A 57,671-nucleotide genomic window follows, 5' to 3' on the forward strand; every position below is an offset into this window, starting at 1 on the left:
GCCAGAAAGGCCGGGCGGTTGCCGCACATCAACGCGACATGATCGCCCGGCCGCACCCCGGCGTCGTGCAGGCGTACCGCCATGGCGCTGACCATGTCTGCCAGTTCCCGATAGCGGTACTGGCGGGTTTCAAAAACGAGCGCAATGGCGTCGGGCTGGCTCTCGGCCAGGCTATACAGGCGGTCGGTGATCACGTCTTCTTGGGTCCGGACAGATGGTTGGCGGCAAAGGCGAGCAATTGCTTGCCAATGGTGTTCTTGAGAATTTCGGACGAGCCGCCGGCGATCTCATAGGCCTTGGCGTCGCGCAGATAACGGCCGAACGGCGCGTGTTCGGTCACGCCATAAGCGCCGCAGATTTGAATCGCCTGCTCGGCCGCGCGCGTGGCGACTTGGCTGGCTGCGAGCTTCGCCTCGCTGGCATAGCGCGCGATCTCGCGGTGTTCGTCCAACGCCACGCAGGCCTCGTACACCAGCAGACGGGCAGCGTCGATCTGGGTCGCCAGGTCGGCGAAATACCACTGAATACCTTGGAAACCCAGCACCTTTTGATCGAACGCTTCGCGGCCGGCTGCATAGGCCAGCGCGTTGTCGAATGCGGCGCGGGCGATGCCCAGGCTGATGGCACCGGCCATCGTGCGGGAAAAATCCAACGTAGTCACAGCCTGGCGCACGCCCTTGCCTTCGACGCCGATCAGGTGATCGTCGGGCAGGACCACGCCGTCCAGGATCAGATCCACGTGCGGACCGTTGCGCAGACCGAACGTGCCAGATGTCGGGCCGTTGAACGTCGATACCCCCGGCATGTCGCGGCGTACGAAAAACGTGGACACGCCATGGTCAGTCTCGGCCAGGACGATATAGGCCTCGGCGGCCGAACCCGAGGTGATGAACGACTTGCGGCCATTCAGCGTCCATCCGCCAGCGCTGCGTTGCGCCTTGGTATCCAGGCTGCGGATATCGCTGCCGTGATTCGCCTCTGTGAGCGCGTAGGCCGTGATCAGACCCTGGGCGAACTCCGGCAGCACGGCCGCCTTTAGCGACTCGGCGCCGAACTGGTTGATCAAGGTCTGCGCCTGCAAAATGGTGATGAGGCTGATCCCTACTGCTGCACTGCCGTACGAGGCCTCCTCGAACACCGCGGCGCAGTGCCCGTATGGGGCCGCGCCGCCGCCCCACTGGCGCGGCAGCGTCAGACTGGTATAGCCGTGGCGCGCCATGGTCTTGATGATGTGCACGGGGTACACGTCCTGCCGGTCGATGGCCTCGGCCTCGGGCAACACGGTATCGGCCACCACGCGCCGCAGCTCGTGCAGGAACGCCGGATCCACTCTGTCGCGCCACAGCGCGGGACTGCATTGGTATGACTTCGCGATGTCGATCATGTCCTTGCCTCCTCCCGAACGCGGTGACGCCGCCGGGTTGGGTTTGGACTATAGAAACGAAACGCGGCAAAATCGCGGATACCTATAAAAAGTTCCGCACTGCGGAACACTAGTACCAGCAGTCAGAAAAAAGGCGGCGCTCCGGGTGGCACGCCAGCACAACGACCAGGCAGGAGACAGCAATGGAGGACAACGGCACCCCGCGGGCCGGCGGCGATACCGTGCAAAGCGTCAGGCGCGCGCTGGAGATTCTGCGCATCCTTTCCTACAGTTCGTCATCGAGCGGCATGCGGTTTTCTGATCTGCAGGCGCAGAGCGGGCTGAGCAAGGGCACGCTACATCGTTTTCTGAAAACCCTGAGCGCTGAGGGTTTTGTCGAGCAGGCTGCGGGTAGCCGCGTTTATTACCTGGGGTTGGAGTTTCTGTCCATGGGCGAGCGCGCGTCCAATCGCCTCGACATCCAGGCCGTGACGCGGCCGGCGCTGGAGCGGCTGGCACATAGCACTGGCGACACGGTCATGCTGACGATACGCAGCGGGCTGGATGCGGTTTGTATTGACCGTAAAGAAGGCTCTTTTCCGGTCAAAGTGTTGACCCAGAACATCGGTACTCGCCGCCCGCTGGGTGTGGGTTCGGGTAGTCTGGCGCTGCTGGCTGCGTTTGACGATGGTGAGGTGGAGAATGTGCTGCGCCGTATCCAGGGGCGTTTGCAGCCCTACCCTAGTCTGGACGTGGAGAAGTTGCGTGCGATGGTGGCTGATACGCGCGAACGGGGGTATGCATTCAACCCGGGACATCTTCTCAAGGGGATGTATGGGATTGGCGTTGCGATTTACCTCGCTCGTCAGCCTGTTGCTGCGCTGAGTGTTGCTGCGCACTACGGCCGCATGGGGCCGGAGCGCCGCAGGGCTATTGCAGCGGCGCTCAAGCGAGAAGCGGATGGGGTGACTGAAGAACTCGGGTGACGATCGGGGTGTGCGGATGAGATAGTCTGGCGAGGTTCGCTACAAACTTTTTTCCAGGGGCATGTCGATTTTCGAGCATCAGGTTCGTCGTTAGGGCATTAACCCTAAAAGGATCTCTCATGAAATATCTCGGCCTGGCTTACTTCACTCCCGAAAAGTTTGCCGCGATGGCGCCAGATGACATCAAGGAACTGGAGAACCAATGTCCAGAGTTGGACGAAAGGATGCGCGCCACCGGCAAGGTTCTGGTTTCTACGTCGCTTGGTGATGTCGAGAGCTGGAAGACGCTCCGCCCGCGCAATGGTAAGACGAGTATCACCGACGGGCCTTACACCGAGTCGAAGGAAGTGGTGGGCGGGTTGTTCATTATTGAGGCGGACAGCCAGGAGGAGGCGCTGCGGATTGCGTCCATGCATCCGGCTGCCACGATCGGCGAAGAAGGCGGGTGGGCCGTGGAGCTTATTCCTATGGATTTCTACTTGGCCCTGTGAGAGTTTGGAAATCACAGTAAGTCCATTCCGAAGGAATCTCAGTGCTACCTATCCGCCCACGCGCGGGTACAGCGCTTGCTGGCGGCGTGATGTTCCCAGCTATACACCGATGGACCGCGGCGATGTTTTCTCTCCGCCTCGCAGGAGATATCCAATGACCGACCAAGCCCAATTCCTTGTGTTCCTCGCAGCCGCGGGCACGCTAGCCGTCATGCCGGGTCCCGGGTTGCTTTATCTGACCGCTCGCGCTCTGGCCGAGGGGCGTGCCGTGGCCCTGCGGTGCTGTGTGGGATCTTTCGGTGGTGGCCTGGTGCACGTCGTGGCTGGTTCGGCAGGCTTGTCAGCCTTGTTGCTAGCGAGCTCCACAGCTTTCAGCGTCCTCAAAATGGCGGGCGGTTTTTATCTGCTGTGGCTGGCATGGAAAACATGGCACCGCGCTGGCGCTTCGCAGAGCGTGCCTGGCACTTGGGGTCGCGGCGGACCGGCGATCCAGGGGTTCATTGTCGAAGCCACCAATCCGAAAACGGCTTTGTTCTTCCTCGCCTTCATCCCGCAGTTCATCGATGTGAAAGCAGGCCATGTCGCGATGCAGTTCATCGCTTTGGGCGTCACATCTGTGGTGCTGAACACCGCTGTGGCACTGATCGTAATTTTCACGGCGGCGAATATGCAGCAACGCATCGCTCATCATCGTGGCATGATGGGGTACACGCAAAAGGGCTCAGCGCTATTGCTCGCAGCGCTCGGATTTGCCACTTTGCTCGTTCGCAAGCCGCAAACGTAAAGGTTTAAACACCGTTTGACGGCATCTCTGCGCTGCTTGGTGTTCGGTTCTGGCCGGGAGCGGACGGATGAGTACGGCTTCTTGCTGGCTGACGGAATTAGTCAGTGTCGCCTTGCCACCACCGGGACGCCCCGCTATCAAATCGGCCTGTTCAGTTGTGTAACTGCTGATGCAGCACCTGGCTGGCGAAGCCGTGGCGAAACGGCACGTCGATCAGGGCTTTACCTCTGGTCCTGCACGAAACAAGCTGAGCGGCAGGCTCTCAGGCTTTGCGCGACTTCTTGGCGGCCGTCACTACCTTGTTTGCCGCCAAGCCTGTCGCCTGCTGTCCAGGGCCGTCATTCAGCGTCGTCGTCAGACCGATGATAAGGGCCTGCATGCCCTGATCGAGTTCGACCTCCATTTCGGATTCTTCTGCTGCACGCGCCGCGTCGACGATCGGCTCCAGCCCCGCAACCGAATACACCGTGTCCGCCACCGCAAGGCCGTGAAACGCCACGGTCGCCAGCAGGATGCGCGATTGTTCCTTTGAGATGCCATAGGCGTCGGCGATGTGGCGCTGATGCCCGTCAATCTTCGCCAGCATGGACGGCGTCGCAGCCAGCCGCCGGATGACGTAGGGCGTGACGCCCGGATGCGCCTTGACGAACTCGCGCACGGATGTCGCGAACACCGTCAGGTAGTCCTTGAGGTCGCCGCGATCGCGGCTACAGGCCTGCGGAATCTGCCACCGCTTGAAGATCTCTTCGGCGACCAGGCGCTTGAGCTCTTCCAGGCTGGCCACGTGCTTGTACAGCGCCATGTGGCTGACGCCCAGCGCCGCTGCGACGCCGACGAAGGTGATGTTGGGCAGGCCCACGGCGATGCCGGCATCGGCGATCCGCTCGCGGGTGATGGTGGGAGGGCGTCCCCGCGCGGGGCGGCGCTCTGGCGGCTGCATGTCTGATCCCTGTTGTTGGCTTCGGCGATCCCGCACTTTAACCCGTCCCGCAATTATTTAGTTTATTACTATGCAACTATTTCAGGATTTAGTTTATAGTAATGCAAATAATTATCAACCTCGTCCTGGTACTTCGTTCATGAGCACTTCCGGAGCCGCGCCGGCCCACGCTAAACAACCCGGCCCGCTCAGCCTGGTGTTGACCCCGATCCGCGGGCAACTTATTGCCGCAGCCGCGCTTGCCGCAGTTGGCACCATGCTCACGCTGGCGCCGCTGGTCGCCATCGCGCACATTGCACGCCTCGTCCTGGAAGGTCCCGCGTCCACGGCTCCCGAGTTGTGGTGGTCCGTCGCCGCCGCCGTCGCGTGCCTGTTCACTGGGATGGCGCTGGTGTCGGCTGCCGAACTGACCGCCCACCTGGCCGACAACCGGATCACGCATCATCTGCGCCTGGCCGGTGCGCGGCGGTTGGCGCAGGTGCCGCTGGGCTGGTTCACGGAGCGGGCCTCGGGCGAGGTCAAACAGGCATTGCAGGACGACATGGCGACGCTGCACAGCCTTACCGCGCATTTCTTCACGGCGGCGGGGCGGGCCGGCGGCGCCATCGCGGCGTCGGCGGTCTACCTGTTTGCGCAGGACTGGCGCCTTGCCATCGCGGCGCTGCTGCCGTTCCCGGGCTTCTTCCTCTTTCTGCGCCGGGCCATGAAGGCCGGCGGCGCGAACATGCCTGTGTTCATGGAACGCCTCGGCCGCCTCAACGGCGCGACCGTCGAATTCGTCAATGGCATACCCGTGGTCAAGGCGTTTGGCGATGCAGGCAAGGCTCATCGCGGCTACCGGGACGCGGTAGACGACTTTGCCGCGGCATTTGCCGACTTCACCCGGCCATTGGTCGCCGCGATGGCGCGGGCTCACGCGCTGATCGCGCCGGTCACGGTTCTGGGCGTGGTGCTGGGCGCGGGCGCGCTGTTCGTGGCGCTGGACTGGATGGCGCCGGTGGACGTGCTGCCTTTCGCATTGGTGGCGCCGGGCATCTGCGCGCCGATGCTGTTGCTGCACACGCTGTTGCACGATCTGGGCAGCGCCGCGGGCGCGGCGCAACGGGTGCTGGCGCTGTTGAATACCCCCGTTCTCGAGATGCCGCCGGCGGGGTGCGGACAACTGCCCGAAGGCCATGAAGTCCGGTTTGAAAACGTGGGCTACCGCTATGGCGACGGCCACGAGGCCGTGTCCGGCATCACGTTCACGCTGGCGCCCGGCACGGTGACCGCCATCGTCGGCCCGTCCGGCGCCGGCAAATCCACGCTTGCCCGCCTGCTGGTGCGGTTCTTCGACCCGGCGCAAGGGCGCATCACGCTCGGCGGCGTGGACCTGCGCCAGATCGAGAGCGCGCAGCTCTACCGGCGCATCGGCTTCGTGCTGCAGGAGGTGCGGCTCATCCACGCCAGCGTGCGTGACAACATCGCGCTAGGCCGGCCGGGCGCCACCCAGCAGGAAATCGAAGCCGCCGCGCGCGTCGCAAACATCCACGAACGCATCCTGGCCTTGCCGCGCGGCTATGACGCCGTGATCGGCGAAGACGCGCAGCTCTCGGGCGGCGAACGCCAGCGCGTGAGCATTGCGCGCGCCGTCCTGCTCGATCCGCCCGTGCTGGTGCTGGACGAGGCCACGGCTGCGGCCGATGCCGGCAACGAGGTGGCCGTCCAGGAAGCGCTGTCGCGCTTTGCGCGGGGTCGCACGCTGCTGGTGATCGCGCACCGGCTGGACACGGTGGTGCATGCCGATCGCATCCTGGTGCTGGAGGGTGGGGTCATCACCGAACAGGGGCGGCATGACGCGCTGCTGGCGCAAGGCGGCTGCTATGCGCGGCTGTGGGCGCAGGGCGGTCATGCATTGGCTACGGCGCAAGAGGAGCCGGCATGCTGACGACCTTTGTGCGCCTGCTTGGCAAGGACGTTGCGTTCCTGTTTCACTACGGGCGGCTGGCCGCCGCCTATGGGCTGGCCTGCGGGCTGACCATGGCGGCCACGGCGCCGCTGTTTACGCATCTGCTGGCCGGCGACACGCGGCAGGCCGCTCCGTGGCTGGCTGCGCTGCTCGCCGGGGTGGTGTGCTGCGGGGCGCTGCGCCTGCCGGTCGAACGGGCCGGCGTGCGTGTGGGCGTCGCCATCCTGCAGGCCGGCCGCCATCGGCTGGGCGACCACGTGGCGCGCCTGCCTGTCGGCTGGTTCACGCCGCAGAACACCGCGCGTCTCAGCCATGTCGTCACGCAGGGCATGATGACGGTGGCCCAATTGCCCGCGCACGTCTTCACGCCGCTCATCGCGGGCGTGGCCGCGCCCCTCGTGCTGGTGGCGGCCCTGTTCGCGCAGCATTGGCTGCTGGGGCTGATCGCACTGGCGGCGCTGCCGCTGCTGGCGGGCGTGCTGGCGCTGACCGCGCGGCTGGCGGGGCGCGCCGACGCCGCGTTTCATCGGCGCTTTGCCGAAACCAGCCAGCGCGTGGTGGAGTTTGCGCAGGCGCAGTCGGTGCTGCGCGCCTTCAGCGCGGAAGGCGGCGGCATGCGGTACATCGAGCAATCCCTCGACGCGCAGCGCCGATCGGGCACGCGCCTGATCTGGCGGTCGGCGGCCGCGGCCGTGCTCAACGTTTGGGCGGTCCAGGCCGTCTTTGCCGCCTTGCTGATCGCGGCGGCTCTGTGGCTTAACGAACTGCTCGGCGCCGGCGCCACTACCGGGGAAATGGTGGCCGCCGTTGTCGCGATGCTGCTGGCGGTGCGCTACATCGACGGCTTGCTCGAGGTTGCCGGCTATGGCGAGGTGCTGCGCGGCGCGCGCGCCCAGCTTGAAGCGATCGATGCGCTCTTTGCGGCCGCGCCGTTGCCGGAACCCACCGTACCGCATAAGCCAGGCGACGCGTCCATCGAATTGCGCGGTGTGCGCTTCCGCTACGCGCACGATGCGCCGAACGTGTTGCACGGTGTGAACCTGCGTATCGAGCCGGGCAGCATGGTCGCCCTGATCGGCGCGTCAGGGTCCGGCAAGACGACGCTGGTGCGGTTGATGGCGCGATTCTTCGACGTGACGCAAGGCAGCGTGCACATCGGCGGCGTCGACGTGCGGCAGATCGCCAGCACGCAACTGGCCGGGCACATCAGCCAGATATTCCAGGACACGTATCTCTTTACCGGCACCATTGCCGACAACATCCGCGGCGGCCGGCCGGGCAGCAATGATGACGATATCCTGCAGGCCGCGCGCGAAGCGGGCGTGGACGAGATTGCCGCGCGCCTGCCGCAGGGCATGGACACGCCGGTGGGCGAAGGCGGCGCGCGGCTGTCGGGCGGCGAGCGCCAGCGCATCGCCATCGCCCGCGCGCTGCTCAGTGAGGCGCCTATCCTGCTGGTGGACGAAGCGACCGCAGCGCTGGACGCGGGCAATCAGGCCGTCATCGCCGGCACGCTGGCGCGCTTGCGCGGCAAGCGGACGCTGGTGGTCATTGCGCATCAGTTGTCGACGGTGGCGATGGCTGATGAGATCGCGGTGGTGGAGGACGGCCGGATCGTCGAAGCGGGTGCGCCGGCGGCGCTGCGCGCGAGCGGCGGACGGTACGCGCAATTCCTGACACAGCGCGAGGCCGCCAAGGGTTGGCGCATCGCCGGAGACCGCGTCTGATGCGTGCCGGGCTGTCGGTGCTGTTCGTCGTGCTGTGCGGCGCGTCCCTCCTGGTCGGCGCGCGGCAGTTGGCCTGGACGCAGCAGTTTACGCTGTCCGGCGACGCGTGGCTGACGCTGACCGCCAGCCGCCTGCCGCGGCTGGCCGCGCTGGTGCTGACGGGCGTCGGCCTGTCGGTGTGCGGCGTGATCCTGCAGCACATCGTGCGCAACAAGTTCGTCGAACCCGCCACGTGCGGCGGGCTGGACGCCGCCAAGCTGGGCATCCTGGTTGCGCTGACGGTGGCGCCGTCGATGGGGCCGGGCGGGCGGATGGCGTTTGCGCTGGCATTCTGCTTTGCCGCCAGCCTGGTCTTCGTCATGATCGTGCGCCGCATCCGGTTCAAGAACACGGTACTGGTGCCCGTGATGGGACTGATGTTCGGCGGCGTGCTGAGCGCGCTGGCCGAATTCCATGCCTACCGCAACAACATCCTGCAAAGCATGCAGGGCTGGCTGCTGGGCGACTTCTCAAAGATCGTGCAGGGCAATTACGAGATCATCTATCTCATCCTGCCGATCGTCGTGCTGACGTACCTTTATGCGCACCGGTTCACGGTGGCCGGCATGGGCGAGGACATGGCCGCAAGCCTGGGGCTGAATTATCCGGCCACCGTCGCGCTGGGCCTGATGCTGGTGGCGGTCACGGTGTCGACCACGGTCATCACGGTGGGCGCGATTCCGTTCGTGGGTTTGGTGGTGCCCAATCTGGTCGCGCTCCACTATGGCGACAACCTGAGCCGTACGCTGCCCGTCGTCGCCTTGGGCGGCGCGTCGCTGCTGCTGGTCTGCGACATCCTGGGGCGCGTGCTGATCTATCCGTTCGAAGTGCCCATTGGCCTGACGGAGGGGGGCGTGGGCGGCGTCCTGTTCCTGGCGCTGATTCTCTGGAAGCACCGATGATGCGCGCAGCTTCCCGGAACGCGGTCTGGATGGCGGTCATCGCGTTGGCCGTGGTGTTCCTGTTTTTCCGGTCGGGCCTGGACTTCGACTACGTCATCCCCAAACGCCTCGCGCGGCTGGCGGCCATGGTGATCGGCGGCGTCTGCATCGCGTGGTCGTCGATCGTGTTCCAGACCCTGACCGGCAACCGGATCCTCACGCCCGCCATCATGGGCTACGAGGCGGTGTACCTGCTGCTGCAGTCCGTGTTGATCCTGGCGCTGGGCACGCAAAGCCTGGTGCTGCTGGGGCCGAACGGCAACTTCCTGATCTCGGTCCTGGTGATGCTGGCGTATTCGTGGATTCTGCATCGCTGGCTGTTCCGCCGCGGCAGGAAGAACGTGTATTTCCTGCTGCTGGTGGGGCTGGTGCTGACCATGGTGATCGGCACCTTCACGCAGTTCGTGCAACTGAAGACCAGTCCGGGCGAGTTCTCGATCCTGCTGGGCTTTACCCAGGCCTCGTTCGGCAAGGCCGCGCCGGCGCAGTTGCTGGCATCCGCCGCCGTTGTTGCCGCGGTATGCCTGGCCGGACGCAGGCAATTGCCGACGCTGGACGTCCTGGCGCTGGGGCGTGACCAGGCGATGTCGCTGGGTGTTGACCATCCGCGGGCCGTGCAACTGCATCTGGCCTTGATCGCGGTGCTGGTTGCCGTTTCCACCAACCTGCTGGGACCCACGGCGTTCATGGGCATCTTCGTGGCCAACACCGCGTATGCCCTGGCAGGCACACGCCGGCATCGCGTCACATTGCCCACCGGCTGCGCAATCGCCGTCGGCATGTTCATCCTGGCCCAGCTCGCGGTCGAGCACATCTTCAACTACAAGACCACCGTCGGGATCCTGGTCAACCTGGTGTGCGGCGGCTGGTTTCTCGCGCTGATGGCGCGCACGCGGGGCACCGCATGATCACGACCAGAAATCTTTGCAAAATCCATGGCGCGAAAGCCGTCTTGCGCGACGTGAGCCTGCAGTTCCCCGAAGGCAAGCTGACATCGCTCATCGGCCCGAACGGCGCGGGCAAGACCACGCTCCTGATGATGATGGCGCGGTTGATGGAACCGACGCAGGGCGACGTCTTCATTGGCGACCGCAACGTGGCGGACATGCGCCGCGCCGATTACGCGCGGCGCGTCGCCACCTTGCGCCAGTCTCCCGACTTCAACCTGCGGCTCACAGTGGAAGACCTGGTGGCATTCGGGCGCTTTCCCTACAGCCGCGGCGCCTTGACGCCGCAGGACATGCAGGCGATCGACGAGGCCATCACGTTTCTATCGCTGGATCCGCTGCGCCGCGCCTACCTGGACGAGCTGAGCGGCGGCCAGCGGCAGATGGCGTTCATGGCCATGACCATCGCGCAGCAGACCGATTGCCTGCTGCTGGACGAGCCGCTGAACAACCTGGACATCCGGCACGCGGTCCAGATCATGCGTGCGCTGCGCCGCCTGTGCGACGACCACGGCCGCACCGTGATCCTGGTCGTGCACGACATCAACTTCGCGGCCAGCTATTCGGACCATGTCGTCGCGCTGAAGGGCGGGGTGGTGCATTGCGCGGGCGCGGTACATGAGGTCATGACCGAAGACCGGCTGCGCGAACTGTATGGACTGGATTTCGAGATCACGCAGGGCGATCGCGGTCGTCTGTGCAACTACTTCAATCCCCCTGGAGAACTGAAATGATCCTGTCGCACTGGCCGAGGGCGCTGCTGCTTGCCGCGGCGTTGGCCACAACAGCGGCGCTGCACGGCTGCGGCCAAGCCACGGACACGCCCAAGGCGGCGGCGGCAACGGCCGCCGCGGCACCCGCTGATGCGCCATCGCAGAATGCCTATGTCCCGATCACCGTCAAACACAAGCTGGGCGAGACCGTGATCGACCGGCTGCCGCAGCGCGTGGTGGCCCTGGACATGAACGAAGTCGATTTTCTGGACGAGCTGGGCGTCCCCGTCGTGGGCATGCCCAAGGACTTCGTGCCGCACTTCCTGGCCCGCTACCGCGACGCGCCCGAAGTGCAGGACATGGGCGCCATCGTCCAGCCGAATCTGGAGCGCGTGCACGCGGCAAAGCCGGATCTCATCCTGATCACCTCGCTGCAGGCGAACCACTACAAGGAGCTGAGCCAGATCGCGCCGACCATCCACTTCGACGTGGACTACCGCGACAGTCAGGCCGATCACATCGAGATCGTCAAGGACCATCTGCTGACGCTGGGACGCATTTTCGGCAAGGAGGACCTTGCCCGCACGAAGGCGGCCGATCTGGACGCCAAGGTTGAAGCGGCCCGCGCGCTCATCCGCGATCGTCCGGAAACGGCGCTCGTCGTGCTGCACAACAACGGCGCCTTCAGTTCATTCGGCGTGCATTCCCGCTACGGCTTCATCTTCGAGGCGCTGGGCGTGAAACCGGCCAGTCCCTTGGCCGATGGCGGCCTGCATGGCCAGCCGATCTCCAGCGAATTCATCCAGCAGGCGAACCCGGGCATCGTCTACGTGGTCGACCGCACGGCCGTGATGGAACGCCGGCCGGCCCTGAACGCCGAGACGCTGGGCAACCCGCTGCTGCGTCAGACCGCCGCGTGGCAAGACGGCCGCGTGGTCTTTGCCGACGCTGAAGCCTGGTATGTCACTGCCGCCAGCGTGAAGTCGCTGCATCTCATGATCGATGAAGTCATGAGGCCTTACCGGAACTGATTTCTCAAGACGCCCCGCGCGTCATTGCCGATCCAAACGCAAATGATTCCCAGTCGCCCGGATTGCCGGGCGATCCCAGCTCAACTGAACGGAGCATTCCATGAGCAAACGTCGCCATAGCGGCCGCGTCGCACGTCCTTCGTCGCTAGCCGGGCAGGCAAAGCCCGCCTTTTCCTTGAACCCTCTCGTCGCCGCCGTGTTCGGCCTTACGCTGGGCGCCGCGGTTGCGGCGCCAGCGTGGGCGCAGCAGGAGGCGGGTGTGAAGACCCTGCCCACGGTGACGGTCACGGGTCAGGCCGACGCGCAGGAAGCGCCGTCAACGCCCTACGCCGGTGGCCAGGTCACGTACGGCGGCCGTGTGGGCTTCCTGGGCGACAAGGACTTCATGGACACGCCGTTCTCCGTCATCAACTACACGGAAAAGTACATCGAGGACCTGCAGGCCAAGGACATCACCGATGTCATCGCCCGCACGGACCCGTCGGTGTTCAGCAACGGCGTGTCGGGCGCGTGGAGCGAAAACTACTCGATCCGCGGCTTCTCGTCCGCCACCACCGACATGACGTTCAACGGACTGGCCGGCATGGCGCCTTACTACCGGACATCGCCCGAGATGTTCGAGCGGATCGAGGTCTTGAAGGGCCCGTCCGCTTTGCTGAACGGCATGCCTCCCGGCGGTTCGGTCGGCGGCACGGTCAACCTGGTGTCCAAGCGCGCCGGCGCCGAGCCCCTGACGCGCCTGACGGCCACCTACATGTCGGACGCGCAGTTCGGCGGGCACCTGGACATGGGGCGGCGCTTCGGCGAGAACCAGCAGTTCGGCATCCGGTTCAACGGCATGTACCGCAACGGCGACGGCCCCGTCGACGACCAGAAAAAGCGTGCGCAACTGGCGTCGCTGGGCCTGGACTGGCGCGGCGAGCGGGTCCGCATCTCCGCCGATCTGTACGACACCGATGAGCGCATCGACGGCGTGACGCGCGGCATCAACCTGGCGCCCGGCATCGGCGTGCCCAAGCCGCCCAAACCCGAAACTCTGTTGAACCCGGATTGGGCCTACGTGAAGAACCAGGATCGTGGCGCCATGATCCGCGGCGAATTCGACGTCACCGACAAGCTGATGGCGTACGCGGCCATCGGCACCAGCCGTTCCGAATACACCTACAGCGGCGCCATGTCGGCGCAGGTGTTCAACGATGCCGGCGATTTCCGCACGTCGATGGGACAGCTCAACATGGAGGTGGACAAGACCTCCGGCGACGCGGGCCTGCGCGGCAAACTGCAGACCGGCGCGATCAAACATCAGTGGGTGCTGAACGCCACGTACTACTCCGATGATCAACACGATTACGGCCGCCGCTCGGTGCCTGGCGCGGACTGGGTCACCAACATCTACAACCCCGTCTGGGGTCCGGCGCCCGCCGGCGTTTTTCCCCCCATCATGCACAGCAAGACGCGCATGATCAGCTATGGCCTGGCCGACACCTTGTCCTTTGCCGAGGACCGCGTGCAACTGACGCTGGGCGCGCGCCGCCAGGAGGTCCGCACCGACAGCTTCAGCGTCGCCACCGGCGCGCGCACCAGCCGCTATGACGCCTACGCCACGACGCCCGCCGCCGCGCTGCTCGTCAAGGCGACGGACAATATTTCCGTGTACGCGAACTACATCGAGGGCCTCTCCAAGGGTCAGTCCGCGCCCGCCACCGCGGCCAACGCAGGCGAGCTCTTTGCGCCCTTCAAGACCAAGCAGAAGGAGATCGGCCTGAAGGTCGACCTGGGCGACTTCACCCATACGCTGGCGCTGTTTGAAATCGAGCGCCCCAGCAGCTACACCGATCCGGTCACAAACGTGTTCTCGTTCGGCGGCGAGCAGCGCAACCAGGGCGTGGAATGGGGCTTCTTCGGCGAACCGCTGCGTGGCGTGCGCCTGATCGGCGGCGTCGCCTACATCGATCCCAAGGTGACGAAAGCCGCCGTCGCGGCCAACGAGGGCAAGCAGGCCACTGGGATCCCGAGGCTACAGGGCAAACTTGGCATGGAATGGGACGTGCCGGCGGTGCAGGGGCTGACGTTGACCGCCAACGCGACCTCGGTGTCCAAGCAGTACATCAGCGCGGACAACTCGCTGTCGGTGGGCGGGCGCACCACGTACGACATCGGCGCGCGCTATGCCACTCGGGTGGCCGACCGCCAGGTGGTGCTGCGCGCCGCCATCAACAACCTGACGAACAAGGCCTACTGGGGGATGCCTCAACTGTCGAGCCTGGCGCTGGGCGCGCCGCGCACGTTCATGTTGTCGGCGTCGATGGACTTCTAAGCGGGCGCGGCGCCAGAAACACCTCGGCTGCCATCAAGAGCCCCATGCTCGCCAGCGCGTCTGGCGTGCATGGAACCGGAACGTGCGGAAGGCAACCCTCAGCAGCAGTTGAAAGTAGTTCTGGGGGCGCAAGCGTCGTTGAGCGGCTCCCAGATTGAGCACGGCGCTGGCATAGATTCAGGGGAAAAAGACTTTCTTGTGATGAGTCTGTAGTCAAGGAAGCTTAGGTTAAGCATTACGCCGTCAAGAGTGGTGCGCTGCCGGGATTTACGCTAACGGTACCGAACCAAGCGCCATCCCATCGTCGCCCGCCCGATTCAAATCGTGAGCGACTGCTACGCAGTGGGCCAAGGTCGTGTGATCCAATGACGGCTTCGGGGTCGGAAGATGCCTGTCATCGACGTCTGGATCCGACCCAAAGCGCTCTCTTGCATCTCTTGATGACGAAGATTCCGACGGCGGGTAGTGAAGAAAGCGCTGAATCACAGCCATTGCAGCGCAGCACCATGCGGATCCGTCCAGGCCAACGCATGGCCATCGGCGCATAACAGGAACATGCCGGACGGTTGCGGCGTGGCCGCGGGCACGAATTGTGGAAAAACCAACGGACTTTCGTTGCTGATCCAGACGCAACGCGAGGCCAACATGTTGCGTGCAAATTCATTGCGCAGAGCCTGGTCCATCACGTAGTTCAGGACAGCGGAGTGATACACAACCACGGTCGCTTCCGCCGGAGCCTGTTCGATTAAGGAAGCAAGATCCCGCAGCAAATCGCCCCGGACGATCTGAGGCGGCTCGCGTCTGCAGATCCGTAGCGCAGACTGAAGGCGGGCGAGTCGATTGCCATCCTCGGGCCACACCAAGTCCTCGAGCCACTTCCTGTCCTCGTCGCAGTGAACGTCGATTGGGCTCAGGTCTAGTCCAGCCCTCCACACAATTTCAGGATAGGTGTGGGGGAGCGAGCCCGCGCCGGTGACCGCACAGGGGAATACCGGATAACCCGAATCGTCTCCACACGGAACCAGGCGTTGGGACCCCCAGTCGTAGCCGTATTTGTCCATCAGCAGGACCAGCCCTGCAGAGGCCCCCACTTCGATGAGCGCTATCTTGCCCCCGATCGAAGCTAGAGCAGGTAGCAATACTGCACAGCGCGCTGGTTCGTTAGTCTGCGTGGAACGAGTCAGCATAAGAGCCCGGATGGCGGCGCCATGTTGCGCCAGGCCTGCATCGAATCCCGCGGTCGAAGTGGGCGCGCCTACGGTATGCCGGAACGCTGCAAACAGCAGATTGGGTTGCTGTTTATCTACAGGCAGACCCTGTAAAAACGCCAGTGCGTCAAACGAATTCGCGACATGCAACGCCCATTTTTCATACAAGGGCGAGCGACCCGCCGCCTCGATTCTTGCAAATCTCAAATAGCGCTCAGCAATTCGATCCATGCCATCTCCTATACGCAGATGAGTCTCGGCAGATTAGCATCGGTCGCGCGGAGCTATCATCTTGTCGACCATTTTTCCGAACCGTCCCGGGACTCACGTGGATCACGTATCCTGGGCACCGTTTCGACGAAACTTGTGGCTGCGTTAAAGCCCCGCTAGCATCGGCTCAAATGCACTCCCGCCCCGCCCCCGCATCCATGACGGAAGCCCCGCCCCTCGGTACTACCTGGGCAATGCGCTGCGCAGACTCGATGCCCTGGATGAAGCCGCTTCTCGTGTGAGGATCAAGCTCGATCACAATGATCAGACCGGCAAGGACGAGAAACTTTATAGCCTCGTCGGCGGGGCCAGCTTGGTGTTCAAGCAGGACGTTGTGGGAGATGCCCATATCTTCCGCCAGGATCGCATGGGAGCACCGCCCGTCTGCGACCGCGCGATGTTTGATGCGCGTCGTGGCGTACTCAGTTGCTGGCTATATCAGACATGGACCACCAGGTCCCGAATGTAAGCCTCCAGGGTGGTCGATCCGCGCAGCGGGGTGTCCGACAAGTCAAAGCCGCTGTCGACGCACACCTCGGTCATACGGGCATAGGATTCAGCGGCGGCTTCAGAAAATCCCTGGTTGACGAACGTCTGCTGCCATTCCGCTCGCGGTACGACGTGGACCTCGACAGGCCGGCCCAAGGTCTCCGCGAACGCTCGCGCTACGTCGCTGGGTGTATACCGCCTCGGGCCTTCTACGTAGCGGACGCCGCAGTCGTCGAGAGACGTCATTAAACGGGCGGCTGCGACTTCGCCCAGGTCTTTCGGCGCGACCATCGGAATGGCGAGATCCGCCGGGAAAAGACTGGGCAACACGCCGGTGTTGCGCACCGTTTCGAGTAACCCGTCCCAGTTGCTCATGTAGTAAGCAGCACGGTTCACGGCCGCCGGCAACGCCTGGGCCCGTAGCCCTTCTTCCAGTTCCCACAGCACGTTCAAATCGCCAATGCGGCTGCCCGGCTGGGCGCCGCCCGTCGACTCGGCAACGACTTTTTCAAGCCTGGATCCCTCGAGCGCGGCGAGTATGTTCGCAACGGTATGTCTTTCGACGACGTCGGTGTCGGTGGTCGTGTCCGCCGGAGGATTCAGTAGAAAAGCGCGTCGGCCACGCCGGAACGCGGCGCGTAATGACGCCACGTCTTCCACATTGGCTTGGACAATGTCGGCGCCCCGAGCACGCCAGTGCGCGGCGCGAGCCGCCGAGCGGGTAACGATGGTTACCTCCGCGCCAAGCGCGAGCAAAGCGCGCGCGGTAGCCGCCCCGACGTGGCCGGTGCCCCCCATGATGATGTACATGTGTATGTCCTCCGGTTGATGCGCGTTGCGAGCGTCCCGGCATCCGGGCCGCGCCTCATGGAGTCAAACTGAGTTCCCAGCTATCGCTGGCCACGTTGTGTAACGGCGGTGTCCCTCGGAGTAAGGGGGCAGCGCAGGACGCCCGATCAATATCCACGATTGTGCGCAATCTGGAACCGAGTGTCGAGCGGCTCTTACTGGCCGCAAGCTGCCTTTGGTGATTGGCTGCTCCCGGCCAGACCGGACGTCGGCCACAGAAGTGCTCCATGACGAAAGTCCGGCTCCTCGCATGCCAAGCATTTCCTCATGAGTTATCATTCGTCTCGATTCTTGCAAATACGAATTAGTTTCGTTTACAAAACCTAGACGGAGAGGCCCCACTGCCGCGGGCCGGAATGGAAATGAAGGTTGACGGATACGGTACGGTACCGTCCATGGATGTGATCTATTGCGATCACCACGAATGGCTCCAAGGATGGCTACGCCGCCGGCTGGGCAACGCGGCGGACGCCGCCGACCTGGCTCATGACGCTTTCCTTCGCTTACTCAGCAAGCCGGCCTCGCAAGGATTCAAGAGCTTTCCGGAAGCCCGCGGCTACTTGCGCGCCATGGCCAATGGCCTGTGCGCGGACTTCTGGCGACGACGTGAAGTCGAACAAGCCTGGCTGGACACGCTAGCCGCGCGGCCCGAATCATTCGAGCCGTCTCCCGAGCAACGCGCATTGATCATCGAAACGCTGATGGAAATCGGCACAATGCTGAGCCGCTTACCGCACAAGGCCGCCACGGCCTTCGTCATGGCACAGGTGGACGGCGTGCCTTACCGCGACATCGCCCAGACCCTGGAAGTGTCAGAGCGCATGGTCCAGAAATACATTGCTCAGGGCATGTTGCATTGCGCCCTGATCGATGCCGGGTTGGGCAAGTGAACAGATGGCGTCGCCTCAGCGGATTGCGCCCAGGGACATCGAGGTCGAGCCTCCGTCGGGCAGCGCTATGAAAACCGATTTCGACAGCCTGCAACAGGCAGCCAACTGGTTTGCGTTGTTGCGCGCGGATAGCGTGGCCGAGCAGGACCGGGCCGCGTGGCAGACCTGGCTGCACGAACGGACCGAACACGCAACCGCGTGGCATCACATCGAAGCCGTCAGCCAGCGGTTCGAGCCGCTGCGCCTGGGCGGGGTCGACGCGGCGCTGGCGGGCACCACCGTGGCGCGCAAGAGCGCGCTCAAGCGGCGCCAACTGCTGAGCAGCGGCGCCATCGTGCTAGGCACGAGCGTGCTGGGCTGGCTGGGGTGGCGTCACACGACGCTGCCCGACCTGGCGCTAGCGTTTGCCGCCGACTATTCCACGAACACCGGAGAACGGCGGGACCTGCTGCTGGCAGATGGATCAAGGATCTGGCTCAACGCTCGTAGCGCGCTGGATGTAGATTACCGCGGCGCCGCGCGCCGCTTGACGCTGCTGGCGGGAGAGATCCTGGTCGAAACGGCACCCGCTCGCGCCAACCGCCCGTTCTATGTCGAGTCCCGCTTTGGCCGCATGCAGGCGTTGGGCACGCGATTCAGCGTGCGCCTGACGGAAAGCCAAGTTCAGCTGGACGTCTACGACGGCGAAGTGGCGGTACGCAACCCTGCCGGCGCGTCGGTGAATACGGTAGCAGGCGGCCAAGTCCGCTTCAATGCCGAATCGATTCTGTCCACCGAGCAAGCCGACCCCGCCCGCGAAGCGTGGAGCCGAGGTGTCGTGCTGGCTGACAACCTGCCCTTGAAAGCGCTCATCAATGAACTGGGCCGATACCGCAAGGGCTATCTGGGCGTCGCGCCGGAAGTCGCCGACATGCTCGTCATGGGCGTGTTCCCAGCCGACGACTCCGACCGCGCCCTAGCCATGCTGGAACGCAATCTCCCCGTGCGCGTGCAGCGGCCTCTGCCATGGTGGACATCGATCGTCGCGCGCTGACTGCAAAACTTTTTTCAAAAGGCAGTTCGGGTTTTTGAATCTCATCCGATTTACGGAATGAGAGAAGATCACATCGACGTGTCGATGGCCTCCCTCTCGCTGTTCACCATCACGCCCTGAGGGATTTCCGCCTTATGCTTCGCCGCCGTACCCACCTCTGCGCCGACCGCGCATTGAACCCCGCCCCGCGTTTTGCGATCTGGCCCGTGGTGCTCGCCCTGCACATGGCTGTTGCCGGCTTGATCGGCGGCGCGGCGGCCTGGGCGCCTGTGGCGCACGCACAAGCGGCCGAGTTCCGCGACTACGCCATCCCGGCCGGCCCCTTGACCGCCGCACTCAATCAACTGGCTGCAGACGCCGGCGTGTTTTTGACCGCACCCGGCACACTCACCCAAGGCAAGGTCACGGCCGGTCTGCAAGGCCGCTACAGCGTGCAAACCGCCTTTCAGACGCTGCTCATGGGTTCCGGCCTGCAAGCCGTGCGGCAGGCAGATGGCGCATACACCTTGCGCCCCGAAAGCACGGACGAGAACGCAGCGACGATTCTGGAGCCGGTCGCCGTATTCGGAAACTTCGACGCACCCGTCAGCGAAGGTACGGGCAGCTACACCGTGCCGGTCAGCAGCACCGCGACGAAGATGAATCTGTCGATCAAGGAAACGCCGCAATCGATCAGCATCATCACCCGGCAACAGATCGAGGACCAGCAACTCAACAGCATGACCGACGTGCTGAACCAGACGCCGGGTATCACCATGTCCCAGGACGGCGGCGAGCGCTTCAACATTTATTCGCGCGGCAGCGCCATGGACACTTATCAGTTGGATGGCGTGACGACCACACAGGTGAACCAGTCACGCACCATGCCAAGCACCTTGCTCGATATGGCGCTCTACGACCGCGTGGAAGTGGTGCGCGGCGCCACGGGCCTGATGACGGGCGCCGGCAACCCGAGCGGTATGGTCAACCTGATCCGCAAGCGGCCCACGCACGAGTTCCAGGCCTACACACAGGTGGGAGCCGGGTCGTGGGATCTTTATCGCGCTGAAGCCGATATCTCGGGCCCGCTCAGCAGCGACGGCAGACTGCGCGGCCGGCTGGTGGCCGCCAAGCAGGACAACCATACATTCATGGATGCCTACACGCAGGACAAGGACGTGCTGTATGGCGTTATTGAAGCCGACCTGACGGATACCACGCTGCTGCGGTTCGGCATCGACCACCAACAGTACAAGGCGACGGGCGCGCCGGGCGTCCCCTTGATCTTCACCAACGGCCAGCAGACTAGCTTCACACGCTCGACCAGTTCCGGTGCCCGCTGGATGTACGACGAATTCAAGACCACCAACTACATGGTGAACTTCGAACAGGCGCTAGCGCATGACTGGCAGTTCAAGGTCGCAGCCAACTACATGGACGTAGATCGCTCCAATCTGAACGGTTCGTATCGGGTGGGTTCCGGGCGATCCTTCCTGGACCAGGTCACGGGCAACGCTGGCATGCTGGCCTACCGGGCAGGTGCGACGCAAACCCAAACGGGTGTGGATGTCACGATCCAGGGCCCCTTTGAACTGGGTGGACGGACGCATGAATTCATCGCGGGTTTCAACTTCCAGGACTACGAGAACAAGCACAAAGGCTGGGACGTAGGGGTATCCACGGTCAACTTTCACACCTGGGGCAACAACATGCCCCGGCCGGGCGACACCGGCACCGTGGGCGAGATCTTCAACGTGAAATCGCGCCAGAGCGGCAGCTATGCGGCATTTCGTCTTAACCCCATCGATGACGTGCATCTGATTCTTGGCGCGAGGCGCTCCGACTACAACTACGACTATTACTACGAGAGCCCCACCGACAATTTCCTGCAAACCTACAGCATGCGTGCGCGCGGCGAGATCACTCCCTACGCTGGCATTGTCTATGACCTGACGCCCGAACAATCGGTCTATGCAAGCTATACCGACATCTTCCAGCCACAATCATCCCAGGACCGCAACGGCAACGTCCTCGATCCCATCGTGGGCAAGAACTATGAGATGGGCTGGAAGGGGGAATTTCTGAACGGCCGCCTGAACACCAGCGTGGCCATATACCGGTCTCAGAAAGACAATGTAGCGGAACTGGACGCGGGCTACACCGTGCCGGGGACGGACAACCCGGCTTATCGTGCGGCCAAAGGCGCCAAGACCACGGGCATCGACCTGGAAGTGGCTGGTGAAATCCTGCCGGGCTGGAACATGCATGCGGGTTTCAGCCATGCAAAGAGCGAAGACGCGCAAGGCTCGCAATTGCTGACCCAATTGCCCGTCAACACGCTGCGTCTGTGGACGACGTATCGGCTGGGCGGCGCCTGGAACGGGTTGACGGTGGGCGGTGGCGTCGACTGGACGTCGAAGACCTCGTTGTACTTCAGCCGCTATGACAGCACAGTCAAGCAGGATGCATACGCGGTGGTGAACCTGATGGCGCGCTACCAGTTCAACAAGAATCTGGCGGCAACGTTGAACATCAACAACCTGTTCGACAAGACCTACTACCAGGGCATTGGCGGCAGCTACGGCCACTACGGATCGCCACGGTATGCTGGCGTGACGGTGCGCTACGACTTCTGATCCCGATACAGAGCAACGTAAAATCTCAGGCTTTCCGCCTCCACATACTTCCCTTATGAACCTTGAACGACTGCGTCGCGAATTTCCCGATTTCGACATAACAACCCTGCCTACCCTACCCGAAGGTTTCTTCGACGCGTCGAGTTACATCGATGCAGCTCCTTCGTTCGAGAACGAGGAGCGCAGCTTGAAAGTGTATGTCGACTACGCTAGCTATGCCGACCGCGAATCCGGCAGGAGCCAGCGCTTCTGCGTTTCCCGCTATGACGAGGAAGCAGGCGATTTTGAGGACGTCGCCCTGTCGACTAACGATTGGGCCGAAGTCATGCGCTTCCTGACCGCCTGAAATCCCTGGCCAGAAGCGATCGGTTTCCGCTCCGACCGTCGGATGATCGCCGTGGAGCTTATTCCGATGGAGTTCTATCTGGCTCTATGACGGTTTGGAAGCCACAGCGCTCGCACGCGCTGCGGTCAACCTCATTACTTCACAGCCATCGCCGCTCAATTAGTTTGACCCGGCCGGACAAATAACATTGCCAACACGCCCACCCCCGTCGCAACGGCAGCTGCAATGAACATGGACGAATAGCCATACTGCATCGTGAGATAGCCGGTCAACGTAGGCGCAACAATAGCGGCCGTATTGGCAACCGCATGCGTCATCCCGCTGAAAGCACCCGTGCGAGTAGCAGGCGCTGTATCGATGACGACAGCCCAAAACACCGAGTTCGGCAAAGAATTAATCGCGTTGGCCAAGGTCAACAAGCCAACGGCCACCCATACCGTCTCTGCTTTCGACACAAAGAAAAAGCACACACTGGTGCACAGCAGGCAGACAGCAGCAAATAGGCTCCGAGCTTTTACGAGGCTGCCCGTGGACTTGTATATCGCATCAGAAATCCTGCCTCCCAACAGCACTGTGAAGCAAGCTCCAACCCAAGGAATCATCCCCATGTACCAGAGTGACGAGAGATTGAAATGGAATTGGTCCTCGAGATACTTTGGCGTCCACGTCAGCAGCAGGAAGTTGACGTACATGAATGAGAAATACGCCAGCGCATTGAGCACCAAGGTCCGGCTTTTGAAGTACGACCACCAAGGCACACGCACGGATGCGCTGTCATCGGTGTTGCCAGGCTTGGCTTGCTCTTCTTTTGCTTTCTCCTGAGCCAAGTAGGCTTTTTCTTCGTCAGAGATGTACTTGTTGCTCTGAGGAGTATCAGTGAACACACGCATCAAGAAGAAAAGAACGACCAGCGACACCACCCCGAGGATGATGAACATCGCCCGCCATCCACCCGTTGCGTACTGCAAGCCAGACGCAATGGGCGCTGTCAGCAAAGCGCCCAACGGCGTGCTGACCAGGCCCAGGGCCACGACAAAGCCGCGCTCTTTAGGCGCAGCCCATCGGGAGATGCTCTTGTTGATTGCCGAGTATGCGGGGCCCTCCGCAAATCCGAAAACGATCCGGATGACAGCGAAACCGGCCAACGCAGATCCGCCAAACAGCGCAATCCCCAGATCGCCTGCATAGGCCGTCGCCATCGCGAGAATAGACCAACTGCCCGCTGCCCAAAGCCAGACTTTGCGAGGTCCCAAGCCATCAGCGAGGAATCCGCCGCACAGCGCGCCAAAGAGATAGCCGTACCCAAAGTATCCGAGTAGAGCGCCCCATTGCGCTCTGTTCAATCCGTATTCCGAGGTGATGCTGGCCGCGGCATACGACATAGCGCCGCGATCAATGTAGTTCAGCAGCGCAAGCAGCATGATCAACAAAAATATGTTGTATCTGCGCCTTGGTTCTGTGGTGCTCATTTTGTTTTCTACCCTTTTTTTGATCCTGTTAGCAAAGCCGTTTCGGCCTGCGTTTTCGATTTGGTGAGTATTGAGTCAATCAAATCCGATTGGCGGACTCGAGCACAGCGCCGACTTGGTACAGCGTGGCTTCATCTTGATAGCGGCCGATCAATTGCATGCCATGCGGCAATCCGTTTGTCTCGCCGAAAGGCACGGACAGACTGGGATGACCAGAGAGATTTGTCGGTGCAGTCAGTCGCGTGATCAGCCAAAAAGTCGGATGCGCAGTACCGTCTACCAACGTTTCCCGCTCGTCGATCCGCGGCGCAGGCACACCGCATGTCGGGCTCAACAGAATGTCCACATCGGCCAAAGCCGCATCGAACGCCGACTGTGCCGAATGACGTTGTCCCAACGCGCCTAAATAATCAGCCGCTGACACGTCTGCCCCGGTCATTAAGCGAGTGCGAACCTCGGGCAGATAGGGCTTATCCTCATCCAACGCTGCCCGGTGTGTTGCATAGGCCTCTGCACGCAGGATCAGTTGCTGATTCTCGTAGATCGCCTGTGTCTCTGGCACCTCGATATCGACAACACGCGCGCCGGCGGCCTCGAGAGCCTCTCGAGCACGGCGCACACTTGCCTGCACGTCATTACTGACGAAGTCAGCGAAGTAGCCGCCGAGCACGCCGATTTTCATACCTGCGATGGGTTTTCCGACCTTTTCGGCGTAGCGGCCAGACGTAGAGCCGCACAACACTTCGAGGACTAGAGCGTTGTCCAAAATGGTCGCGCTCAAATGACCCACATGATCGAGCGTGGGACTCAGGGGAAATACACCGGTACTAGGCAGCAAACCAACGGTGGGCTTCAATCCCACCACACCACAAAACGCTGCCGGCAAGCGCACCGAAGCACTGGTGTCCGTGCCCAAAGCGGCCAGGCATAGGCCTGCCCCCACAGCGGCAGCCGAACCACTGCTGGATCCACCCGACACGTGCTCAACGTTTCTCGGGTTACGTACCGGCCCGAAGTCCGACCGATCGCCCGTGGATCCATACGCGAACTGGTGCGTGTTGGTTTTGCCAAGAATCACCGCACCCGCATTACGCAAACGTTGAACCACCGGCGCATCTGCACCGGCGACGTTTTCGGCATACTGGCTCGATCCCATCGTGGTGCGCATCCCCGCCACATCGATGAGGTCCTTGATCGCCACCGGGGCACCATGCAAAGGCCCCAGCGTTCCGCCGGCCGACATTACCTTGTCGCACAGCTCTGCGGTTGCCAGGCTCGCCGCCCGATCTACCGAGATGAAGCTATTCAGCTCGGATTGCCCGATTTTGTCCAAGTAAACCTGGACGACCTCTGACGCGGTGCTCTGCCCCGAGCGATACGAAGCTAGAAGTTGATTGATACTGCTCACGATTTCCTCTGTGCAACGATTTACCCAAACGATTGGGTTGAAGTTTCGCGCATAGCTACAGGTGCTATCAAGCATGGTTTACCCTAACGTTTGGGTAAATTTGGGTTGCCTTATGGTTTGGGGTGACTTGGTATCATTTGGGATTGCTTCAATCCTCTGTCCAATGAAACAAGGCCCTGTCACCCTGAGCGCGCTCGCACGGCTGCTAAACGTGCACGTATCCACCGTCTCGCGCGTGCTGAACGGCTCAGACGAGGATGCAAAATCGGCAGCCGCACCCGAAACCGTCCAGCGGATCCGGGACCTGGCCAAACAACTCAACTACAGGCCGAACCCGAACGCCATTGGGTTACGGACGCAGCGCACACGCACGATAGGCGTGCTGGTGCCACAACTGTCTGACATCGTGGTCGCCATGATTTACGAGGGCATAGACGCGGCGGCCGTGCACGCGAATTACCAGACGTTTGTTTCCAATACCCAAGACATCCCTGCTCGGCAACGCGAGTTGGGAGAGTCGGCGTTGGCGCGACGGGTGGATGGAATCATGTTTGCCGATGCGCGGTTGGATGATCCGTACTTCATTGACGAGATTGCGAAGCGCGGCATTCCGATGGTGCTGGTGAGCCGCCGGTTGGGGCAGCATTGCTCTGTCACGTGTGATGATTTTGAAGGCGGGCGGTTAGCGGCTGATCATCTGGTCGGGCTGGGGCATAGTGATATTGCGGTGCTTGCGGGGCAAGCACATGCGAGCACTGGGGTGGATCGCACGGCTGGGTTTGTGGCTAGGTGCGAGGAGCTGGGGGTGGATATCGATAAGGCTTGGCGGCCTACGAGCCCGTTTAATACTGAAGCTGGCCGGAGCGTGGGGGAAAGACTGCTGAGTGGATCGCGAAAGCCGACGGCGTTTTTCGCAGTGAATGATTTTTTGGCTATCGGGCTGATGGGGGCTCTGCGGGATTATGGGATGACGCCGGGGTCGGACGTGGCGGTGGTGGGATATAACGATACGCCTGTGGCTGCGGATCTGCCTATTAGTTTGACCTCGGTGCGGTCGCCTATGCATCAGATGGGATATAGGGGGGCTGAGTTGTTGATTGAGCAGATGGGGGGGAGTAAGCCGGAGTCGGAGAGGTTGGCGCCAGAGTTGGTTGTTCGGCAGAGTAGCGGGGTGGCTGGGAACCCCCACCTGCCATCCGGTTCACATTAAAGTTCTTCCCATCGTGCTGAGAGAACGACCTTTCATTCGATGTCCGTTTTCGGCCAGAAGCGGTCTGTCGCCAACTGGGTAATAATCTAGTGCTAGGAGAACTGATGGAACCTTGGGGCTTAGCATGACGGCCATTGCCATTTGGCTTAACAATGAATCGCAAGAGCACCCGACACTGTGGGTCGCCGCGGACAGCCGTATCAGTGCATCGCCAACGGAAAGAATACTGCTTGAGGATGGCGCGAAGATTTTCCCTCTTCAGATTGTTTGCCGCGAACCTGGAGCGAACGGTTTCCTTTCGAACGTCAGCTATTTCCATTCGATTGGCTTTTGCTTCGCCGGCAACACTCTTATGGGGCAGAACGCATATCTTTCACTTGCCCCACTCCTCAGCAATCTAATATCGCCGGCAGGATACGCTCCTTCGATGGCCGACATTGCTCAATATGTTCATACCTACCTGCAGCTTACATTCGACGACTACAAGGGTCGAGTGGGGGAACATGCCATATTCGAGGCGGCTCTTTTTGGCTATTGCCACTCAGTAAAAGCGCTCGCGATTGTTCACTTCAGGCCCCAGATCAGTGACGGCATGTGCGTGCTTGGCGCCTCGACAAAAAATGGAATGCAGGCTGGCGAGTTCCAGTATTTGGGAGACAAGAAGGAGTTGATGACGGGAAGACTGTCTGAAGCACTGTCGGGAGTACCCTCTCCGGGAAGACAGATTAGCAGGATGCCGCGCTACGTTATTCAGGACTGCATCGACGACGAGTCATTGCCAAGCATCGGGGGAGACCTTCAGCTCGGCATCGCCAGTTCATTCGGCTTTCAACCATTGACGCTATGCAAGCCTCGAATTGTCGGGCAGCCTGAAGCCTTCCTGAGCTACCTTGGCAGGGAGCTGACGACTGAGCTCTCGTATGTCGGCGAAGCTCGAGTTGGTTGCCCAGCAATCGTTTAGCGCTGTGTCACCGAGTACAGCTTGCGCTCGTCTGGCACCGGCCACGAGCAGTCGTGGGGTGTGGATGCGGATCTTCGGCGAGGTACCGCTTACGCCGAGGCAGCATAGACTTTGGAAGCCGTATCAACTTCTATAGAGATTCACTCTTATATCGTCAGTAAAGAGGCGATCCTCCCCCCATGAGGAGATAATATTTCTTGAGTCAAGCCATTTTACAAGCCCCAGATTCTCGGGATTATTTTTTAGCCTGGGAGTTCTATATCCTATTTTTATTTCGGAAAATGGTTCCGGTAGATTAGCCAAGACGTTACGTACCTCGTCATCACTCATGAGAGAGTGGTATTTATTAAAGAGTGCAATTTGTATCTCTATAGGTTCTGAGTATTTTATTAGGGCTTGGGCACTATTCCCATCAAGTTTGAATATTATGGCGTCTGTGCTATTAATAATTGGGCCGATTAGTGCTGATCGCTCTGGAAGGTCCACGAGCGCCTCCAGGTCCATCAGGTCGACTATCTTGAGCTTGGCGACATTATCAATGTTAGATCGTAAAAGCTCCTCTCGGAAGTCGTCGTCGAGTGCAAAGCCGTCGGGTCTTGCCAGATATGCGTCGATGTTGGCAGCGACAAATAGCACCTGCAAATCCTTACTGTCAGCGAGCGCATCGAAGCTTTCCTTAGTGAATGTGATTTTTCGTTCGGCTATCAGGATTCGACGCTTGCTTGGTTCCAGTCCTTCGGGCAGCTTTTCGAACGGCATCGGCAGAGCGTGGGCATAATCTTTGTAGGCGGCGTCAGACAGCGAACCCGAATTGATAAGGAACTGACGCAGCGTTAGTGAGTTCGAGTCGCTTGGTATGGGATGTTGTAGGATAGCCGCACGGACAACATCTCGATCAAGATATCCAATCAGGCTATCTGCCCCAAACCCGTCAGATTCCATGAAAGCGAGACAATTCATCCAGGTTGCTTCAATCGCATTTAGCTGGAACAGTGTTGCGTGCAATTTCTCGGGCACACCCTCTAGAGTCGGTAGTCGGGTTGTCTGCCTTTCAAGAAACGTCCGCAGATTATCTTCATCAAGGGTATCCTGGCCAAGAATAGCTAGAATGGCGGGAACATCCTCCTCTGAGTTTCCGTGCAACTCTAAAAGAATATCGCGCAGGTAACGATTGAAATCACGCTCCACTCTCTTCATCAAGGTTGCGTTATTCGTTGAACGGATGGTGGTGAAGTTTCTCTCGCGCATTGAATTGAGATCGTTCTGCCCCAAAATCTCTTGGTAGACATATTCCAGGTTCGTTATCGTTAGCCCGTACAGCCCCTCCTCAAACATAAAGCGCACAATCTCAGAGTGTTCTTTGATTGCAGCTAGATCTTGGACCTCAAAGTCGAGGCATTCAAGGCGTTTCGGGGCTAGTTCAGGCAGGTGCACCAGAATTTCTGGAAGGTTCGCAGCAACAAATTCTGATAATTCATCGAAGTTGCTAGCGAGCGTTTTGAGCGAGCTTAGCGGTAGATTCGCGATCAGTTGGGTAACGTGAGAGATATTGTTGGGGCTGGCAATGGCCGTTGGCACAAGATTGTTCCAAGCATTGACTAAGCCTAGAAGAAGCCCTGCAACAGCGCGGCCGCTGGTGTAATAAGCATTGAAAAAATCTTCGCAGCTCTCGAATTCAGATGAGAGAAGCTCAAAAAGCTTCTGTGCTTGATCGAAGTAGAGACCCCGATCATTCAGAAGGTTATCGACGAGCTTAACGTTCAAGACATAGCTCTGCCGGAAGTCCTCATCTCGCATCGCTGCGATGACCTCTTTGGGATTGTCCAGTGGAAAATTCGGCTCAGGCGTGACAAATGCCCTTATTTGGATGAGAAACCTGTTGTCATTGGGCGACAAACGGCCTGAGTGAAAAAGTGACGTGTATTGATAGTAGGTGTCGTCGAGATGGCCCTCTAAGATCAAAAAGCGGGCGAGTTCTCCATTGTCTTCGAAACCTTTGAAAAGCTCATCTATGTGGTCGGCATTTAAACGCAACAGCTCATTGAGCTTAGCCATGCGAAGCGTTGGGATCTTCAATCTGAGATCATGTATTCGGCCCAGCACCTTTTTCTTATTATCAGCCAACTTACTTTCGATCTCATCCCTGCGTTGCAGGTAGGAATTTAGAGAAGCCCTCTCAGTTTGCAATTTGGAAGAATCGACCACACTGGAGGTACCATTAGGATAGCGGCAAAATAGACGAGGCGTATCAATGAGTTGCTCGAACGCATCATGGTCGACTAGTTGAACAAGCGGAATCCATGTCTGCCGATCATGACTGACGCTAATAGCACCCTCTGGGAGTTTCTCAATCAGAGCCATAGCGTAGATTTGCCGCAACTCTTTCAGATCCAAAGGCGTCTGTTGCTCGGCGACTTCGATTCGGCTTTCTAATTCCGCGATCTCGGCCCGGCAGCTGGTTTCGCCATGCCTAATGAGCTCATCTTGGCGATTCAATACTGCAGCGAAATTCCCGGCGCCGCGGTGCAATTGCTCAAAATCCCGTGGATAGACGTTCTTATAGATCAGAATCGCGAGAAGCTTGTTGGCGTCAAGCAGATTCTCTCCGTCAGTTTCCAAATTGGCCACATAAATGGCATATTCATTAAAGATATTCTGAATCAACCTCAGGTCGTTTAGGTAACGTGAGACCTCTCTTAGAAACTGCCGATCGAGACGTTCATCGAGCGAAAGCCTCCTACCTTGCTCCAATACCATATCGATCGAATTTGACGTATTGATGATCGGTATGACAGGAATAATAAATTCGAAAAATTTGGTCCGATCGGTATTGACAAACATGTCATCGCGCAACGCGTAGAGGAACCTAATGGTCCGTTTTACGCCCGCATTCTCGTTTACTAGGCTATTAATTTCGCGCAATGTGACGAAAATCTCGGTGTCGTTGAATCGATCTAGATCCTCAATGATTACAAGGTCGTAATTGGTTGATTGGAAGAAATAGAGTATTTCGTCTAAATGACGATTCAGTATTGATGTCTGGTCGTCATGTGCTGGCCTTATCTCAACGTCCTTCAACGAGATGCTCTTGAGTGACAGGCCGAAGCTGGCAACGTAAAAGTGGTGCAGTGTCGCCCAAAGGAACGTTACTGCGAACGCGCAAATCCCCAGGTTGAATCCATTGCTGAGCGCGAACGGAGTGAAAAAGGTGCCGCTCACGATATCTGCTCGCCGACTAAACACATACCAAAGCGCGAGAATTCCAAACGTTATATAAAAAGACTTAAATATCGACCAAACACCAGGCGATTGAATTCTCTTGAACCGTGACAGCGGGAGTTTGTTTGTGTCAGCACCATACAACATCCGTTGCAGAATACTTCTCTCAATTTCCTGACGGCTGACCTTCTTGCCTTCCGAATCAGTATCGGGAACGAACGCAGCGAGAGAAATATGAAGCGCAGATCGCCGATATTTCCTCAAGAAGGTTTGTATGATGCTGCTTTTTCCCGAACCGTAGGGACCTGTCAAAGCAATATTGGCCACCTTCGTATTGTTCGTCGCAAACAGAATCGCTTCGGAATATACGCCGGCGTTGTCTGCCTTATCAGTTGGGGCAAGGTCCACAAACTTCGCTTGGGTGTTAGCAGAGCGATCTTTGCTTTCCAGCCATGACAAAATTCTATTGATACTTTTGGCAAGTCCATGCATTAGGGAGATGATGGTTTTTATCATACGATGCTGGACAAACTAACCTTTAAGAGTCGGATTGCTTTCCTCCCCGAATATTTTGATATCACCGACGATAATCGGTTCCTGTCATTGAGGCCTTTTTTTGATGCACTTGACCAGGGTCGGATATTGTTTGTGCCCATTTTACGTATGTTTTCTACTGCTAATGGATGTTCGAAGTTTGGACGATCGAAAGGCCGCTTTGAGTCGAGAGCGGTCTTTCGCAGATGCTCTGAACCTTAGCTGTCCTTCGGCAAATCGATTTGCCGTCCTGAAGCGGCCGTTCGACGAGGTTCTTTCTAGGCGAGTAACCCGCCCCAGCACAATCGTGTCAGATCATCGCGTCATAACGCAGCCCCATACTGATCCAACGTTGTTAGGTCGCCGTCATTGATAAAGCCTTTTCACTCTACGGCAGCTTCCTCAGGCTCGCTGTCGGAAATCGAAATCTCATGGGCGGATAGACGACGTTCATATCGGATCACCATTTTTGTAATGTCTGGATCACCTAGACGGTTCTCCGCCTTGCGCAGGACGTCCATGGCTTCGTCGAAGATCTTGTGAGAGCCGCTTAGTTTGAAAGCGTGCACCCCTACTTCGCAGTAGGCACCTAGCACGTACTTGTTGCCCTCATAGCGGTCGGCCGCTGCGGCGGCAAGCTCGCGAGCTTGCTCAAGGATCACCATGCGGTCCTCTTTTAGCAAACCCTTGGTCTCGGTCGCACGCGCAATGAGCAGCAGAACCTTGTAACGGTCAACGGACGCCTCGCGTTTGAAGTCCTTCTCGTAGATTCGAATTTCAGTGTCGGCCTTTTCGAACTCGCCGATGGAGATAAGATTACGGATTAGGCGGTGACGCGGGACGCGCTCTCCTGGCGCAATTGACATCATGCGACGCAGAAGGTTGTTCTGGACGTCTTTGTCAGGGATGCTGGGCAAACCAGTTTCAATGTTGCATAGCTCTCGTATGGTTCGCACTTCAATATCGTAGGTCGGCAAAATGTTGTCGATGACCTTAGTAAAAAGGTCAATCTGCTGTTCGACATCGTGGAACTTGTACTTGGCAATGATGGCCGCAATTACGTTGTGGCGAACCTTCCAGCCGTATATGCCTTCGCGCCTGTTGATTTCGTACTCATTGACTATGCCCGCGAGCCCGCCAAGAACCGCATGGATCGCATTGGTAGAGACACCGAGAATCCGCATGACCAACTGACGATGCACACGGATACCAGAACTTTCCATGGCTGCCACGTAGCGATAGATCTCGGCATGTGCCTCATCAAGACCCGCAAACTCTCGCAAAATAATGTCGTCAAATTTCTCCGAAGCGAAGATGTTCTTAAGACAAACGAACATGTCAGAATCACAGCGTTCGATAAGTCGTCGCCGACGTTCCCCGCGAGAGAATCCGCTGAACCCAGACTCAACCAACTGACGCAGTTCTCTATTTGTCTCGACCAATGCAAGAAGCCGATCAACCTCGGGATGATCGAGTTGGGAGAGTTGAACCTCTTGACCATACTTATAGAAGAGCGGCGTCTTGACGCGCGGCGCCCAGTGATTCTTCGCAGCTACACAGACGAGCTTCAAACTGGTAAGCCCCTGAGTAGCAAGTTGATCTACGAGTTGATTCAGCTCATATAGATGTCCATGCGCCTCGTCGACGAATAGCACGCCTTTCTGCGATGACGTAGCCAGTCGTTTGGCCACGTTGATCCACTGTGCCGTCTGTAGCGGCAAATCGGCCTTGTGTTCCCAGGCTAGGTAACCGTTACCCCTGAGGCGAAACATAGTCTGTCGCGCAGCCGTGGTCTTTCCGACACCACTCGCGCCCAGTAGGCAGACATACTGTTTTCCATCGCTCTCAAGTAGCTTCACGAGTTCGCTGGAACATGTGCGATCGAAAGTCAAGCCAGTGGCGATATCCGAATAGCTAGCTGGCCAGCCATTGAAAATGGAGCTGGCGTTGGACAACTCGGGGCCCATCTCGTCCTGGATGTCGATAGTGAAAGGGCGCAACGTATTGAAGGCATCTAGCAGATTGCCGGTGTCTTGGTACGCAGGTACGGTTTTGGGCGCCTTTGCATCCATGCCGGCGATGAAGCTGTCGAGACTACCGAAAGCGACTTTTAGCCCGCGCAATTCGTAGGTCTTGGCGCGGTTGTCGTCCTGCTGGTACAACACAAGAAATATGCGACCGCCTGCGCCGACCTTTTTATTGATAGCTATGACGTCCTCGATCAGTTTCCGGAGGTGATCATCCTTGAGCGACTGGCCAATTATGACCGCTTGTGACCCCGGATTAAGGTCATCTTTCAGCCGAGCGTACAGGGTCTCGCGGTACTCGTTCGTAGAATCGTAGTCAGTTTGTGTCAGGATCATGTTGTGAACGAAACCGTCCACCGAATCCCTGCTGATAGTACCGTGAAGTTTGTACAGCTTAGTGGCGGTTGGGTCGCTCTGTGCTCGGAAATCGAAATCTGAGGAGAAGACTGTCAGAGCTTTGTTAGCGCGCTTGTAGGCATCCTCCACCAACTCGTCGTAGTTGGTCGTGTAGATGCCTTTCCAGTCGTGGCTGGGAAGATTCAGCAGTGCACCTTTGGCCTTGAGACCACGAAACTGTTGCCGAATTAGGTCAATAAGGTCAGTGCGATTGCGTTTGTCCTCGGCTAGCGCCGAGATTTCTGACAGAGTAAGGCCATCGGCCTCGATTCCAAACTCATAGCTAATAGCTTCGATCAACGTGCTGACACTTGGTGCATTTGAAGGCACCGAAGCTCCCGCTCCAAAGATCAGGACAGTCTTCTCTGGCTGGATCTGGTCATTAAGCTCTTGAATGGCAATCGGCACGAACAACTCCCATGATCCTTAATTGAATTTCGCCTCGCACAAATTCGTATCAAAAAAGCAATGCGAAACAGTTGCTGTTGGAGAGAACCCGAGTGGCTGTGGCCGCTTGAGCAGATAACTGGGTAAACATCATTTCCTTAATGATTAAGGTCGAAACTCAGTTCCATGACATTTCGGGCACGGCGGCAAGACATCGGAGTTTTCATCAAGAAAAATCCGTTGCCCGCAGCGCACACACACGTATGTCCCTCTTCCTGGCTTCTCTCCGGTAGTCGACATTTTCTTCTCCTGTGAAATGTATAGTCCGTAATTGAATCCACCGTGGCCGGACTAACTCCTCGGTTCTTTTTCTCTAATAAAAATTCGCCGGTCTCAATTTCCAACTCATTATCGATACCGCTTATTGCCTCCAGACGTGATGCAATATCTGCCCCCTCTCGGCCCGATGCAATTACTGGAGGATGAACAAGGGCATCCCGCAGAATACGTTGACGTAAAGCGGTTAATACGAGGAGATGAGGGCGTGCTTTGTTGTAGCTGCGCGGAGCTTTTCTTCGGCGCGTCTTTCTGCAAAACAGCACAATTCCGATCCGGACAAAGATGCGTCATTGATACCCAACGTTCCGACAGACCATCCGGCGTGATACGCCCCCAGTCCCCCTGACGCACGTACACTTTCACTGAAACCCCTCGCACTAGACTTCCGACCACAGTGCCATTAGGTGATGCGCGTTGCTTCAATGATGATGGTCGAACAAAAAACTCTGGCTCCGGGACATGTACCGTCCTCGGATCGACAATAGGGGCAGTAGCGGCAACGTGTGTAGAGGTAGTACTCGTGACGCTCGACACGGAAGTCTTTTGCACTGTTTTTTTCTCAGAGCAATTGCCAAGCATCGCTACGAACAACAAGATGCATAGCCACACGAGGCCATTCGATGACTTATATCGCATGACAAGCGCAGGCGGGAGCGTATGAACAACTGTGACCTAGCTGGGCTTACTACTTCCCTTCCTTACGGACGCCTTTGAACGGCTTGCCATCAGCCTTCTGGTCCATAAAGCGGCCATTACTCGCATCACGCTTAACCCAGGAGTCCGTCTTCGGATTGTGGACTTGCGAGCGATCTCGCACGGCACCGCGGCGAGAGTTGTCTCCAACAGGGGCGTTCTTGGCCATAGCTCCTCCCAAAGCGCGCTGCGTTAACTGTAATTTTTTTCCAATAATGAATCCAAATATTTCAAATTCGAATAGGGAGTTACCCTGAACCTCAATTTGAGGTAGTGGTCGGACCGTAATTCCAGCCACTCACTCAAACCAACAAAAACCGAACAAAACGAAAACACCCGAACAATTTTCGCAAATAAACGTAGGTGATTTCCCGGCTGATCAGGTTCGTTTTTTTGTGTTTGAATATCTCATTACAGTCATATTTCAAGACACATACACAGGAGACACACCATGCACGCTCTGCGCCTGTTGCGTACGGCTGCCGCGGCGGCCTTGATCTTTGGCACTCACGCCGCCTACGCGGCTGACGCCGACAATTGCTCGAACCGCGGCGACTTGGACCAGATGTATTGCGACGCAAATAAAGATCTCGTCGCAGACACGCCCACGGATGCTTCCAAACAAAAGACCCCGTCCACGCTGGTGTTCACCTACACCCCGGTCGAGGATCCCGCGGTCTACGCGAATATCTTCAAGCCGTTCACCGACTATCTGGCCGAGTGCACGGGCAAACGCGTGGTGTTCTATCAGGTGCAAAGCAACGCCGCCGAAATCGAAGCCATGCGCTCGGGACGTCTGCACGTAGGCGGTTTTTCGACTGGCCCGACCGCATTCGCCGTGAACATCGCAGGCGCGGTGCCGTTTGCCGTCAAAGGCTACGCCGATGGTTTCCAGGGCTATAACCTGATCGTCATCGTCAAGAAAGACAGCCCCTATCAAAAGCTGTCGGATCTAAAGGGCAAGAAACTCGCCCATACCTCGCCGTCGTCGAACTCGGGCCATATGGCGCCGGTCGCCTTGTTCCCCAAGGAAGGCCTGACCCCGGACAAGGACTACAAGGTCATTTTCTCGGGCAAGCATGATCAATCGGTGATGGGCGTGAACTCGGGCGACTATGACGCCGCCGCCGTCGCGTCGGATGTGTTCCATCGCATGGCGCAACGCGGCCAGGTCAAGGAAGAAGACTTCCGCATCATCTACACCAGCGAGAAATTCCCGACCTCGTCGTTTTCGTACGCGCATGACTTGGAACCGAAGTTCCGCGACCAGATGCTGAAGTGCTTCTACGACTACCGGTTCCCCGATGAAATGAAAAAGGCGTTCGACAACGCAGATCGTTTCTACCCGGTCACGTATCAAAAAGACTGGGCCATCGTGCGCCAGGTCGCAGAGGCCGGTGGCGAGAGCTTTAACCGCGCTGCCTACGATAAAGAAGCCGCCAAGAGCAAAGGCAAACAGTAAGTATGTCGACGTCTTTACGCATTACCGGCCTGGTGAAAGAGTACCGGGCCGGCCAACCCGTACTGAAAGGGATAGACCTGCATGTGCAGGGTCAGGGCCTGACGGCCATCATCGGGCCGTCAGGGACGGGCAAGAGCACGCTGCTGCGTTGTATCAATCGGCTGATCGATCCGACGCGCGGCGAGATCGTGTTGCAAACCGAGGCGGGTACGGTCAATCTGGCTGGTATTCGTGGCACGGCGCTGCGTCAGGCGCGGCGCCGGATTGGCATGGTGTTCCAGGAATACAACTTGGTTGAACGCCTGACGGTGATGGAAAACCTGCTGACGGGGCGTCTCGGATATAGCAGTGCAATAAAGGCCTGGATGCGCCGTTTCGAGGCTGATGATATCGAGCGTGCCTATCAGTTGCTGGATATCGTGGGGCTGGGTGGTTTTGGCGATCAGCGTGCGGATGCCTTGTCGGGTGGACAGCGGCAGCGTGTGGGGATTGCACGGGCGTTGATGCAGCGGCCGCAGTTGCTGTTGGCTGACGAGCCTACGTCGTCGTTGGATCCAAAGACCTCGGTCGAGATCATGGAGCTGTTGGCCGAACAAGGGAATGCCAGCGGCATCCCGGTGCTGGTGAATATTCACGATGTCGAGTTGGCGCGGCGTTATGCCAACCGTATCGTAGGGATGTCGGGCGGCCATGTAGTGTATGACGGTGATGGCCAGGGCCTGGATACCGCGACGCTGAAGGCGATCTACGGAGGCGAGTCGTGGCTGGAGTAAAGCGCCGTCCGTTTGCGATGTCTTGGCAGGCGAAGCTCAGCGCGCTGCTGATTTTTTTGTATGCGGTGTATGCGGCGGGCCAGCTGGATTTCAGTCTGGAACGCTTTCACAATGGCTTGGGCCATGCGGCGACGTTGCTGGGGCGGATGTTTCCGCCGCATATTCAACAGCCCGACACGCTGTGGCAGGGGCTCGCAGAAAGCCTCGAAATCGCGGTGTTGGCGTCGGTGTTGGGGATCATCATCGCGCTGCCGATCGGGTTGTTGGGCGCGCGTAATTTGATGCCCTCGTGGGCGTCGTGGCCTGCTCGGGCCATCGTGGCCCTGTGCCGTTCGCTGCATCCGGTGATTGTGGCGATCTTGTTCGTCAAAGCCGTGGGCTTTGGCGCGCTGGCGGGGATTTTGGCGTTGGCGGTGGCGTCGGTGGGGTTTATTGGAAAGCTCTTTACCGAGTCTATCGAGGAAATCTCGCTCAAGCAGGTCGAGGCGGTACGCGCGACAGGTGCGTCGTTTGCCAATGTGATTTTGTTTGGCGTGTTGCCGCAGGTGTTTGCGCGCTTTATTGGCTTTGCGACGTATCAATTCGATTCGAATTTGCGTAATTCGACGATGGTCGGGATCGTGGGCGCAGGCGGGATCGGCGGGACTTTGTTCTCGGCGTTCCAACGTTTTGATTATGACTTTGTCGCGGCGATTTTGATTACCTTGATTGTGATCATTATGTTGGGCGAGGTGCTGGCGCGGTTTGTGCGTGCGGTGTTCTTGGATAATTTGGGATTCGATACGATTTTGCAGCGTCGATTCAATGCGGCGCGTGGGCTCGGTAGAAAGCCGTTGAATCAGGAGGATGCATGAATACCTCCGCAACGAGTTTGACGGCAACGGCATATCCGCGCACGTGGCAACGGTACACGATGGGGCAGCGGCTGCTGCGCTTTGCGTTGTATCTGGTGGTGGTGGCGGCGATTGTGCAGGCGCTGCGCAGTGTCGAGATCATCCCCGAGTTTCTGTATGACGCGCCGGAGCAGATGGCTGATCTGCTTGGCCGGATGTGGCCGATCGATTGGGCGTATTACCCAGAGGGCGTGCATGGCGCGTTGATGGAGACGCTGCACATTGCCACGCTGGGCACGATTCTGTCGGTGATATTGGCGGTGCCGGTGGGGTTGCTGGCGGCGAACAACTTGACGCCGAACCGGCTGATCAATCAGTTAGCACGGTTGATTCTGGTGTCTAGCCGTTCGGTGAACTCGCTGGTGTGGGCGCTGCTGTTTATCGCGATCTTCGGGCCTGGGGCGCTGGCGGGTACGTTGGCAATTGCGTTTCGGTCTATCGGCTTTGTAGGCAAGCTGGTGGGCGAAGCGATCGAGGAAGCACAACGGGGTCCGGTCGAGGCATTGACGGCGACTGGCGCGAGCTCGGGCGCTGTGCTGTGGTATGGCTATTGGCCGCAGATCCGGCCGGCGTTCTGGTCGATTGTGCTGCTGCGTTGGGATATCAATGTGCGCGAATCGGCTGTGCTCGGTTTGGTCGGTGCAGGCGGAATCGGGATGGCGCTGGATACGGCGTTGAATCTGTTCCAGTGGGATCGTGTGGCGTTGGTGCTGGCGGCGATTTTCGCGGTGGTGATTGTCGCGGAGGTCATTATTACGCAGGCGCGGAAGCGGATTTTGTAGCGCGACAAAAATTATTATTCAGCGCGGCTCTTCCGGTGACACGGCATTGTGGGAATGATGCCTCGGTCATGATAAAAGTCGACGAATCAAGCTAGCTGCTGCAGCAGTTAGCTTGATCGCAATCAGTTTTGCGCTCGCTGGGTGTCGGCCACGTCAGTTCGGATTCGGCGACGGAATGACAGCGATAGCGATTTTTCCGCGTAGTCCATTATCACGACTCTCGAGGCGAGCATGAGCAAGAGGAATCTCGGCTAATGAGTATGTCGCCCCGACATGGGGCCGCAGTTGGCCGCGCTCAACTAACGCGCTTAGTTCATTGAGCTTGCCACGATTCTGTCTGGTGAACACGAAGTGGTAACTCGCGTTCTTGCCCCAGGCGTTGATGAGGTTTTGCGGCTGCGCGATATCGACAATCGAAACGAGCCGGCCGAGCTGTGCTAGCGCATCCGGACTGCGGGTAAGCGTGTCGCCGCCGATAGTATCGAAAACGACGTCTACGCCCTGGCCCCCTGTTTCACGCATGACGGCCTCGACATAGTCTTCGTTTTTGTAGTCGATGACGACATCGGCTCCCATGCTGCGTGCGAACTCGAAATTTTCCTCTCGCACAGTGGTTATTACCCTCGCACCGATGGACTTCGCCAGTTGAATGGCCACGTGCCCTACGCCTCCTGCGCCGCCGTGCACCAAAATGCTTTCACCGACGCGCAGGCCTGCGCGCACGACGAGCGCTTCCCATGCAGTCCCTCCGACCAGGCTCAGGCTCGCGGCTTCCAGATGACTGAGTGAGGCCGGTTTCTTCGCTACGATGTTTTCGGCAGCGACGTGGTATTCGGCATAGCTGCCTGGGCCATCGAAAATCTGGGGCGTATACCAAACCTCGTCGCCTGGGACAAAGGCTGTCACGCCTGCGCCGATTGCTTCGACTACACCGGAAACATCGTGTCCGGTAATGGCCGGCAGTGGCACCAGGCTGGGATAGTCCCCGCGCCGTACCTGATAGTCCAAGGGGTTGATGGAAGTCGCGTGAACGCGAACCAGAACTTGGCCTGCTCCCGGCTCCGGTTTGGGCACTTCACGAAGTTCAAATGCGTCTGGACCGCCAAAAGTGTTGAGGATGATTGCTTTCATTGGAATCTCACTTCGATAAAAAGGGATATCGGGATTTTTCGATATTTAGGGATAAAAATTTTTTAAAGGTCTTTGCCGATGAGTTTGGCGAGCGTACTGATGGCTTCTTCGTTTCGCTTGTAATAGGTCCACTGACCAATGCGTTGGACTTCAACCAGGCCGGCTCTTTGCAGAGTGGCAAGATAGTCGGAGACCGTAGATTGCGACAGTCCAACGCCCTCTTGGATACTGCTGACACAGACCCCTACCGTATGAACGTCCCCTTCGTCTTGCGGGGGGAAGTTCTTTACGGGGTCTTTTAACCGCTGCAAGATTTCCAGACGAGTGCGGTTCGAGAGGGCTTTGAATATTTCGAGTAAGTCCATGAGGGGATTATATCGGAATTTAGCGATATGCCAATTTATCGAAAAATCAGCACAGATAACTGGGATAACGACAGGGACGGCAGGCCCGGCAAACCACTGCACTTGGTGACCCGAGAGGCCTGCGTTCGTTGATGAATTATTTATGACATGTCATCAAATTTTAGGTCGTATTGGGTAACATGCCCCGTTCCCCCAGTACTGATCGCGGACCATGTCAGAACAAGAATTGAAGTTGCACGTCCCCGCCGCTGCGCGCCGGGCAGTTTTACAAGAGGTCCGCCAACAGGACGCCACGCGCATCCGGCTGCATGCCCTGTATTTTGATACCCCGACCCGAGAATTGGCCCGCGCGCGTATTGCGCTGCGGCTGCGCAAGGAGGGACGTGATTGGGTACAGACGCTCAAGATGCCTGGCGCGGATGCCATCACGCGGGTCGAGATCAATCATCCTCGGCCAGGTCCGGTGCTGGATTTGTCGGTCTATGCGGGTACGGAGTTCGAGGGTCCGCTGTCCTCGTTGAAGGGCGAATTGGGCCTGCGCTACGAGACTGATGTGCAGCGTCTGCTGCGCAAGGTCCGCAGCCGCCACGGCACGATCGAGCTGGCCTACGACACGGGCGTGCTGCGCGCCGCGTCGCTGGAGCTGCCGATTTCGGAATTGGAATTTGAACTGGTGTCGGGCCGTCCTGCCGCGATTTTCTCGGTAGCGCGGCGTTGGCAGCAGCGTCACGGTCTGGTGCTGGATGCGCGCAGCAAGTCTGAACGCGGCGATGCGCTCGCCGGCCTGGCGCGCGAGTTGGCGGAACAGGATGCCACGGGCGATGCCGAGACATTGCAAGAGCGTCGCAGCAAGGCGATTGCGCGCTTTTGGGCGCCGTGCGGCGCTGCGCCAGCGACGCTGGATGACAGCATGACGCCGCCTCAGGCGATGGGCCGCATCGCCGGAGAATGCCTGGATCAGATTGCCCGCAATGCCGCTGTGTTGGCAGAGGTGGATACGTTGGGCATCTATCCTGCCGGCAACTCGGAACATGTGCATCAGTTGCGGGTAGGGATGCGCCGTTTGCGTTCGGCCTGGCGTTTGTTCGACGGCTGGATTGCACCGCCGCCCGCCCCCGTGTTGGAAGGCGTGCGTACGCTGTTTGCCGCGTTCGGGCAAAACCGCGATCAGGATGTGTTGAACGAGACGGTCACGCCTGTGTTGCAGCGTGCCGGGATGCCGGCCATCAATTTTGATGTGCCGCCGCCGGATGTGGATTCGCAAAGCATTGCGTCTGGCAAGGCTTTCCAAGGTTGGTTGCTGGATACGCTGGAATGGAGTCTGGACGTGCAACCTCCGGCGCCAGCTGCCCTGCCCGAGATGGCCGAACCCTCTGACGCTGCGCCCGAGCCGAGTTTCAGCCTGGATGGAACTGCGCCTGCCGCTGCGGCGACGCCTACGCTGATTATTCCAATGACGTCGAACACCGAGCCGCCTACGTTGCGCAAGCTGCTGACCAAGCGCCTGCATCGTTGGCACACCAAGGTGGCCGAGCAAGGCAAGAACTTTGCGGCGCTGGATATTCCGGCACGCCATGATCTGCGCAAACGCGGTAAACGCCTGCGCTATGGCTTGGCGTTCGCGGAATCGCTGTTGCCGCAAGTACGGCTGCGCGGTTATCGCAAGCAGTTGGCGCAGGTGCAGGATCTGTTGGGTGAGATCAATGACCTGGCGATGGCGAAAGACTATTACCAGGCTTGTGTCGGCACGCATCCCCAAGCATGGTTTGCGTTGGGATGGATCAGTGCGCGATTGGAAAAGCTGACTGTCGAGGCGCAAGCGGCGTTCGATCAGCTGGCAGCGAGCAAGCCGTTTTGGAAATGACGTGAAAGCCGGCGGATGATTCGCCGGTGCGTGATTGCTGACAAACCCTCCCGTAATACGGAGGGTTTGTTCATTTGAAGATCTGTCAGACGATCGCAGCGGAATGGCCGCATCGCATCAAAAAGTTCAGGGCCGCTCGGTCTATGCAGACCGGCGGCCCTGTGTGTTGGGTGGCGCGGACGCGATGCTTGCGCTTAATCCGCCAACAACGCGCCGGCGAACTCGTCAGCGACGAAAGGCTGCAGGTCTTCCATGCCCTCGCCTACGCCGATCCAGTAAACAGGGATCGGGCGCACGCCGTTGCTGCCTGCGGCGACGGCAGCGAGCGTGCCGCCTTTAGCCGTGCCGTCGAGTTTGGTGACGACCAGGCCCGTCAGATTGATGGCGGCGTCAAAGGCGCGGATTTGCGCCAGGACGTTCTGGCCGGTGTTGCCGTCGACCACGAGCAGGACTTCGTGAGGGGCGGCGCTGTCGGCTTTGCCGATGACGCGGCGGATTTTTTTCAGCTCTTCCATCAGGTGCAGCTGAGTGGGCAGGCGGCCCGCGGTATCGACCATGACCACGCCAGTACCGCGTGCGCGGCCGGCGTTGACGGCGTCGTATGCCACGGCGGCGGGATCGCCACCCTCTTGGGCGATGACGCTGACGTTATTGCGGCTGCCCCATTCGATCAATTGCTCGCGCGCGGCGGCGCGGAAGGTATCGCCTGCGGCCAGCAGGACGCTCGCGCCTTGGCGCTGGAAGGTATGGGCCAGCTTGCCGATGGAGGTGGTTTTGCCTGCGCCGTTGACGCCGGCGATCATGACGACGAGCGGCTTGGCCTTTTGCAGGTCGAAGGAGCGTTCCAGCGGCCGCAGATGATCGGCCAGCAAGGCGCGCAATGCGGCTTTGACTTTGGCTGGGTCTTCGATGCGTTCTTTGCGTACGCGGGCGCGCAGTGCGGTCAGGAGCTTTTCTGTGGCCTCCAGCCCGGCATCGGCCATGATCAGCGCGGACTCGAGTTCCTCGAAGAGGTTTTCGTCGACTTTGACGCCGACGAACAAGCCGCCCAAGCTTTGCCCCGTGCGAGCCAGACCCTGTTTGAGGCGGCCTAGCCAGGAGGTTTTCTTGGCTGGGGCCTCAGCGGGCGGTGCAACGGGGGCCGGGGCCGCGACGGTTGGCGCAGCAGGCGGAATAGACGGTGCAGACGCGCTGGGCACAGCGGCCGCGGGTGCTTGCGGCGGCGTGGTCGCCACGGGCGATGCCGCAGGGGCAGAAGTCGCGGCGTTAGCCGATGCAGACGCTGACGTTTGTGCCGGTGCGGGCGCAGGCGCTTGCGCCGGTGCTACCGCTACGGGCGGCGCTGAGGGAGCAGGCGCGCGGGCTGGTTCAGCCTCTGGCGACTGCGGCGATGTCGTCGCTACGGGTGCTGCTGGCGGCACGGATGCGGGGGCGCCAGCCGGAGTAGCAGCGGACGTCGCGGGTGAAGGGGTTTCCGGCGCAGCAGCAGGCCGGGTCGTCACGGAGCTGGCCGCAAGCGCACCGGCCATGGACGATCTGCCCGCGGAGGCCGCAGCGGGGGTCGGAGCAGAACCCGCCGCAGGCTCGCTGTGCGGGCGCTCGGCCGCTGCGGGCGTCGCGGGCGTCGTATCGCCTGCGTGACCGCTGGGTTCGGGCGTCTGGTCTCTAGTGGCCTCGTTGGCGCGTGCAACGGGCAAGGAAGGGACAGCAGGAGGCTCGGCCGGGGCCTGCTGGGGCGCGGGCTCGTCGGCCAGGCGCGGCTCGTCTGCGGGCGGGGCAGCGTCAGGCTGCACCGGCGCGGCAGGCGGCGGAGATTTTTTCTTGAAGAAACGGAACATGGGTGAAAGTATATTCGGTTCCCCGCAGTGCAGCAGCACGGCTCCCCTACCCGGCTGCTATATTCGCGCTGGAGGTTCGCTTTCTTGAAAAAACCAAATACGGGCAATAAGCCCATCCGTATCGTTGCCGGGCAATACCGGCGCACGCCTATCGCCGTGCCCGATGTGCCCGGCCTGCGCCCCACGCCGGATCGCGTGCGGGAAACGCTGTTCAATTGGCTGACCCATTTGTGGGATGGAAACTACACCGGCAAACGCGTGCTGGATTTGTTCGCCGGCAGCGGCGCCCTGGGGTTCGAGGCTGCATCGCGCGGCGCCACCCAGGTGCAAATGGTCGAAAATAACCGTACGGCCATTGCTGCACTGCGGGCATTGCGTGACAAGCTCAAGGCGGACGCCGTGCGCATTCACGCGGGCGAGGCGCTACAGGTTGTCCAGCGCATGGACGCGTCGCGGTTCGATCTGATTTTGCTGGATCCGCCGTTCAATCAGGACTGGTTGCCCCGTTTATGGCCATTATTACCCGGCATTTTGGCCGAAGATGGCCTGATTTATATAGAGTCCGAGGCTGCGCTGGCCCCCCCTGACGAGTTCGAGGTGTTGCGTCAGGATCGGGCCGGGGCGGTGCACTACGGACTGGTGCAATTTGCTGCAATGCAGAAATAGATCAATAATCCGCAGTTCGGAGGAAGGTTTAAGCAAGTTACGAGGATACGGAGCCCCCATGATTACCGCTGTCTACCCCGGCACGTTTGACCCGCTGACCCGCGGCCACGAGGATCTGGTGCGCCGCGCTGCCGCCCTGTTCGACAAAGTCGTCGTGGGGATCGCGCACAGCCGCAACAAGAAACCGTTCTTCAGCGTCGACGAACGCGTAGAAATCGCCCAGGAAGTCCTGGGACATTATCCGAACGTCGAAGTCCGCAGCTTCGCCGGGCTGCTCAAGGACTTTGTGCGCGAGCAAAATGGCCGGGTGATCGTGCGCGGCCTGCGGGCGGTATCTGATTTCGAATACGAGTTTCAGATGGCTGGCATGAATCGCCACTTGCTGCCCGAAGTCGAAACGATGTTCATGACGCCGTCGGATCAGTACCAGTTCATCTCGGGCACGATTGTGCGCGAAATCGCCCAGCTGGGCGGAGACGTCAGCAAATTCGTGTTCCCGTCGGTCGAACGCTGGCTGCAAGCCAAGGCCAAGGAACACCGCGAGCAGTCCTGGCCGGCAGCCGGTGGCGCCCCCGCACCGACCGCGTAATGCGGGTGTTTCATGAGTGCCGGCCTGATCTGGCAGTCAATCTGTCAATGCGCATGATGACTCGCAGCCAATGGATGCCCTGTCCGCCGCGCTTGCTCTGCTGACGCAGGGCAAGCGCATCATTCGCGGCTCTGCGCACGGCGGGCGTACAATGGATGTGTTCTGCACATCTGCGCCGATACGCCCTCTGTCATGGCTTTAACGATCACCGAAGAATGCATTAATTGCGACGTCTGCGAGCCGCAATGTCCCAACGAGGCCATCTCGATGGGCGAGGACTATTACGTCATCGATCCGGATCGTTGCACGGAATGCGTGGGGCATCATGACGAACCGCAGTGCAAGGTCGTGTGCCCGGTCGAATGCATTGAATTGCATCCCCAGTGGCACGAGGGGCAGGAAGCCCTGATGGCCAAATACTACCGCCTGACAAAATCCGCCGCGTGAACGCCTCCGACGCCACTGTCTCTGTGACGCCGCGCAATCCCCCTGCGCGAGACTTTTCCCTCTCGGCCATTGTGGCCGGCTTTGTAGCTGTGCTGGTGGGTTTTGGCGGCACGGCGGTGCTGATTGTGCAGGCCGGGCATAGCGCGGGGCTGGATGCTGCGCATATTGGCTCCTGGCTGGCCTCGATCTGCCTGGCTGTCGGGATAGGCGGCCTGGTAATGAGCCTTCGCAGCCGCATGCCTATTGTGCTGGCCTGGTCCACGCCAGGCGCGGCGTTATTGGTCACCGCATTGGTTGGAGTGCCGTTTGATCAGGCTGTAGGGGCCTTTGTGCTAGCCTCGGCGCTGACGCTGGCGTGCGGTGTGTTTGGCTGGATTGATCCCATCATGCGGCGCGTGCCGGCCGAAATCGCCAGTGCGATGCTGGCGGGCGTACTGCTGAATTTTGGCTTGGGGATTTTTACGCATCTGAGCAAGCAGCCCGCGCTGATTCTGGCGATGTGTGCGGCCTATCTGCTGAGTAAACGCTGGATGCCTCGCTACGCGATCATGGCTGTCATGGTGATGGGGCTGGTGGTTGCGGCGGCAGCTGGTCAGTTGCAGCTGGGCAATGTGGATTGGCAATTGACGCAGTTCGTCTGGACGACGCCGGCCTTTAGCTGGCAGATCGCCATCAGTTTGGGGATTCCGCTCTTTGTTGTGGCATTGGCCTCGCAGAATCTGCCTGGCCTGGCAATTTTGCAGGCGTCCGGTTATCGGCCCGCGGCCTCTCGGTTGGTGGGGGCGACTGGCTTTCTGAGCCTGTTGGCAGCGCCGTTCGGATCGCATGGCGTGACGTTGGCAGCGATCACAGCGGCGATTTGTACTGGCCCGGAAACCCATCCAGAGCCCTCGCGCCGTTATATTGCCGGCGTTGCGTATGGGGTGTTTTATATCCTGCTGAGTGTGGTGGCAGGCGCAGTGGCGGTGTTTTTTCAGGCGCTGCCTGCAGCCCTGATCGCTGCATTGGCGGGCCTCGCCTTGCTGGGTGCGATTTTAGGCGGGATGGCCAACGCCATGGCGAACCCGGCGCGCCGCGAGGCCGCATTGATCACGCTGTTGGCCACGGCGTCGGGATTCAGTGCATGGGGAATCGGATCAGCCTTTTGGGGTCTGGTCGCCGGCCTGATTGCGCACTGGGTATTCGAGTACAAGCGGCGCTGAGCAGCGCCCCGATCAAGCAGGCCAGTGCACTGCCTCCATCTCGGGATGCACTTTTAGCAGCCGGCACGGGATCTGCAGGAAATTGGATACCCAGGCTGCAGCCAGCTCACCCTCGTCCACCACATCCACGGTCTGCTCGCCGAGGCGGATCTGATAGCGCACGCTGTCATCGTCCTCGATGACGTCCAGCGGAATGTCCAGACGCAACATCCCGGGGGCTTTCATGACCAGATAGCCCAAGCGCAATTCGACGCTGATCTCGGCCAGCCGCGGGCAGAGAGCGCGGTTCAACCACGTGCCGGCATCGTTGGAGATGAGCCAGCGCTTGTGATAATCCTGGGCCTGAGATTGAGCGGTGACGCCGCATTCGGCGATGGGCTGAAAAGCGGGCGTGCTCATTTACCTAGAATTCCCTTGAGTGCTTTATCGATTTTAGGAGCGACGTTTTCGTCTTCGAGGGCCTCTTTCAGGCGCTTTTCCAGGCCTTTTTTGAGCGCCTCGGTCGCTACGCCGCGCCATTGCACAGTGTAGACGGGTTTGTCGAACGGACCGCTGATCAGCACCGGAATGGTGATGCCCTTGAGTTCCTCGAGGTCTTTGCCGTCTTGGCCTGTGGAGGTGTTGACCACGCGCACTTTGGCGACGAAATTCAATATGTTCTGGACGAAATCGATCGCTGCGGGATCACCCTGAGACACGCGCAACAGGGGCGATGCCATATCCAGGCGTTTGGCTGTGGCGACACCTTTTACAAAGACCAGATCGGCCTCGAGCGAGGTGAAATCCGTGCTGCGTGCCCGATCAGCCTCCACCGCAGCGTCCTGTTCGACACCGGTAAAGGAGGCCTTGATATCACGCAGGGTCTGCGCCACGTTGATGCCCGTCACGGCACCGTCACGCAAGCGCAGCTGCATGACGCCGTTCAACCCGGTGGTCAATGCATAGGAATTCGAGCCGGCGGTTTTCAGATCCAGGGCGAGGCTGCCGGTACCGGTCAATACCGATTTTTTCATCAGATCGGTCAGCAAGGGCCCGATCGAGATGCCGGCCAAGGTCATTTTGGTGGCGATCTGATTGCCGTTGGCGGCATCAACGGACAGGGCGCCGCCGACTTTGCCGTCGTACAACGAGGCCGCCAGCGTCGAGACATCGAGCTTGCCTTTTTCGAGTTTGAGCTTGGCGGTCAGGTCGCTGGCTTTCAAGCCACGCACGACCAGTTGGCCGATTTTGATGTTGCCGTTTGCCGTGGGGCCCACCAGCGCAGACAAATCGATCGAGCCGTCAGTCGCGGCTGGCGCCTCGGCAGGCGCTGCGGTGTCGGGCTTTTTCTCGGGATCATCCTGTTTGCCATCACCCTCGGGGGCTTTGGGGGCAGGCGCGGTGACTGGCGGCGCCAGTTTGTCCAGGTCCAGCGTATCGACCGCCAGGGCGAATGTGATGTCGGGCACGGCGGACAGCTGCTTGACGTCGGCCGTCAGGTCGAACTTGCCGCCCTCCAGCACCGCGTTGATCTTGGCGCCCGCCTGGTCTTTTTGCAGGTTGGCGTTCATGCTGCCGATGACGGGGATCTGCAAGCTGCCTTTAGGCAGGCCAGGGTCCGTAATGTTGAATTCGCCTCGCAAGGTCAGCAGGCTGATGGCGCGCTGCCAGAGGTTGAACGTCGCGGGCGAGCTGAATGCGGCCTTGATGACGCGTTCGCCTTTGGTGAGCGTGCTGTCGAATTTGACTTCCTTGATGTCCAGCTCGCTGGCATTGCCGCTGATGCCGTTCAAGCCAAAGCTGGCGTCCAGGCCCTGCAGGCGCACCCGCCCCGTCAGTGCCTGGCCGGTCGCCTCGGAGGGCGAGATATTCAGCCCCGGCGCGTCGGCCGCCAGTTCGAAAGGCCCGCCGGGCAAAGCGCCCTTGGCGCGCACGGCGAGCTTGTCCAGTTGGAGTTCGAGCTTGTGCGGATCCATCGCGAGCTTCGGAATGGTCACACTGGCTTCGACGTTTTTCATCGGAGTGGCCTGGTCCGGTACATTGCCCTGGAACAGGATCTCCAGCCCGCTGACGTCCACAGACGAGGTCTGGCCGTTGAAGGCCAGGTTGCCGCGGGCGCTCAGGCTCTTGGCCTCGGCGCCCAGGACGTTGCCGTCCATGCGCATATCGAGCTTTTGCGCCGCGAAACGCCGGGCCAGCGGATCCAGCATCAACAAGCCCTGCCCCGTCAGATTGGCGTCCATGCGGGGATTGCCGCCCTCGACGCGGGCCGACAAGGTGACGTCGAACGGCTGTTTGTAGGTTACGCGGCCGGTGTTGGCCGTGAGATTGGTCACAGCCACTGCCATGCCGGAGATTTCGTCTTGGATCTGCAATTCGCCCGATTGCAAATCCAGGCCGGCGATATCGATCTGCATCGTGGCGGGTGCCGATGCGCCCCCTGTGGCCAGTACCTGCGCCGCGCCGGCCATCGCGCCGACGGCCGCATCGGCAGGGCCGCGGGGCTTGGCGGTGGACATGATGCCGCCGCCGACCAGGTCCTCGAAATTCAGATGGCCTTTTTTGTCGCGTACCGCGCGGACTTTAAAGCCATTGATGGTGACATGGTCCACCACGAGATTGCTCGACAGCAAAGGCCAGACAGCCACCGCCAGGCGCATGCTCTCGATCGAGGCAAAGGTCTCGGAACTGTTGACTTCAGACAGGGATACGCCCTGAACCGCCAGGCCAATACGCGGAAACAGCGACAGCTCGATATCGCCATCTATCGCCAAGGTACGGTGGTAACGCTCCTGAACGATCTCTTCCAACTTGTACTTGTACGCGTTGGGGTCGAACGTGAGCAAAAAGATGGCCAGGCCGACGACGGCCACAAGAACCAACACTACCAGGCCAATCACTATGCGCTTAAACCACGTTTTCATCGCCGCCCCGCGGGTACCTCGACTAGGAATAATAGGGGTAATCGCCCGCAATCCGGTATGGTATCGGGTGATTCCAGCCGCTTCGAGCCAGCGGCGTGCCGCTATGGTAACAAACCAGGGACCGGAATCCGCGCTAACTTACTGATAAATACGGCTCTTAATATGCACATACTTACTGATTTTCCCCGCCAGCAGCTGTTCGAATTGCTGCGCACGATGCCCAAAGCCGAACTCCACGTGCACATCGAAGGCACGCTGGAGCCGGAACTGATTTTTGCCCTGGCGCAGCGAAACGGCGTGACCCTGCCCTATGACGGCATCGAGGCGCTGCGCGCCGCCTATGCTTTTACCGACCTTCAGAGTTTTCTGGATATCTATTACGCCGGGGCGGGCGTGCTGCTGCATGAACAAGATTTCTTTGACATGGCGATGGCGTATTTTCATCGCGCCGCGGCAGATCGCATCGTACACGCCGAGCTGTTTTTTGACCCGCAAACCCATACCGCGCGCGGCGTTCCGATAGGAACGGTGATCCGCGGCCTGACGCGCGCCTGCGATACCGCGCGCGAGCAGTTGGGCATCAGCAGCGCGCTGATCCTGTGTTTCCTGCGTCATCTGAGCGAGGCCGACGCGTTCGATACGCTGGAGCAGGCGCTGCCCTATCGTGAGCATTTTATCGGCGTTGGACTCGATAGCAGCGAACGCGGCAATCCGCCGGAAAAATTCGCGCGTGTCTTTGCCCGGTGCCGCGAACTGGGTTTGCGCATCGTGGCGCATGCAGGCGAGGAAGGCCCGGCCGATTACATCCGCGACGCGCTGGATCTGCTGGGCGCGGAACGTGTCGATCATGGCGTGCGCTGTGTCGATGACCCGCTGCTGGTCGAACGTCTGGCGCGCGAACGTATTCCGTTGACGGTCTGCCCGCTGTCCAATATCAAGCTGTGCGTCTTCGATACGATGGCCGCTCACAATATGGCGACGCTGCTGGAGGCGGGTCTGTGCGTGACAGTGAACTCGGATGATCCGGCTTATTTCGGCGGCTATCTCAATCAGAATTTCGTAGAAACGTTCCAGGCGCTGCCCCAACTGGGAGCAAGCCACGCCGTGCAGTTAGCGAAAAACAGCTTTGACGCCAGCTTTGTTTCCGACGAGCAAAAAGCCCGTTGGCATGATGAGCTGGCGCGCACGGTGGCTCGGTTCGGGCCGGAACAGGCCGCCCCGTTAACGGCGACCTGACGTTTCCTGGCACAATCTGTCTCAACTCATTGCTTTCCGGCCTCTGCGAGAGGAGACCTCACTTTGCCGAAACAACACCAAGGGCTGCAAGTCATCCAGCATCTGGGCCAAGCCTATCGCTCCATGCAAGCCGCTTTCAGCGGCCGGGTGGGGCATGCTTTGCCGCGCTGGCGCATTTTGTTCACGCTGCACGAACACGGTCAGTGTTCGCAAAAGATGCTCGCTGAACAATGCCGACTGGACCCCGCCTCCCTGACCCGTTTGCTGCAAGCCATGCAACAACAAGGCTGGGTCACCCGCAGCGCGGATCAGAATGACAACCGCGTCACCAATGCTTCGTTGACGCCGGCAGGCCAAGCGGTGGTCGACGAGGCGCTGCCTCGCCGCGAAGCCTTTTTTGAAGACGCATTGCAAGGCTTGTCCAGCGAAGACGTCCAGGCGCTGACACATGCGCTGGACGTGCTGGAACGCAATTTCGCGCAAGCAGGTGCAGCGCGCATTGATCCGGAAAACTGAGACAGAATCGCTCAAGGAAACGTGCGCTGCCTGACGTTTCCTTGATGTCGAACGGCATTCGGCCGGACACTCAGAACGGCACCGACAATTTCAACGAGCCCTGGTGGCTTTGCACGTGGGACGAAAACGCACCGTCGTACTGCAAACGGAAATCCACACCGCCCGCGTTAGAGACTTGAATGCCTGCGCCGATGCGGCCGATCACGTCGTCCATCGGTATCGATGATTCGAAACTGCCCGTACCAGGCTGCGCGCCCTGCAGTTTTGCCTTGACCTTGTACTCGTCGTCGGACAAGAACGACGCGCCTGCATACATGTAGGGTCGCATGACGGCCCCTTTGGTCAGCGGCACCCGGCCGCCTATCTCCAGCGTGGGCGATAGGCCGACGATGAATTTGTCGCTGCTTTCGATATCCAGGTGCTCCGCTTTGCGCGATTCGCTGTAGCCCGGCATACGCGTGTAGAACGCGTCCAGATCGACATAGGGTTTCAGATAAAACTGCTCGGCGGCAAAAGTGCGCGCAACGCGTAAACGCATTCCCGCGCCATAGACGTCCACATCGGAACTGGCGGTGCTTTGCAGCCCAGGAATGCCTATGCCGCGGTCGATATCGTATTGACCATAGCCGCCTCCCAATGCTGCAGAAAACGTCCAGGGTCCCGTTTCACGTTTGAGCACGAGACCAGCATAGCCGCTGTCGCCTTTACCGTTGACACGGCCGTCATTACCTCGCATGTGTGTATTTTGGTACGCCACGGATCCGCCCAGGAACCAGCCCGGGCTGACCTGGCGCTGGCCGCCGAACTGGTAGGTCACACCGTCAAACGAGAAACCGGCTACACCGTTGTCGCCCTCCTGATTGGTGTCCACGCCGGATACCTGGCCCCACAGACAATCCTGTTCGCCGGTCAGGGCGTCCACCCCCTGGAACACGGGGCATGACATCATGGCGCCGGTAAAGCGCGCCATGCTGGCTTGCATCTGCGCTGCAGGCGCGACGGCTACGCCAGGAGACAGATCGGCCAAACGGTCGGAATAATTTTTTGCGCCGCCGCGCGAGGCCATGTCGAGGGCAGCGTACAACTGCGCCAATTCGGTTGCACCGCCATCCTGATTCCAGGTGTTCTGCACATGACCCGCGACCGCATTTTGGTTATCGGCCAGATTCATCGATGGAGGCGCAAAATCGGCGCTCACTACGCGCATGTGAACTTGGTTACCTTGCAGCGAGGCATTGTAGTCAACGACCGGACTATCGTAGGCCACAGGCGTGCCTTGAATTCCGCCTTCAAAGGTCGCCATCGCGACCTCACGCCCGGGCAATAGCGCCAAAGGCACGACGCTCAGCAGGCCATCCAACTGCGTATCACCCTTGACCACCAGATGCGATGCGCGCAATGCCGAAAAATCCGCATTGGCCTGCAGGGTCCCGGTGGATCGCTGTGTAAAGTCTCCGGATACGGTCAATGTGTCCAACTCAGTCGATCGGCCTATCGCCACCAGGCCGGCGTTATCGATGTTTGCCTGATAACTCGTCGCGCCGCTTAACGTACCGGTTTGCTTGTTCTCGACGTCGCAGGCAATACTGCCGCTACCGTTCTGGCATTTGATATCGCCATTGATTACCCCCGCATTGCTGATTCTCAAGGCAGGGCTCGCTACATCGGCCATCGCGAACGCGGCCCTGTTCTGCTGCACGGCAACGCCGTTGTAACGCACCGCAGTACCGTCAGAGCCTACCGTGACAGCGCCGTTGGCGCCAACGTTGAGCACATTCGAATTGTTTCCGGCAATCCAGACGCCGCTGGCTTGTGAGCCTGATCCGCCCGCGACGGTACCGTTCACATTGACCGTCACAACGCCCGTGCCGTCCGGCCCATCGCTTTGCGCAAAAATACCGGTGGAGCCGCTGCCTGTTGCATTGATCGCACCAGACTGCGTCACCGTGACGTCGCCGCCCGTGCCTGAGCTGTTGCCGGCGGTGCCGGTGCTGCCGGCAAAGCCGCCATCCGCATCGCCGCCCAAGCCGCCCCCGCCACCGATGGATTGCGCGATGATGCCGAACGCATTCGCGCCGGAAGTCGTCAGGTTGCTGTTGACCGTGACATTGACAGCGCCGCCATTACCGCTGCTGCCGTCCTGCTCGTCGCTGTCCTGCCAGCCATCGGCGCCGACGCGCGTACCGACAGACGTGTCACCTGCGATCCCGCCGCCACCGCCGATGGATTGGGCGATCAGCGCATGTGCGCCAGCGCCTGAAGTCGTGATGTGGCTGCCCGCATTCAGGTTCAGCGTCATCGCACCGCCGTTGCCGGCGACGCCACCTTTGCCGCCAAGCTCCACGCCATCGTAGTGGCTGGCCTGACCGGCACCTCCCAAGCCACCGCCACCGCCGATAGATTGGGCGAGCAGCCCATACGCGCGATCGCCCGATGTGGTTGCGGCCAAGCCCGTGGTGAAGTTCACCGTGCCGCCATCGCCGGCCAACCCGCCTCTGCCGCCCACTGAGACGTGCATGGCATGACTGTCCTGGGCAAGTAGTTTCGATGTGCTGTTGCCTGCGCCGGCGATGCCCCCACCGCCACCGATCGACTGCATGGCCAGCGCCGGCGCATCGTCGCCTGCGGTTGTTACGGTCAGCCAGCCGCTGCCGTTGCCATTGGTGTTCTGGATCGTGCCGCCATTGCCCGCCTGTCCGCCGGTTCCGCCGAACGATGCGCCGACGGTGATCGTGCCTCGTGCCTGATCCGATCCGTCTCCGCCTTGACCGCCGCCGCCCCCGATGGACTGCAGCAAGACGCCATAGGCGTAGTAACCCGCGGTGGAAATCCTGTTGTTATGCGAGCCGTCAAAATAGGCGTTCACTTCGCCGCCGTTACCGCCGGCCCCGCCAGAACCGCCCACGCCGATAATCGCATTGGCTTTGACCTTGCTGCCGGTTGCCGACGATGAACCGCCGGTACCGCCGCCTCCACCAATGGATTGCACAACCAGGCCGTCGGCCCAATCGCCGCCGGTGGCGATCTGCCCGACAAAGTTGACGTTGACGTTTCCGCCATGTCCGCCGCTACCGCCTTTGCCGCCGACGTCGACACCGAATGCATAAGTCGAGCCGGTATCGTCGAGCCGCTCTTTGTTATCGCTATGGTCGCCAATACGATCCAGAATGGGATAAGAAGACGCGTCCGCACCCAGCGATCCGCCCAATCCGCCGCCGCCGCCGATCGACTGCAGCAGTACACCATCGGCATCGCCGCCTTCGGTGCGAATGGCGCCCTGCAAGGTCGCGTTGATCGTGCCGCCTGTCGCGCCGGAACCGCCTGTCGCGCCCAAGCCTACTTGCAGGCGCGCGGAGGGTTCCTTCTCTATCGACGAGGCGACACTCAATGTTCCTCCTTGAGACGTGCCGCCTCCGCCACCGATCGACTGCGCCACCATGCCCCGCGATCCCGAGCCCAGCGTGCGGATCACAAAATTGGGATTCAAGGTGATATTCACATCACCACCTGTGCCGCCCGATCCGCCCGTACCGCCTAACGCCAAGGTCAGTTTTACGGACGTGGGGCCGCCATGGGTATAGGCGTTGCTGCTGCCCACACCGCCATTGCCGCCGCCTCCGCCAATCGACTGTGCCACCACCCCGTTGGCATAATCGCCATAGGTGATGATGGAAGACGCGGGTGGCGTCGTCGTGACTGGCGGCGTCAGCAAGGTGGGCGGCAAGGCCGCATACGCCGTGCCGCTATCGCCGAGGCTGATATTCACCGCGCCGCCGTTGCCGCCCACGGCTCCGGTGCCTCCCAATGTCAGGCCAGCCGTCGCGGAAATCGTGGTTTCATCGCCCAGCGTAGTGGCCAGCACGGAGGAATCACCGCCATTGCCGCCGCCCCCGCCAATGGACTGCGCGACAACGGCGTGCGAGCCATCCCCCAGCGTCGTGACGGTTGAACCGTTGTTCAGCACCACCTCGGTCACGCATGAACTGTCGTTTGCCGGGCAGGCATCGCCGCCAGAGCCGCCCGTGCCGCCAATCGCCGCTTCGAAGTTGAACGCGGCGGATACGCCTTCTCCAGTCGGTACGGCCAATACAAAGTCGCTGGCGCTGGAACTGCCGCCATTACCACCACCGCCGCCTATGGTTTGCACCAGGATGCCGAATGAATCGTTGGGCGCATATGTATCCGGGTTGATGCTCGGGCTGGCGTAGTCCATTCCCGTTGCAATGTGTGAACTGCTCAGATTCACCGTCGCCGCATTGCCCGTCCCGCCAGACCCGCCGCTGCCGCCCACCACCAAGGCGGCATTAAAGCCCAACGTCGCATCGTAGTAGCTGGCATCGCCGCCGTTGCCCCCACCGCCGCCGATGGCTTGCACCAGCACGCCTGTGGAATGAGCACCGCCCGTGCTGATATTCAAATTGGAATAACCCACTTTGACCGAGGACGATTTGCCGCCATCGCCACCGCTACCTCCCAATTGCAAGGCTGCAAAAGAAGCGACGCTGGCGTTTTTGACACTGCCGCCAGTGCCGCCGCCACCGCCGATGCTTTGCGCGATGATGCCGGGCGAGTAATTGCCGTGGGTCACGATATTTCCGGTCGAATACGAGGTCGTGCCGCTGGAGCATCCGCCATGGTTGCTCACGCAGACGTCCCCACCGTCGCCGCCACCACTGGCGCTGCCGCCAATTGCCACGGAAACCCCGACCGACGCCGTAAAAGTATCCCCGCCGTTGCCGCCGCCACCGCCTATGCTCTGCGCGATGACACCGGGGCTGAACTGGCCCGATGTGGTGATGCGCCCGAGATCACCGAACGTGACACTGCCGCCTGAGCCGCCGCCTCCTCCTGCACCACCCACGCCCATCACGCCGATGCTGTCGCCACCACTGCCACCGCCCCCACCGATGGACTGGCCCACCATCCCGATGGCAGCATTGCCCGTGGTAGTGATTGTCCCGCCGCTATTGTTGAGGACGACACTGCTGCCGTTCGATCCCGAGGTCCCATCAGATGAGTTGCCCCCCACACTGAGCAAACCGGTCGCACTGCCCGATGCCCCGCCACCGCCGCCGATCGATTGCGCGACCATGCCATGTGAGTTGTAGCCCGAGGTCGTAATCGATCCCGAGTTGGTGAGTTGGACCGAATTGGCCGAGCCTCCGCCGGCGCCGCCGCCGCCCAGCGAGACCAGCGAAGACGTATCCGCGCCACCGGCGCCGCCACTGCCGGCGATGGATTGCGCCAGCACGCCATAGGCATGTTGGCCACTGGTGTTGATTGATCCCGCCGTCGTGACGTTGACTTGTCCGGCGTCGCCGCCATTACCGCCATTGCCGCCTTGACCGCCCAGCACCGACACAAAATCACTGCCTGTTCCGCCGCCTCCGCCTATGGACTGTGCCACCACACCGACCGAAAAATTGCCGTTCGTCGTGACGGTCGTATCGCTCTGGGTCTGGACAGTGACCTGGCCTGCATCACCGCCAAATCCGCCGCCGCCCGCTTGTCCGGCCAGAGCTGTGCTGTCCGCACCATCGCCGCCCTGCCCGCCCAGGCTCTGAGCGGCAATACCCACGAGGTTTTCGCCCTGCGTGGTGACGCTGGCGCCGGAATGTAAAGTCACCGTCACCGTACCGGCGTTGCCTCCATCGCCGCCTGAATGGTCTTTGTCCGGCCCGCCACCGCCCTTGCCTCCCAATGCCCTGGCGGCAATTCCTGCTCCCTCGATTGTCGAACCTGACCACTCGACATCGAGCAACACGGAGCCATACGCATCGACTGTGACCTTCTGAGTCCAGTTCGATGAATTGCCACCGCCATATCCACCGTTGTCGCTATCGTCCGTAGAGGCAGTGCCATCGCCACCAGAGGTCTCTGCCTTGATGCCGAAAAGCTTTGCGCCCTGATTGACTTGCCAATAGCTGGTGGCCGAGCCGTGATGCGTCACTTGCACCGTGCCGCCAGTGCCGGCGTTGCCGTTTTTCTGCCCGCCCATGCCGCCAACCGAAGTCGCGGAAATCGCCGCGCCGACTGTATTCGTGCGTAGGCGCGCATCGCTGCTGCCCAGATTGATGGCACCGCTGCTGGTGACGGACACCGTACTGCCATTGCCGCCTGTCCCGCCGATCTGATCGCCGTATTCCAGCGTGGGATCGTTCTGCTGGCCGCCCGCGCCTCCGACTGAGGTGGCGTTGATTCCGAAAAGACCCGTCGTGGGCGTATCTACGGTGCCCACTATCGTCAAATTGCCCGTGTTCTGGACGGTCACGTTCTGTCCGAACCCGCCCTTTCCGCCATTAGAGTCATTGTTATCGTTGTCCTGATCGGCCTGGCCGCCATAAGAGCCCGCCAGAATCAGGCTATTCACGTTGCCGATCGTTGTCCCGGTCAACGTCACGTCATAGTTATTCGTCACGTAGACCTGTCCACCA

General features: G+C 60.1%; 46 protein-coding genes (2 of these 46 running past the window's edge). 29 read left to right on the plus strand and 17 right to left on the minus strand.

Annotation, left to right across the window (positions count from 1 at the left end; translation table 11 throughout):
- Positions 1 to 194, minus strand: the 5' portion of a protein-coding gene (locus CAL20_RS20815) for a class I adenylate-forming enzyme family protein (RefSeq protein WP_094838870.1). The gene continues 1,315 nt to the left of window position 1, outside the view; only the first 194 of its 1,509 coding nucleotides appear in the window; its start codon is at positions 192 to 194; the stop codon falls past the left edge of the window.
- The gene (locus tag CAL20_RS20820; protein ID WP_094838871.1) at positions 191 to 1,384 is read right to left on the minus strand and encodes an acyl-CoA dehydrogenase family protein; all 1,194 of its coding nucleotides are present in this window, start codon (positions 1,382 to 1,384) and stop codon (positions 191 to 193) included. The genes CAL20_RS20815 and CAL20_RS20820 overlap by 4 nt, the downstream gene beginning before the upstream one ends.
- Before the next feature lie 182 nt (positions 1,385 to 1,566).
- Here CAL20_RS20820 and CAL20_RS20825 point away from each other — a divergent pair, with 182 nt between their 5' ends.
- The 3 genes from CAL20_RS20825 to CAL20_RS20835 all read left to right on the plus strand — a co-directional run bounded on the left by CAL20_RS20825 (position 1,567) and on the right by CAL20_RS20835 (position 3,624).
- Positions 1,567 to 2,349, plus strand: a complete 783-nt coding sequence (locus tag CAL20_RS20825) for an IclR family transcriptional regulator (RefSeq protein ID WP_094838872.1) — start codon at positions 1,567 to 1,569, stop codon at positions 2,347 to 2,349.
- Positions 2,350 to 2,468: 119 nt separating this feature from the next.
- Entirely contained in the window at positions 2,469 to 2,840 is a 372-nt protein-coding gene (locus CAL20_RS20830) for a YciI family protein (protein ID WP_094838873.1), read from the plus strand.
- Between the two features lie 154 nt (positions 2,841 to 2,994).
- On the plus strand, positions 2,995 to 3,624 hold the full coding sequence (locus tag CAL20_RS20835; RefSeq protein ID WP_094838874.1) for a LysE family translocator: 630 nt from the start codon (positions 2,995 to 2,997) through the stop codon (positions 3,622 to 3,624).
- 262 nt (positions 3,625 to 3,886) lie between these two features.
- Here CAL20_RS20835 and CAL20_RS20840 read toward each other — a convergent pair whose 3' ends face one another.
- Positions 3,887 to 4,564, minus strand: coding sequence for a TetR/AcrR family transcriptional regulator (locus CAL20_RS20840; RefSeq protein ID WP_256981666.1), 678 nt, complete (start codon positions 4,562 to 4,564; stop codon positions 3,887 to 3,889).
- 139 nt (positions 4,565 to 4,703) lie between these two features.
- Between CAL20_RS20840 and CAL20_RS20845 the strand changes: the two genes are divergently transcribed.
- The 7 genes from CAL20_RS20845 to CAL20_RS20875 all read left to right on the plus strand — a co-directional run bounded on the left by CAL20_RS20845 (position 4,704) and on the right by CAL20_RS20875 (position 14,227).
- Positions 4,704 to 6,491 (plus strand): ABC transporter ATP-binding protein, encoded by a 1,788-nt coding sequence (locus tag CAL20_RS20845; protein ID WP_094822986.1) that lies wholly within the window; start codon positions 4,704 to 4,706, stop codon positions 6,489 to 6,491.
- Positions 6,485 to 8,239 carry an ABC transporter ATP-binding protein gene (locus CAL20_RS20850; protein ID WP_094838875.1) on the plus strand — a complete coding sequence of 585 codons (1,755 nt, stop codon included), beginning with the start codon at positions 6,485 to 6,487 and terminating at the stop codon, positions 8,237 to 8,239. Before CAL20_RS20845 ends, CAL20_RS20850 begins: the two co-directional genes overlap by 7 nt.
- A complete protein-coding gene (locus tag CAL20_RS20855; RefSeq protein ID WP_094838876.1) occupies positions 8,239 to 9,180 on the plus strand; it encodes an ABC transporter permease in 942 nt (313 codons plus the stop codon). The genes CAL20_RS20850 and CAL20_RS20855 overlap by 1 nt, the downstream gene beginning before the upstream one ends.
- Positions 9,180 to 10,127 (plus strand): iron chelate uptake ABC transporter family permease subunit, encoded by a 948-nt coding sequence (locus CAL20_RS20860; RefSeq protein ID WP_094838949.1) that lies wholly within the window; start codon positions 9,180 to 9,182, stop codon positions 10,125 to 10,127. Before CAL20_RS20855 ends, CAL20_RS20860 begins: the two co-directional genes overlap by 1 nt.
- The gene (locus CAL20_RS20865) at positions 10,124 to 10,900 is read left to right on the plus strand and encodes an iron ABC transporter ATP-binding protein (protein ID WP_094822989.1); all 777 of its coding nucleotides are present in this window, start codon (positions 10,124 to 10,126) and stop codon (positions 10,898 to 10,900) included. Before CAL20_RS20860 ends, CAL20_RS20865 begins: the two co-directional genes overlap by 4 nt.
- Positions 10,897 to 11,910: a siderophore ABC transporter substrate-binding protein gene (locus CAL20_RS20870; protein WP_094838877.1), complete on the plus strand. Its 1,014-nt coding sequence runs from the start codon at positions 10,897 to 10,899 to the stop codon at positions 11,908 to 11,910. Before CAL20_RS20865 ends, CAL20_RS20870 begins: the two co-directional genes overlap by 4 nt.
- Before the next feature lie 100 nt (positions 11,911 to 12,010).
- On the plus strand, positions 12,011 to 14,227 hold the full coding sequence (locus tag CAL20_RS20875; protein ID WP_094838878.1) for a TonB-dependent receptor: 2,217 nt from the start codon (positions 12,011 to 12,013) through the stop codon (positions 14,225 to 14,227).
- 482 nt (positions 14,228 to 14,709) lie between these two features.
- Here the strand turns inward: CAL20_RS20875 and CAL20_RS20880 are convergent, their stop codons facing one another.
- The gene (locus CAL20_RS20880) at positions 14,710 to 15,666 is read right to left on the minus strand and encodes a DUF2332 domain-containing protein (RefSeq protein ID WP_094822992.1); all 957 of its coding nucleotides are present in this window, start codon (positions 15,664 to 15,666) and stop codon (positions 14,710 to 14,712) included.
- 193 nt (positions 15,667 to 15,859) lie between these two features.
- Between CAL20_RS20880 and CAL20_RS25905 the strand changes: the two genes are divergently transcribed.
- Entirely contained in the window at positions 15,860 to 16,174 is a 315-nt protein-coding gene (locus tag CAL20_RS25905) for an imm11 family protein (protein WP_373558315.1), read from the plus strand.
- On the opposite strand, the gene CAL20_RS20890 is transcribed toward CAL20_RS25905, so the two are convergent.
- Positions 16,144 to 17,004 carry an NmrA family NAD(P)-binding protein gene (locus CAL20_RS20890; protein ID WP_094838879.1) on the minus strand — a complete coding sequence of 287 codons (861 nt, stop codon included), beginning with the start codon at positions 17,002 to 17,004 and terminating at the stop codon, positions 16,144 to 16,146. The two genes, CAL20_RS25905 and CAL20_RS20890, sit on opposite strands and share 31 nt — an antisense overlap.
- A gap of 401 nt (positions 17,005 to 17,405) precedes the next feature.
- Between CAL20_RS20890 and CAL20_RS20895 the strand changes: the two genes are divergently transcribed.
- The 4 genes from CAL20_RS20895 (at position 17,406) to CAL20_RS20910 (ending at position 21,927) form a co-directional block, all read left to right on the plus strand.
- The gene (locus CAL20_RS20895) at positions 17,406 to 17,933 is read left to right on the plus strand and encodes a sigma-70 family RNA polymerase sigma factor (RefSeq protein WP_094823096.1); all 528 of its coding nucleotides are present in this window, start codon (positions 17,406 to 17,408) and stop codon (positions 17,931 to 17,933) included.
- A gap of 67 nt (positions 17,934 to 18,000) precedes the next feature.
- A complete protein-coding gene (locus CAL20_RS20900) occupies positions 18,001 to 18,966 on the plus strand; it encodes a FecR domain-containing protein (RefSeq protein ID WP_094838950.1) in 966 nt (321 codons plus the stop codon).
- Positions 18,967 to 19,100: 134 nt separating this feature from the next.
- Positions 19,101 to 21,581: a TonB-dependent siderophore receptor gene (locus tag CAL20_RS20905; RefSeq protein WP_094838880.1), complete on the plus strand. Its 2,481-nt coding sequence runs from the start codon at positions 19,101 to 19,103 to the stop codon at positions 21,579 to 21,581.
- Between the two features lie 55 nt (positions 21,582 to 21,636).
- Positions 21,637 to 21,927: a hypothetical protein gene (locus CAL20_RS20910; RefSeq protein WP_094822995.1), complete on the plus strand. Its 291-nt coding sequence runs from the start codon at positions 21,637 to 21,639 to the stop codon at positions 21,925 to 21,927.
- A 155-nt stretch (positions 21,928 to 22,082) separates the two neighbouring features.
- Here CAL20_RS20910 and CAL20_RS20915 read toward each other — a convergent pair whose 3' ends face one another.
- Together CAL20_RS20915 and CAL20_RS20920 are read right to left on the minus strand one after the other, a co-directional pair.
- Positions 22,083 to 23,396 (minus strand): MFS transporter, encoded by a 1,314-nt coding sequence (locus CAL20_RS20915; RefSeq protein ID WP_094838881.1) that lies wholly within the window; start codon positions 23,394 to 23,396, stop codon positions 22,083 to 22,085.
- Positions 23,397 to 23,475: 79 nt separating this feature from the next.
- Entirely contained in the window at positions 23,476 to 24,804 is a 1,329-nt protein-coding gene (locus tag CAL20_RS20920) for an amidase (RefSeq protein WP_094838882.1), read from the minus strand.
- Between the two features lie 163 nt (positions 24,805 to 24,967).
- Here CAL20_RS20920 and CAL20_RS20925 point away from each other — a divergent pair, with 163 nt between their 5' ends.
- Together CAL20_RS20925 and CAL20_RS20930 are read left to right on the plus strand one after the other, a co-directional pair.
- Entirely contained in the window at positions 24,968 to 26,014 is a 1,047-nt protein-coding gene (locus CAL20_RS20925; protein WP_094838883.1) for a LacI family DNA-binding transcriptional regulator, read from the plus strand.
- Between the two features lie 124 nt (positions 26,015 to 26,138).
- Positions 26,139 to 26,975 carry a hypothetical protein gene (locus tag CAL20_RS20930; RefSeq protein ID WP_094838884.1) on the plus strand — a complete coding sequence of 279 codons (837 nt, stop codon included), beginning with the start codon at positions 26,139 to 26,141 and terminating at the stop codon, positions 26,973 to 26,975.
- A 123-nt stretch (positions 26,976 to 27,098) separates the two neighbouring features.
- Here CAL20_RS20930 and CAL20_RS20935 read toward each other — a convergent pair whose 3' ends face one another.
- The 4 genes from CAL20_RS20935 to CAL20_RS25915 form a co-directional block, all read right to left on the minus strand.
- Positions 27,099 to 30,710: a YobI family P-loop NTPase gene (locus tag CAL20_RS20935; RefSeq protein WP_094838885.1), complete on the minus strand. Its 3,612-nt coding sequence runs from the start codon at positions 30,708 to 30,710 to the stop codon at positions 27,099 to 27,101.
- Positions 30,711 to 31,111: 401 nt separating this feature from the next.
- Complete coding sequence (locus tag CAL20_RS20940; RefSeq protein ID WP_094838951.1) at positions 31,112 to 33,559, minus strand: SIR2 family NAD-dependent protein deacylase; 2,448 nt, start codon at positions 33,557 to 33,559, stop codon at positions 31,112 to 31,114.
- Positions 33,560 to 33,703: 144 nt separating this feature from the next.
- A complete protein-coding gene (locus tag CAL20_RS25910) occupies positions 33,704 to 33,838 on the minus strand; it encodes a zinc ribbon-containing protein (protein ID WP_094838886.1) in 135 nt (44 codons plus the stop codon).
- 108 nt (positions 33,839 to 33,946) lie between these two features.
- Complete coding sequence (locus tag CAL20_RS25915) at positions 33,947 to 34,513, minus strand: SH3 domain-containing protein (RefSeq protein WP_143277089.1); 567 nt, start codon at positions 34,511 to 34,513, stop codon at positions 33,947 to 33,949.
- A 508-nt stretch (positions 34,514 to 35,021) separates the two neighbouring features.
- Between CAL20_RS25915 and phnD the strand changes: the two genes are divergently transcribed.
- From phnD to phnE (CAL20_RS20970), 4 genes are read left to right on the plus strand one after another with little or no spacing between them, the layout of a single operon-like run.
- Positions 35,022 to 36,032, plus strand: a complete 1,011-nt coding sequence (gene phnD / locus CAL20_RS20955; protein ID WP_094838888.1) for a phosphate/phosphite/phosphonate ABC transporter substrate-binding protein — start codon at positions 35,022 to 35,024, stop codon at positions 36,030 to 36,032.
- Positions 36,033 to 36,034: 2 nt separating this feature from the next.
- Positions 36,035 to 36,805, plus strand: a complete 771-nt coding sequence (phnC, locus tag CAL20_RS20960; RefSeq protein ID WP_094838889.1) for a phosphonate ABC transporter ATP-binding protein — start codon at positions 36,035 to 36,037, stop codon at positions 36,803 to 36,805.
- Positions 36,806 to 36,822: 17 nt separating this feature from the next.
- Positions 36,823 to 37,659 carry a phosphonate ABC transporter, permease protein PhnE gene (gene phnE, locus CAL20_RS20965; protein WP_094838890.1) on the plus strand — a complete coding sequence of 279 codons (837 nt, stop codon included), beginning with the start codon at positions 36,823 to 36,825 and terminating at the stop codon, positions 37,657 to 37,659.
- On the plus strand, positions 37,656 to 38,480 hold the full coding sequence (phnE, locus tag CAL20_RS20970) for a phosphonate ABC transporter, permease protein PhnE (protein ID WP_094838891.1): 825 nt from the start codon (positions 37,656 to 37,658) through the stop codon (positions 38,478 to 38,480). Before phnE (CAL20_RS20965) ends, phnE (CAL20_RS20970) begins: the two co-directional genes overlap by 4 nt.
- Before the next feature lie 153 nt (positions 38,481 to 38,633).
- Here phnE (CAL20_RS20970) and CAL20_RS20975 read toward each other — a convergent pair whose 3' ends face one another.
- Both CAL20_RS20975 and CAL20_RS20980 read right to left on the minus strand, forming a co-directional pair.
- Positions 38,634 to 39,611 carry a zinc-dependent alcohol dehydrogenase family protein gene (locus CAL20_RS20975; RefSeq protein ID WP_094838892.1) on the minus strand — a complete coding sequence of 326 codons (978 nt, stop codon included), beginning with the start codon at positions 39,609 to 39,611 and terminating at the stop codon, positions 38,634 to 38,636.
- Positions 39,612 to 39,673: 62 nt separating this feature from the next.
- Positions 39,674 to 39,976, minus strand: a complete 303-nt coding sequence (locus CAL20_RS20980) for an ArsR/SmtB family transcription factor (protein WP_094823011.1) — start codon at positions 39,974 to 39,976, stop codon at positions 39,674 to 39,676.
- A 211-nt stretch (positions 39,977 to 40,187) separates the two neighbouring features.
- Here CAL20_RS20980 and CAL20_RS20985 point away from each other — a divergent pair, with 211 nt between their 5' ends.
- Positions 40,188 to 41,840: a CYTH and CHAD domain-containing protein gene (locus CAL20_RS20985; RefSeq protein WP_094838893.1), complete on the plus strand. Its 1,653-nt coding sequence runs from the start codon at positions 40,188 to 40,190 to the stop codon at positions 41,838 to 41,840.
- A gap of 194 nt (positions 41,841 to 42,034) precedes the next feature.
- Here the strand turns inward: CAL20_RS20985 and ftsY are convergent, their stop codons facing one another.
- Positions 42,035 to 43,039 (minus strand): signal recognition particle-docking protein FtsY, encoded by a 1,005-nt coding sequence (ftsY, locus tag CAL20_RS20990; protein ID WP_256981679.1) that lies wholly within the window; start codon positions 43,037 to 43,039, stop codon positions 42,035 to 42,037.
- Here ftsY and CAL20_RS25715 point away from each other — a divergent pair.
- The 5 genes from CAL20_RS25715 (at position 42,948) to CAL20_RS21010 (ending at position 46,582) form a co-directional block, all read left to right on the plus strand.
- Positions 42,948 to 43,481, plus strand: a complete 534-nt coding sequence (locus CAL20_RS25715; RefSeq protein WP_218830725.1) for a hypothetical protein — start codon at positions 42,948 to 42,950, stop codon at positions 43,479 to 43,481. The two genes, ftsY and CAL20_RS25715, sit on opposite strands and share 92 nt — an antisense overlap.
- A gap of 281 nt (positions 43,482 to 43,762) precedes the next feature.
- Positions 43,763 to 44,344 (plus strand): 16S rRNA (guanine(966)-N(2))-methyltransferase RsmD, encoded by a 582-nt coding sequence (gene rsmD / locus CAL20_RS20995; protein ID WP_094823015.1) that lies wholly within the window; start codon positions 43,763 to 43,765, stop codon positions 44,342 to 44,344.
- Positions 44,345 to 44,402: 58 nt separating this feature from the next.
- The gene (gene coaD, locus CAL20_RS21000; protein ID WP_094823016.1) at positions 44,403 to 44,933 is read left to right on the plus strand and encodes a pantetheine-phosphate adenylyltransferase; all 531 of its coding nucleotides are present in this window, start codon (positions 44,403 to 44,405) and stop codon (positions 44,931 to 44,933) included.
- Positions 44,934 to 45,125: 192 nt separating this feature from the next.
- Entirely contained in the window at positions 45,126 to 45,380 is a 255-nt protein-coding gene (locus CAL20_RS21005) for a YfhL family 4Fe-4S dicluster ferredoxin (RefSeq protein ID WP_094823017.1), read from the plus strand.
- On the plus strand, positions 45,377 to 46,582 hold the full coding sequence (locus CAL20_RS21010) for a benzoate/H(+) symporter BenE family transporter (protein WP_094823018.1): 1,206 nt from the start codon (positions 45,377 to 45,379) through the stop codon (positions 46,580 to 46,582). Before CAL20_RS21005 ends, CAL20_RS21010 begins: the two co-directional genes overlap by 4 nt.
- Before the next feature lie 12 nt (positions 46,583 to 46,594).
- Here CAL20_RS21010 and CAL20_RS21015 read toward each other — a convergent pair whose 3' ends face one another.
- Together CAL20_RS21015 and CAL20_RS21020 are read right to left on the minus strand one after the other, a co-directional pair.
- A complete protein-coding gene (locus tag CAL20_RS21015) occupies positions 46,595 to 46,981 on the minus strand; it encodes an MOSC N-terminal beta barrel domain-containing protein (RefSeq protein ID WP_094823019.1) in 387 nt (128 codons plus the stop codon).
- On the minus strand, positions 46,978 to 49,485 hold the full coding sequence (locus CAL20_RS21020) for an AsmA family protein (protein WP_094823020.1): 2,508 nt from the start codon (positions 49,483 to 49,485) through the stop codon (positions 46,978 to 46,980). Before CAL20_RS21020 ends, CAL20_RS21015 begins: the two co-directional genes overlap by 4 nt.
- 162 nt (positions 49,486 to 49,647) lie before the next feature.
- Here CAL20_RS21020 and CAL20_RS21025 point away from each other — a divergent pair, with 162 nt between their 5' ends.
- Positions 49,648 to 50,721: an adenosine deaminase gene (locus CAL20_RS21025; protein ID WP_094823021.1), complete on the plus strand. Its 1,074-nt coding sequence runs from the start codon at positions 49,648 to 49,650 to the stop codon at positions 50,719 to 50,721.
- Between the two features lie 63 nt (positions 50,722 to 50,784).
- Positions 50,785 to 51,237, plus strand: a complete 453-nt coding sequence (locus tag CAL20_RS21030) for a MarR family winged helix-turn-helix transcriptional regulator (RefSeq protein ID WP_094823022.1) — start codon at positions 50,785 to 50,787, stop codon at positions 51,235 to 51,237.
- Between the two features lie 70 nt (positions 51,238 to 51,307).
- On the opposite strand, the gene CAL20_RS21035 is transcribed toward CAL20_RS21030, so the two are convergent.
- On the minus strand, positions 51,308 to 57,671 hold the 3' portion of the coding sequence (locus CAL20_RS21035) for an autotransporter outer membrane beta-barrel domain-containing protein (RefSeq protein ID WP_094838895.1). It continues 386 nt past the right edge of the window; the window shows 6,364 of its 6,750 coding nt (coding positions 387-6,750); its start codon lies off the right edge, out of view; the stop codon is at positions 51,308 to 51,310.

It is taken from the genome of Bordetella genomosp. 4 (assembly GCF_002261185.1).
GTDB lineage: Bacteria > Pseudomonadota > Gammaproteobacteria > Burkholderiales > Burkholderiaceae_B > Bordetella_A.

Bases quoted from the DNA above. Each gene is read 5' to 3' on its own strand.
- CAL20_RS20820 (WP_094838871.1), bottom strand. From the start codon at position 1,384: ATGATCGACATCGCGAAGTCATACCAATGCAGTCCCGCGCTGTGGCGC.
- CAL20_RS20825 (WP_094838872.1), top strand. From the start codon at position 1,567: ATGGAGGACAACGGCACCCCGCGGGCCGGCGGCGATACCGTGCAAAGC.
- CAL20_RS20830 (WP_094838873.1), top strand. From the start codon at position 2,469: ATGAAATATCTCGGCCTGGCTTACTTCACTCCCGAAAAGTTTGCCGCG.
- CAL20_RS20835 (WP_094838874.1), top strand. From the start codon at position 2,995: ATGACCGACCAAGCCCAATTCCTTGTGTTCCTCGCAGCCGCGGGCACG.
- CAL20_RS20840 (WP_256981666.1), bottom strand. From the start codon at position 4,564: ATGCAGCCGCCAGAGCGCCGCCCCGCGCGGGGACGCCCTCCCACCATC.
- CAL20_RS20845 (WP_094822986.1), top strand. From the start codon at position 4,704: ATGAGCACTTCCGGAGCCGCGCCGGCCCACGCTAAACAACCCGGCCCG.
- CAL20_RS20850 (WP_094838875.1), top strand. From the start codon at position 6,485: ATGCTGACGACCTTTGTGCGCCTGCTTGGCAAGGACGTTGCGTTCCTG.
- CAL20_RS20855 (WP_094838876.1), top strand. From the start codon at position 8,239: ATGCGTGCCGGGCTGTCGGTGCTGTTCGTCGTGCTGTGCGGCGCGTCC.
- CAL20_RS20860 (WP_094838949.1), top strand. From the start codon at position 9,180: ATGCGCGCAGCTTCCCGGAACGCGGTCTGGATGGCGGTCATCGCGTTG.
- CAL20_RS20865 (WP_094822989.1), top strand. From the start codon at position 10,124: ATGATCACGACCAGAAATCTTTGCAAAATCCATGGCGCGAAAGCCGTC.
- CAL20_RS20870 (WP_094838877.1), top strand. From the start codon at position 10,897: ATGATCCTGTCGCACTGGCCGAGGGCGCTGCTGCTTGCCGCGGCGTTG.
- CAL20_RS20875 (WP_094838878.1), top strand. From the start codon at position 12,011: ATGAGCAAACGTCGCCATAGCGGCCGCGTCGCACGTCCTTCGTCGCTA.
- CAL20_RS20880 (WP_094822992.1), bottom strand. From the start codon at position 15,666: ATGGATCGAATTGCTGAGCGCTATTTGAGATTTGCAAGAATCGAGGCG.
- CAL20_RS20890 (WP_094838879.1), bottom strand. From the start codon at position 17,004: ATGTACATCATCATGGGGGGCACCGGCCACGTCGGGGCGGCTACCGCG.
- CAL20_RS20895 (WP_094823096.1), top strand. From the start codon at position 17,406: ATGAAGGTTGACGGATACGGTACGGTACCGTCCATGGATGTGATCTAT.
- CAL20_RS20900 (WP_094838950.1), top strand. From the start codon at position 18,001: ATGAAAACCGATTTCGACAGCCTGCAACAGGCAGCCAACTGGTTTGCG.
- CAL20_RS20905 (WP_094838880.1), top strand. From the start codon at position 19,101: ATGCTTCGCCGCCGTACCCACCTCTGCGCCGACCGCGCATTGAACCCC.
- CAL20_RS20910 (WP_094822995.1), top strand. From the start codon at position 21,637: ATGAACCTTGAACGACTGCGTCGCGAATTTCCCGATTTCGACATAACA.
- CAL20_RS20915 (WP_094838881.1), bottom strand. From the start codon at position 23,396: ATGAGCACCACAGAACCAAGGCGCAGATACAACATATTTTTGTTGATC.
- CAL20_RS20925 (WP_094838883.1), top strand. From the start codon at position 24,968: ATGAAACAAGGCCCTGTCACCCTGAGCGCGCTCGCACGGCTGCTAAAC.
- CAL20_RS20930 (WP_094838884.1), top strand. From the start codon at position 26,139: ATGACGGCCATTGCCATTTGGCTTAACAATGAATCGCAAGAGCACCCG.
- CAL20_RS20935 (WP_094838885.1), bottom strand. From the start codon at position 30,710: ATGATAAAAACCATCATCTCCCTAATGCATGGACTTGCCAAAAGTATC.
- CAL20_RS25910 (WP_094838886.1), bottom strand. From the start codon at position 33,838: ATGTCGACTACCGGAGAGAAGCCAGGAAGAGGGACATACGTGTGTGTG.
- CAL20_RS25915 (WP_143277089.1), bottom strand. From the start codon at position 34,513: ATGCGATATAAGTCATCGAATGGCCTCGTGTGGCTATGCATCTTGTTG.
- phnD (WP_094838888.1), top strand. From the start codon at position 35,022: ATGCACGCTCTGCGCCTGTTGCGTACGGCTGCCGCGGCGGCCTTGATC.
- phnC (WP_094838889.1), top strand. From the start codon at position 36,035: ATGTCGACGTCTTTACGCATTACCGGCCTGGTGAAAGAGTACCGGGCC.
- phnE (WP_094838890.1), top strand. From the start codon at position 36,823: ATGTCTTGGCAGGCGAAGCTCAGCGCGCTGCTGATTTTTTTGTATGCG.
- phnE (WP_094838891.1), top strand. From the start codon at position 37,656: ATGAATACCTCCGCAACGAGTTTGACGGCAACGGCATATCCGCGCACG.
- CAL20_RS20975 (WP_094838892.1), bottom strand. From the start codon at position 39,611: ATGAAAGCAATCATCCTCAACACTTTTGGCGGTCCAGACGCATTTGAA.
- CAL20_RS20980 (WP_094823011.1), bottom strand. From the start codon at position 39,976: ATGGACTTACTCGAAATATTCAAAGCCCTCTCGAACCGCACTCGTCTG.
- CAL20_RS20985 (WP_094838893.1), top strand. From the start codon at position 40,188: ATGTCAGAACAAGAATTGAAGTTGCACGTCCCCGCCGCTGCGCGCCGG.
- coaD (WP_094823016.1), top strand. From the start codon at position 44,403: ATGATTACCGCTGTCTACCCCGGCACGTTTGACCCGCTGACCCGCGGC.
- CAL20_RS21005 (WP_094823017.1), top strand. From the start codon at position 45,126: ATGGCTTTAACGATCACCGAAGAATGCATTAATTGCGACGTCTGCGAG.
- CAL20_RS21015 (WP_094823019.1), bottom strand. From the start codon at position 46,981: ATGAGCACGCCCGCTTTTCAGCCCATCGCCGAATGCGGCGTCACCGCT.
- CAL20_RS21020 (WP_094823020.1), bottom strand. From the start codon at position 49,485: ATGAAAACGTGGTTTAAGCGCATAGTGATTGGCCTGGTAGTGTTGGTT.
- CAL20_RS21025 (WP_094823021.1), top strand. From the start codon at position 49,648: ATGCACATACTTACTGATTTTCCCCGCCAGCAGCTGTTCGAATTGCTG.